This window comes from Cohnella sp. GCM10027633 (assembly GCF_042675445.1).
GTDB lineage: Bacteria > Bacillota > Bacilli > Paenibacillales > Paenibacillaceae > Cohnella.
In genome coordinates this window covers 690,807-746,624 of record NZ_JBHTGV010000001.1, presented here as the reverse complement: position 1 = coordinate 746,624, position 55,818 = coordinate 690,807, and the positions used below count along the sequence as shown (strand labels likewise).

The following is a 55,818-nucleotide window of genomic DNA, read 5'->3' as shown; positions in this document are numbered from 1 at the left end:
GACGGTGCGCGTGCTGCTGGAGAACGAGGAAGATCACCTGAGCGCCGAGGATGTATTCATGCTCGTAAAGGATAAAGCGCCGGAGATCGGACTCGCTACCGTCTATCGGACGCTCGAGCTGCTTAGCGAGATGCACGTCGTGGAGAAAATGAATTTCGGAGACGGCGTCGCCCGGTACGATTTGCGAACCGAGAGCAATAAGCACCACCACCATCATCTGATTTGCGTGAAATGCGGATCGATGACGGAGATTATGGAAGATTGGCTGTTGCCGCTCGAGGAACGTCTGGAGAGCGAATACCGGTTCACGGTGCTCGACCACCGACTCGACTTCCAAGGCATCTGCGCGAAATGCCAGCCGGACAATCCGCCGGAGCAACAATAATCGTCCTGATCGATAAGAGACATACATGCAGCAAAGGCTATCCCGGACGGCGTCTCGCCGAACGGAATAGCCTTTTTTGATTTCGCGGATCGCGGTTTCACGGATTGGATCGACGATTAGAGGTACTGCGAGATGATCTTCTCGATCTGCTCCGGCTTCTCCGTCGGAGCGAATCTGCGCACGACGCGGCCGTCGCGGTCGACGAGAAACTTCGTGAAATTCCACTTCACCGATTTCGTGCCGAGGAAACCGCGCTTCGCCTTCGTTAGATGCCGGTATAACGGATGAATGCCGGAGCCCTTCACGTCGATCTTGGCGTGAAGAGGGAAGGTGACGCCGTGGTTCAGCTCGCAGGCTTGGGCGATCGTCGCTTCGTCGTCGGGCTCTTGGCCGGCGAATTGGTTGCACGGGAAGCCGAGCACCGCGAGGCCGCGGTCTTTGTAAGTCTCGTGGAGCTTCTGGAGCCCTTTGTATTGCGGCGTAAACCCGCATTTGCTGGCGGTGTTCACGATGAGCATCACTTGGCCTCGGTAGTCGGACAAGTCCTTCCGCTCGCCGCGAATCGAATTCACTTGGATATCATAGATAGACATCGGTTCGCACCCCTTAGAAAAAGTCGTGATCGGTATGGTGTCACTTTGTCGCTCGCATATAAAGGTTGTTACAAATTAAATTGTATACAATCAAAATGAAGAAGTCAACCCTTTACACGGCATATTTGCGGTGCTATAGTGAGATTCATCAATTAAATTGCATGCAATTGATTGGGGTGCAGACGAGGTGAGCGAGCGGAACGACATGAATCGCGACGAAGCATTACGCTTGGATAATCAGCTATGTTTCGCGGTCTACGCGCTATCGCGCGAAATCACGAAGAGGTATCAGCCGCATTTGAAGAAGCTGGGACTTACGTATACGCAATACATCACGATGCTCGTCCTGTGGGAGCAAGACCAGGTGACGGTCAAACGGCTCGGCGCCAGACTTCAGCTCGATTCGGGGACGTTGACGCCGCTGCTTAAGAAGCTGGAAACGATGGGGCATCTCGTCCGCTCTAGGGACAAGAACGACGAGCGAAGCGTCGTTATTACGTTGACGGAGCAAGGAAGGCGCTTGAAGGAAGAAGCGATGGAAGTGCCGCGGCGCATGTTCTGCCAAGAGGGCTTGTCTATGGAAGCGGCCGACGCGCTTCGCCTTCATATCGTGGGCTTGGTGACGAGCATGCAACCCGATATTCTAACCGATACCCAAACCGATACCCAAACCGAGGAGGAAATACAATATGACGATCTATGAGTACGAGATTCGCAAGTCGAACGGCGAAACAACGACGCTGGGCGCGTACAAGAACAAAGCGGTGCTTATCGTGAACACGGCAAGCGCCTGCGGGTTGACGCCGCAATACGCAGAGCTTCAACAGCTTCACGAAACCTACGGGGACAAGGGCTTGACGATCGTCGGCTTCCCGTGCAACCAGTTCGGCGCGCAAGAGCCGGGAAGCGCCGAGGAGATCGCGCAATTTTGCACGCTGAACTACGGGGTTACGTTCCCGATCTTCGCGAAGATCGACGTCAACGGCGAGCAAGCGGCGCCGCTATTCAAGTATTTAACGGAACTGTCCGGCGAGGACATCCAATGGAACTTCACGAAATTTCTCGTCGGCGCGGACGGTCTCGACATCGAGAGATTCGAGCCGACGGTGAAGCCGCTCGACCTTACGGAGCAGATCGAGCAGCTTCTTCGCTAACGGGGCTTCCTGGCGATGCGCGCCGCCATGGCGATCCGAAGCAGGCCGCAACCCGCGATTCGGCGGTTGCCGACCGGCTTCGCGGATGCTTTCATCGCCCGGATGACGTCGCACGGCGAGCTGCGCGGCCGAATCGCCTTCAGCAGCGCGGCTCCTCCGGTCACGTGCGGCGAGGACATCGAGGTGCCCGATCCGTACGCGTAGCCGCCGTCCAAGAACGTAGACCAGATATCGACGCCCGGCGCCGCGACATCGATGCCTCCGCCGCGGCTGGAGAACGACGCGATCTTATCGCGGCGGTCGGTCGCCGCAACGGCGATCGTCTGGGGGTAACGGGCGGGGTAATCGATCGCGCGGTTCGAAGGCCCGTCGTTGCCCGCGGAAGCGACGATGATCGCCCCTTTCCGCCTCGCTCTTCTTACGGCGGTACGAAGCGCCTTGCTGTCCGCTCCGAGCCCTAAGCTCATATTCATGACGCGGATGCCGCGGGCGAGACACCATTCGATGCCTTGGACGATGTCGGACACGTAGCCTTCGCCGTTCGCGTCGAGTACTTTGACCGCATATAACTTGACCCGCGGAGCCGTGCCGTACAGCTTGTGCTTGCCGGTAGCGGCGGCGATGCCGGCGACGTGCGTGCCATGGCCGTTATCGTCCGCGAACGAAAGGCCGCCGATCGTATTCACCCCGCCTGCGATGCGCAGATCGGGGTGTTCGGCGATGCCGGTGTCGATAACGGCGATCCGCACGCATTTGCCTTGGCGCGCGGATATCCATGCCCTAGGCGCCAGCACCCTTCTTACGTTCCAAGGCACGATCGCTCTCGCGCCTTTCCCGCGCCGGATCGGGTGCGCCTTCGCCTTGAAGTCCCGCTCGACGAACGCGATCCGCGGATGACCTTGCAGCAGCTTGCGGTCGCGACGCGGATCGGCATGGTAGGTTAACATGTGCATCGCGCGAGACTGCTTGACGGGATGAACGCCGATGGCCGCCAGATGACGGCGGCAGCGGCGATAGTCATGGCGGCGCTTGAATCCGATGATCGTCCGTACCGTATTCGCTGACGGCTTGCGGCGTGCGCACGCGCGCAGGCGGGCGGCTAAACCGTTCAATGGGCGTCCTCCTCGTTATTCGATGCGTATACTGTTGTAAAGTATGGCAGCGTCCCCGATGACGTGCGCGATCGTCTAGCTGGACATCCTAAGCGTGCGGAATAATCGATGCGAAGACGTCGGTATCTTGAACCAACGGGAGGGAAGAAGCATGATCATCGGGTTGCCGAAGGAGATCAAGCTGCAGGAATATCGAGTCGCGCTCATCCCGGCCGGCTGCGGCATGCTCGTTCAGCAAGGGCATGAGGTTGTCGTCCAGACGGGAGCAGGGGAAGGAAGCGGCTTCGCAGACGCGGAATACGAAGCGGCCGGGGCGAAGCTCGTCGCCGCCGCGGCTGAAGTATGGGCCGTCGCGGAGATGATCGTCAAGGTGAAGGAGCCTCTTCCGGCCGAGTTCTCTTACTTCAGGGAAGGCATGCTCGTGTTCACTTACTTGCATCTGGCCGCGGCGCCGGACTTGGCGAAGGCGCTCCTCGACAGCAAAGTAACGGGCATCGCGTACGAGACGATCCAGCTTCCGAACGGCAGCTTGCCGCTGCTCGTGCCGATGAGCGAAGTCGCGGGAAGGATGTCCGTGCAAGAGGGAGCGAAATACCTCGAGGCGTTCTTCGGCGGGCGCGGCGTGCTGCTCGGCGGCGTCCCCGGCGTTCCGCCCGCGGAGGTCGTCATCATCGGAGGAGGCATCGTCGGAACGAACGCCGCCAAGATGGCGCTCGGCCTCGGCGCGGAAGTCGTCGTGGTCGAGAAGAACGGCGAGCGGATGAGATATCTGGACGACGTGTTCCAAGGCCGCCTTCGTACGCTCGCCAGCAACCCTTACAACATCGCGAACGCGGTGCGCAAAGCCGACCTCCTCATCGGCGCCGTGCTCGTGCCCGGGGCGAGAGCGCCGCGGCTCGTGTCCGAAGAGATGGTCAAGACGATGAAGAAGGGCGCGGTCATCGTCGACGTCGCGGTCGATCAAGGCGGTTCGATCGCGACGATCGACCGGGTAACGACGCACGAGCATCCGACTTACGAGAAGCACGGCGTCATTCATTACGCGGTGGCGAATATGCCGGGCGCGGTGCCGCGCACGTCGACGCTCGCGCTGACGAACGTCACGATCGACTACGTGCAGCAGTTGGCTTCCCGAGGCTTCCGAGATGCCGCAGTCGGCAATCCCGCGCTGGCGCTCGGGGTCAACTCGCACGGCGGAGCCATTACTCACGCGAGCGTCGCGCAAGCGATCGGCTTGCCGTATACGGCGCTCAACGACTTGCTCGGCTAAGCCGTCATGTTTTCCCCCTTCTTCTCATACGGTTAATTACCGTGTCGTGGACAAGAAGGGGGAGTCGTCATGCGGGAATCCGTGTACAAATGGTGGGAGCGGCTGCAGTTTACGCTCCTTTTCGTCGTGCTTACGGTGTTCGTTCATCATTTTTTCAGCATCTTCCATGGGTGGCTGCATCCGAGAGATCCGTACAAGGTGCCGGAAGGCAAGGCGGAGAAGGTGTTCGAATCGGGGGAGGGCAACGACCCGTCCGGGTCGCCGGGAGACCGGCTTCGGCTGTTCTATTGGTTGGGAGAATAGCGAGACTTGCAGGATTCCGCCGCTTCGGCGTGGAATTGTTGCATACATCGGCGGTCATGCCGTTACATGCGAACAGAATCGAGGAAGACGGAATGACGACGCTGCGGGAGTGGCAGGAAGCGTACGTAAGCGAGATGGAGCGGGAACGCAAAGTGTCCGCGAATACCTTGAACGGCTACGCGAGCGATTTGAACGACTTCGTCGGCGCGATGGAACGGGCGGGAGTGACGAAGCCCCCGGAGCTACGGACGTATCATATTCAGACGTACTTGAATCGGTTGCGCGCGGACGGGCGCTCCGCGGCGACGATCAATCGCAGAATCGTCTCTATTCGGGCCTTCTGCAACGAGCTCGCGATCCGGCGCGCGCTCGATTTGAACCCGGCGATGCAGCTCGAAGCCGCGAAGGTCGAGCGGAAGCCCCCGCAACCGATGTCCGAAGACGACATGGTCAGGCTGCTTGAGCTGCCGGACGTTCGTACGGGCCAAGGGATCAGAGACCGGGCAATGTTGGAGCTGCTGTACGCGTCCGGCTTGCGCGTCTCGGAGATGATCTCGCTCGACGTCGGCCATATTCGACTGGATATGGGTTTTTTGCTATGCTTAGGGTCGCGAGGCAAGGAGCGCATGGTGCCGATCGGTTCCCATTGCACCGAATGGATGGCAAGGTACATGGAGGAAGCGCGGCCTCGGCTGTTGCATCCGGACAAGCCTTCATCGGCGATCTTCGTCAATAATCTCGGGGGTCGGCTCACGCGGCAAGGTTTCTGGAAAATCATGAAAAAATACGCGGCGTTGCTCGGGACGGACATCTCTCCCCACACGCTCAGGCAGTCCTTCGCGGTTCACCTGCTCGATAACGGCGCGGACGTGCGGGCGGTGCAGGAGATGCTCGGGCACGCGGCTCCGTCGACGACGCAGGCGTACCAGCAGCCGGTCAAGCTGAAGCTGAAGGAAGTGTACGAGCGGAACCACCCGCGCGCTCGGACGTAACGGAACGAATGGATATAAGGCAAAGGGGAGCTCGAGATGGCATTCGATAAAATAACGGTAATCGTGCTCGACAGCGTCGGCATAGGCGAATTGCCGGACGCGCCGGCTTACGGGGACGCAGGCTCGCATACGCTCGGACATATCGCCGAGCGGAAACCGGATCTGGAGCTGCCGAACTTGAGAAGGCTTGGGTTGGCGAATATCGCGCCGATCGCGGATTGGGCGGAAGACGCGTCTCCGGTCGGTTACCACGGCAAAATGGCCGAAGTATCCGTCGGCAAAGATACGATGACCGGCCACTGGGAGCTGATGGGGCTGCGCATCGATACGCCGTTCCGTACGTTCCCGGACGGCTTCCCGGCTTCGTTGCTCTCGGCGTTCGAAGAGGAGACGGGGCGGTCCGTCATCGGCAACAAGCCGGCGTCGGGCACGGAAATCTTGGACGAGCTCGGCGAAGAACAGATGAAGTCCGGTGCGTGGATCGTCTATACGTCGGCGGACAGCGTGTTCCAGCTCGCCGCTCATGAGGACGTCATCCCGCTCGAGGAGCTGTACGACGCCTGCCGAATCGCCCGCAGGCTGACGCTCGCCGACGAATACGCGGTCGGACGGGTCATCGCGCGTCCGTACGTCGGCAAGCCGGGCGCGTTCAAGCGGACGTCGAACCGGCACGATTATGCGGTGAAACCGCCGCAGCCGACGGTGCTGAACGCGCTGAAGCAGTCGAAGCTGGACGTGATCGCCGTCGGGAAGATCAACGATATTTTCAGCGGCGAGGGCATTACGAAAGCGATTCCGACGAAGAGCAACGAGGACGGCATCGCCGTCACGGCGCGCGAGATGCAAGGCGACTTCCGCGGGCTGCTGTTCACGAACCTCGTCGACTTCGATTCGTTGTACGGCCACCGGCGCGATCCGGAAGGGTACGGCAAGGCGCTCGAAGCGTTCGACCGCGCACTGCCCGAGCTGATGGCCGCCACTGGAAGCAACGACCTGCTGATCCTTACGGCCGATCACGGCAACGATCCGGTTCATCCCGGAACGGACCATACGCGAGAGTACGTGCCACTGCTCGTCTACAGCCCGCGGTTCGAGGGAAGCGGACGGATGGAGACGCGGGCAAGCTTCGCGGACTTGGCGGCGACGATCGCCGATAATTTCGGCTTGTCGTACGCGACGCACGGGCATAGCTTCTTGCAGCAATTACGATAATTACGTGACGCAGAGGAGAGATTTCGAATGTCGACTTTAATTACGAAAGCAATCATCGATGAAGCGGCGGCTTATATCCGCTCGAAAACATCCATAGCGCCGGAGATCGGACTCATTCTCGGCTCCGGTCTGGGCGTGCTCGGCGACGAGCTGGAGGACGCGGTAACGTTCCATTACGAGGACATCCCGCACTTCCCGGTGTCGACGGTAGAAGGCCATGCCGGCGAGCTTATCATCGGCAGGCTGCAAGGGCGCAGCGTCGCGCTCATGCGCGGCCGGTTCCACATGTACGAAGGCTACGAGCCGGAGCGCACGGCGTTGCCGGTTCGCGTCATGAAGGCGCTCGGCGTGTCGACGCTTCTCGTGACCAACGCGGCCGGCGGCGTCAATCTGTCGTACAAGCCGGGCAACCTGATGCTCATCTCCGATCATCTGAACTTGACCGGACGCAATCCTCTTATCGGCCCGAACGACAACGCGCTCGGCGTGCGCTTCCCCGACATGTCGGAGGCGTATAGCCGCAGATTGCGCGGCATCGCCAAGGAGACCGCAGCGGAGCTAGGCTTCTCGGTTCAAGAAGGCGTCTACGCCGGCTTGCTCGGACCGAACTACGAGACGCCGGCCGAGATTCGATATCTTCGCACGATCGGAGCCGACGCGGTCGGCATGTCCACCGTCTCGGAAGTCATCGTCGCTCGCCATTCCGGCATCGAGGTGCTCGGCATCTCGTGCATCAGCAACATGGCGGCGGGCATTCTCGACCAGCCTTTGTCCCACGAGGAAGTGATGGAGACGACGGAGCTCGTGAAAGAGCAGTTCCTGTCGCTCGTGCTGAACGTGTTGCCGAAAATGTAACGAAGCGTCGCGGAAGCCTCTCTTGTCCTTTGGGACGGGGGAGGCTTATTTTTGCTTTGCGTGTTGCGCCGCTTATCGTCACTATCCCTTTGGGTCAGGAGGGATGCGGAGGATGGGGGGCGACGTGTGAGCGCGCGAGTCCTTATCGTCACTATCCCCTCGGGTCAGGGCGGTAGGTGAGTGCGCGAGCCCTTATCGTCACTATCCCTTTGGGTCAGTAACCGGAATAACGCGGTTCCGCCGGGCTAAATCGCTCCAGAGTCGCAATCCAGGCGATATAACGCGGTCCCGCCGAGTTACAGTTTGATTAATCCAAACTGCGCGAACCTAGCAGCCTGAAAATTCGTCTGCAGTTCGACTAACCCGAACTCCGAGTCTCTCTCCGCTCATAATCCACTCTCCAGTTCGACTAACCCGAACTCCGCGTCTTCCTCCGCTCACTTTCCGCTCTCCAGTTCGACTTACCCGAACTACGCACTCGCTTCCCGTCATATTCCGATAGGTCGTCCGCATCTATTAGAAGTGTACGATTACGACGAGTTGGGGAGGAAGTTGGCCATGGCGAAACAAAAACGGGGACACGCGCTCTATAACTTGCCGTCGCGAGGGCGGGGGACGTGCCCGATCTGCGCAGCGACGCGGATTAAGCTGCTCTATCCGCGCACGCCCGCAGGCAGGAAGACGATACAAGTGTGCAAAAAGTGCTCCGTCGCGCCGCAGACCAAAGTCGACGCGGTCGTTTAGGACGCCTTCGCGATTTACGCACGCCGCACGCCGCATGCCGCCGCCCCTCCTGAGCGAAGGGGATGGCGGCATTATTTTTTCGCGCACGCGGAATGGAATATATTGCTTGCCCGAAGGACACAATGATGGGAAGAAGACAAGACAACATGGCCGCAATCCGGCCGAGAGGAGAGGCATCATTGAAGGCAAGCCGATTTCGCGTATTAGGGTATCGAGGGTTCGTCGTCGCGTTAGCCGCTCTGCTTATGCTGCCGTCCGCGGTCTGGGCCGCAGAGGAAGGTAAAGGACAAGCCGCGAAGCCGATCGCCGGTCTGGCCGCCAGCGCCAAATCCGCGATTCTTATGGATGCCGATAGCGGCACAGTCATCTACGAGAAGAACAGCAATGTCCAACTGCCGCCCGCCAGCATTACGAAAATCATGACGATGCTGCTCGTGATGGAAGCGATCGACGAGGGACGGCTGAAGCTGACCGACAAGGTGCAGACGAGCGAATACGCCGCATCGATGGGCGGTTCGCAAATCTTCCTCGAGCCGGGCGAAGAGATGAGCGTCGACGACATGCTGAAGGGAGTCGCCCTCGCCTCCGGCAACGACGCGTCCGTCGCGCTCGCGGAGAAGATCGCCGGCAGCGAACCGCAATTCGTGGCCATGATGAACGAGAAGGCGCAGCAGCTCGGCATGAAGAACACGAAGTTCGAGAATTGCAACGGATTGCCGGCGGCGGGGCACGTCTCCTCCGCGCACGACATCGCGATCATGTCCCGGGAGCTGCTCAAGTACGACGGCATCACGAAGTATACCGGCCTCTATCAAGACCATCTGCGCAAAAACTCGGAGAAACCGTTCTGGCTCGTCAACACGAACAAGCTCGTCCGGTTCTACAGCGGCGCGGACGGCCTGAAGACCGGCTACACGAACGAGGCGAAGTTCTGCCTGTCGGCGACCGCGCGCAGAGACAACCTGCGGCTCATCGCCGTCGTCATGGGCGAGCCGAACACGAAGTCCCGCAACGCGGAAGTATCGCATCTATTCGACTTCGCCTTCGCGCAATACACGAACGTGCCGCTGTACAAGAAAGGCGACGCCATCGGCGAGCTCGCGGTCGAGAAAGGCCAGACGAAGAAAGTGCCGCTCGTCGCGAAGCATTCGTACAGCATTCTGCTGCGCAAAGGCGACGCGGGCAAAGGCATCCGCCACGAGCTCGTCCTCGACCGCGTCAAGGCGCCGCTGCAGGCGGGCGATCCGGTCGGCAAGCTCGTCGTCTACCGCAACGACGAGGTGATCAAGGAGTTCCCGGTCGAATCGCCGGTCGCAATCTCTAAAGCCGGCTGGTGGACGCTGTTCAAGCGGGCGTCGGGCAAGCTTTTCCTGGCGGATTAAGGCGCCTTCCGGCGCGCGCCGGTGCCGCATTTTGTCGCGATATCGAACGTTGCTTCTAGTTTTGTCGGAGGGCAGGAATGGGAGCCGCCCCCGTAGAATTGACTGACCATGCAGCTAATGCAGCGAAAGGGGAATAAGCGCATGAGCTTACAGGTCGAGCTGGAGCAGCACCGCAACGTACTGATCGTACGGCTTAGAGGGGAATTGGATCACCACACCGCGGACGTCGTCAGGTTCAAGATGGAGGACGCGATTCTTCGGGGACGCGTCGACCACGTCGTGCTCAGCCTGAAGGATTTGCAATTCATGGACAGCTCGGGCCTCGGCGTCATTCTCGGGCGCTACAAGCTGGTGAAGAGCCGCGGCGGCAAAATGGTCGTCAGCGACATTCAAACGGGCGTGAAACGGTTGTTCGAGCTCTCGGGCTTGTTCAAGATCCTGTCGGTGTACGAGACCGAACGGACGGCCATCGCCAGTCTGGAGGTCGTATCATGAGCGGACGCAACTATATGAGAGTCGTCTTCGCCAGCCGTTCCGAGAACGAAGCGTTCGCCCGGGTCACGGTCGCGGCGTTCCTCTCGCAGATGGATCCGACGCTGGAGCAGCTGGACGAAATCAAGACGGTCGTCTCCGAAGCGGTGACGAACGCGATTATTCACGGCTATAACGGCAGCGTGGACGGACTCGTCTCCGTGGAAGCGGATATCGAGGGCGATACGTTCAGCCTGTCCATCTCGGACGAAGGCGCCGGCATCGAGGATTTGGAGCTGGCCCGGCAGCCGCTGTTCACGTCGAGGCCGGAGTTGGAACGGTCGGGAATGGGCTTCACGATCATGGAGAATTTCATGGACGCGTTCGAAGTCGAGACGAGCCAAGGCGGGGGCACGAAGCTCCGGATGAAGAAGCGGATCGAGTCCAAAAAAGCGTTATTCAATTAATAACCGTGCGGCAGGGGTTGGAGGCATGGAACTGGAGTGGAAGCGATCGTCTCCGCCGGCGTATTTGGATGACAGCGAAGTGAAGCGCCTCATCGCGCTCAGTCAATCCGGAGACGTTACCGCGCGGGACACGCTCGTTAACAGCAACATCAGGCTGGTATGGTCGGTCGTGCAACGGTTCGCGAACCGGGGGTACGACAGCGACGATCTCTTTCAAATCGGATGCATCGGGCTGCTTAAGTCCGTCGATAAATTCGATCTGTCCTACGAAGTGAAGTTTTCCACGTACGCGGTGCCGATGATTATCGGGGAAATCCAGCGTTTCCTCCGCGACGACGGCACGCTGAAGGTGAGCCGGTCGCTGAAGGAGATGGCGAACCGCGTCCGCAAGACGAAGGACGAGCTGTCCAAGCGGCTCGGCCGAGCGCCGACGATCGGCGAAGTCGCCGAGGAGCTCGGGGTGACCGCGGAGGAAATCGTCTTCGCGCAGGAGGCGAACAAGCCGCCCGCGTCGATTCACGAGACCGTGTTCGAGAACGACGGCGATCCGATCACGCTCATGGACCAGATCGCCGACGAGTCGCAGGAGAAGTGGTTCGACAAGCTGGCGCTTACCGAAGCGATCCAAGGGTTGAGCGAACGCGAGCGGCTTATCGTGTATCTCCGCTACTTCCGCGACCAGACGCAGTCCGAAGTCGCCGGCCGGCTCGGCATCTCCCAAGTCCAAGTCAGCCGGCTGGAGAAGAAGATTCTTCAATCGATCAAGAACCAAATCGCCCAGTAAGTCATGAAGCCCGAAGACCCATCGACACGGAGTCCCGTAAGCAATGAAGCTCCCGGAGGAGTTTACGTCCGCCTTTGCGTCCGACAATCGACCATTCGAAATCGTTCGAGATTGGTTGGACGCGACAGCGGCCGGAGGGAGATTCAATTGCTGCAGGGACGGCCCCCGTCGAGCGGGTCTTTTTGGCGTATTCATGACTTTCCTGGGCATACTACCCGAAAAGGAGGGAGCCGATGGAACGGCTGGAACCTGTCGTCGTGTACGTACGCATGCGCAGACGGGCGGTCGTGAAGCCGGGTTCCGCCGTCCTTCTCGGAGACGTCGCCCGCCTCGTCGTCGATTCGCGGCTCGAGAAGCGGCTGCTGCGACTGCCGCTTCACCGCGTCTCGGAGAGCGACGGCAACCTGTTGCTTATCGACATGCTGCAAGTCGTCAAGGCGATTCGCGAGGCCGAGCCCGGGCTCACGATCGAGACGTTCGGCGAGCCGCACGTGCTGCTGGAGATCGCGTCCGGCGGCGAGGTGAAGCCCCGGATGTGGCTGCTCGTCCTCTCCTGGATTCTTCTCTTCTTCGGCTCCGGCATGGCGATGATGAACTTCCATGCCGACGTCAACATGCCCGCCGTTCAGCGCCGCATTACGGAGCTCATTACCGGCAGCAAGACCGACCATCCGTGGCTGTTCCAGATTCCGTATTCGCTCGGCGTCGGCCTCGGCATGCTGCTGTTCTTCAACCGACTGCTGCGCCGCCGCCTGAACGACGAACCGAATCCGCTGGAAGTGGAGATGTTCATGTACCAGGAGAGCGTCAACCACTTCGTCATTACCGAGGAATACCGCAAGAAGCATGAGAAGCATGCGGGAGAGCGCCGTGATTGACGCATTGCACGGAGTGCTGCTCGCGATCGTCGGATTGGCCGGCGGCTTCACGGTCGGAAGCGCGTTCGTCGCGCTGCTCATCGTGCTCGACCTTATTCCGCGGCTCGTCCAATTGACCCGGGCTCATCGCCGATCGGCGTGGTTCGAGTCGGGCATCCTGTTCGGCGCCTTGTACTGGAGCTCCGCCGACCTGTTCGATTGGGGCATGCGGCTGCCGGCGCCGGCGCTGCTGCTGCCCTCGGTGTTCCAAGGATTGTTCGTCGGCATGTTCGCGGCCGCCCTGACGGAGGTATTGAACGTGCTGCCGATCCTGGCGAAGCGGCTGCGGCTGAAGCCGTATCTCTTCTCTCTGCTGCTGGCGCTGGTCTTAGGTAAAATGACGGGTTCGTTCGTCGATTGGCTATGGATCGGCCCCTAACGGAAAATACGCATTCGAACGAGGAGTGAACGCATGGAAACGACGGAACACGACAGCATGGATTTATCCCACGCGGGCATGCTCGGAACGCAGGAGCCCGAGAGGGATAAGGGCCGGCAGCGAGGCGATTCGCCGGACGACGATAGCCCGCGCGCGGACCGGACGGAGACGAAGGCTGCCTCGAAGCGGAGCGACGGCGGGCCGGAGCAAAGGGAAGACGACGATATTCCGGATCGGCTCGACGCGTTCAAGGAATCGCTCAAGGAAGCGATGGGCTTCGAGAAGAGCTTCGAGGTGCAGGTACGCGAGATGGTCGTCGGAGAGAAGACGATCGCGCTGCTGTTCCTGAGCGTCTTCGCCAAGGATACGGCGCTTACGGAGATTCTGAAGCGGCTGACGTACCTGGAGCCGGGCAGCATGAGCCAAGACGCGCTGCACTCCTTCCTGGAGCATTACGTTCCGGCGATCCAAGTGACCGTGACGGGGTCGTTCCGGCAGATGATCGACCAGGTGCTCGCGGGCAACACCGCGTTCTTCGTCGACGGACAGAGCGAAGTGCTGCTCATCGACGCGAAGCAGTACCCTGGAAGAAATCCGGAGCAGCCTTCGCTCGAGAAGGTCGTCCGGGGCAGCCAGGACGGATTCACCGAGACGCTGCTCGTGAACGTGGCGCTCATCCGCCGCCGGCTGCGCGACCCGAAAGCCCGGTTCGAGATGATGAAGGTCGGGCGCCGCACGCAGACGGACTTATGCATCGGCTATATCGAGGATATCGCAAACCCGCAGTTGATCGAATCGATACGGGACAAGATCAAGGCGATTGACATCGACGGCTTGCCGCTGGCAGACAAGGAGCTCGAGGAGATGACGGTGAAGGGCGCATGGAGCCCGTTCCCGCTCGTCCGCTACACGGAGCGCCCCGACGTCGTCGCCGCCCAGCTGCTGAACGGCAGCGTGACGGTCATCGTGGACACGTCCCCGAGCGCCATCCTGCTGCCGACGACGTACTTCGATCTCGTGCAGCACGCGGAGGAAAATCGCCAGAATCCGTTCATGGGCACCTACTTGCGGTGGATTCGGTTCCTCGGCATCGCCGCGTCGCTGTTCTTGATGCCGCTGTGGTTCCTGCTTAGCCAGAACGCGACGCTGCGCCCGGAATGGCTGTCCTTCATCGGGGCCGACAATACCGGAACGATTCCGTTGATCCTGCAATTCCTGATCGCCGAGATCGGGGTCGACCTGCTCAGGCTGGCGGCCGTTCATACGCCGGCGCCCCTCGTCACGGCGATGACGCTGCTGTCCGCGATCCTGATCGGCGACATCGCGGTGAAGACGGGACTGTTCATCAACGAGGTCATTCTGTACATGTCCGTGTCGGCCATCGGCATGTTCGCCACGCCGAGTTACGAGCTAGGGCTCGCCAACCGGATCGTGCGGATCGGGTTGCTGCTGAGCGTCTTTTTCATGGGGAGCATCGGCTTCGTCGTCGGGACGACGTTCGTGTTCGTCTACCTCGCCGTGGAGCGTTCGTTCAACGCGCCGTATCTATGGCCGCTGTTGCCTTTCAACGGAAAGGCGTTGTGGGCGGTCATCGTGCGGAGGCCGCTCGCTTCCAACAAGAAGCGGCTGTCCATTTACCGGACGCTCGACAGCCGCAAGCAGCCTTCCTGAACGCGGAAGTGCAAATGATGTTGCAAAATCTCCATTTCCCCGCGCGAGGATTTCGGCTATACTCAGGTTAATTCGTGCAAGCCGGACAGGATGCGATAAGGCGCGATCTCCGGAAAATTAGCCAAAAGGGGAATCTCATATGTATTTGCATGGGACGAGCAAAATCAATAGCAAGGGACATCTCGAAATCGGAGGCTGCGACGTTACGGATCTGGCCGAGCAGTTCGGCACGCCTCTCTATATCGTCGACGAAGAGCTCGTGCGCCAACGCGCGCGCGAATTCATGACCGCGTTCCGCGCGACGGGACTTCGCCATCAAGTGGCATACGCTTCGAAAGCGTTCTGCGTCATGGCCATGTGCCGCGTCGCGGAAGAAGAAGGCATGAGCCTCGACGTCGTATCCGACGGCGAGCTGTATACGGCGCTGCAAGCGGGCTTCCCGGCCGAGCGCATCCACTTCCACGGCAACAACAAGACGCCGGAAGAGATCAACATGGCGCTCGACGCGAACATCGGCTGCTTCGTCGTGGACAATTTCATCGAGCTGCAGCTTCTGAACGCGCTCGCGGCGGACAAGGGCAAAACCGTCAACGTGCTGCTCCGCATCACCCCTGGGGTCGAAGCGCATACGCACGATTATATTTCCACCGGCCAACAAGACTCGAAGTTCGGCTTCGATCTTAGCAACGGCACGGCGTTCAAGGCGGTAGAAGCGGCGATCGCGCAGCCGAACCTGAAGCTGCTCGGCGTGCATTCGCATATCGGTTCGCAAATTTTCGAAGTGGAAGGCTTCCGCATGGCGTTCGAGAAGAACGTCGGCTTCGCGGTCGAAATCCGCGATAAGCTTAACTATACGTTCACGGTTCTGAACCTGGGCGGCGGCTTCGGCATCCGCTACGTCGAAGGCGACACGCCGTTGCCGCTCTCCACGTACGTGCAAGCGATCGCGGACGCCGTTCTTACGACTTGCAAAGGCGCGGACTTCCCGCTGCCCGAAATTTGGATCGAACCGGGCCGCAGCATCGTCGGCGACGCCGGCACGACGCTCTACACGGTCGGCACGAGCAAGGAAATTCCGGGCGTGCGCAAATATATCGCCGTCGACGGCGGCATGACGGACAACCCGCGTCCGGCGCTGTACGAGTCCAAGTACGAAGCGGTTCTCGCGAATCGCGTCAACGACAAGTGCGAGGAAGTCGTCTCCGTCGCGGGCAAGTGCTGCGAGAGCGGCGACATGCTTATCTGGGACTTGAACCTTCCGAAGGTGGAAACGGGCGACCTGCTTGCGGTTTTCTGCACGGGTGCGTACAATTATGCGATGGCGAGCAACTACAACAGGATTCGCCGTCCGGCCGTCGTCTTCGTACGGGACGGCAAGGCGGATCTGGTCGTCGCCCGCGAATCGTACAAGGACATCGTCGGCAACGATCTCATTCCTGAGCGCTTGCGCAAGCAAGCGGTCTCGAAGTAATCGACCGGCGGCGTACAACCGAAGGAGTGTTCCATTGTGGCTAAGGAAGCAGTCATCGCGTTGTCTAACGGCAACGAAATCGTAATCGAGATGTTCGATCAGGACGCTCCGAATACGGTAGCCAACTTCGAGAAGCTGGCTAGCGAGGGATTCTACAACGACGGATCGTTCCACCGCGTCATTCCGGGTTTCGTCGCGCAGGGCGGATGCCCGCAAGGCACCGGCACGGGCGGCCCGGGCTACACGATCGCCTGCGAGCATAACAAGAACAGGCACGAGCGCGGCAGCCTCGCGATGGCGCATCGCGGCCCGAATACGGGCGGCAGCCAGTTCTACATCTGCTACAAGCCGCAGCCTCACCTCGACGGCGTGCACACCGTGTTCGGCAAGGTGAAGTCCGGCATGGAGCACGTGGACGCTCTGCAAGGACAAGATAAGTTCGCATCGATTCAAGTTCGCGAAGCGTAAGCGATCGCGCGCAAGAGCCCCATCCTTCGAACGTTAGAAGGATAGGGGCTCTTGTTTATATCCGAGTGCGGAGCAGGGAAATTCCGGTCGGCATATTGCAATTTGCGAGACGGGATGTTACACTTTCACTCAATTAGTTGCTTACCTTCGGGGCGGGGCGTAATTCCCCACCGGCGGTGATCGGCGGATGCTGGCTTACGCGACCTTCGGGTCGGCGCGCCGGCGTTACGTCGTCAGTCCGTGACCCGTCATCGCTCTTACCGGTCAGTCCGGCAGAGTGGCGATGCGGTGGACCTGGTGCGAATCCGGGACCGACAGTTACAGTCTGGATGGGAGAAGGAAGCGCAGCGCGGCCATGCCGTGCCTAATGGAGTGACGTACGATCGCGGGAGACGTCGGCAATCATCGCTATTGATTGTTCTTTTTTTCACATGCCTGCGATTGTCGGTTACGGTGACTTGCGTCATCGAGGACCGGCTTGTATTCGTTCGCGCCTATGGGCACCGCTATCAGGGTCTCTCTATCGCTGTGCCTCTACAACCCCCGGGGATGTTTCCTCGGGGGTTTATTGCATGCACGAAGGGCGCTGTCGCGGAAGGAGGAAGAAAGCGATGAACGTATTGAACGATGAAGCTTATATGCGGCTCGCGCTGCAGCTAGCCGCGGGGGCCTCCGGTCAAACCGGCGTCAACCCGGTCGTCGGCTGCGTCGTCGTCAAGGACGGGCGCGTCGTCGGCATGGGCGCCCATCTGAAGCGTGGGGAAGCGCACGCCGAAGTGCACGCCCTGAACATGGCGGGCGCGGAGGCGGAAGGCGCGACGGCATACGTAACGTTGGAGCCTTGCAGCCATCACGGGGCGACGCCGCCCTGCTGCGAACGGTTGATCAAGGAGAAAGTGGCCCGCGTCGTCGTCGCCACGACCGATCCGAATCCGCTCGTCGCGGGAAGAGGCATCGCGAGGCTTAGGGAACAAGGCATCGACGTGGAAGTCGGCCTGCTGGGCGACGAATCGGCGGCGCTGAACGAAGCGTTCAACCATTACATCGTCCATCGGCGTCCATTCGTCACGTTGAAGACCGCATTGACGCTCGACGGACGGATCGCGACGCATGCCGGGCATAGCAAGTGGATCACGGGACCGGCCGCGCGCGAAGCGGTGCATACGCTTCGCCACCGGTCGGCGGGCATCATGGTCGGCGCCGAGACGGTGCTCGCGGACGATCCGGAGCTGACGACGAGGCTGAGCGTTCCGGGCTTGCATCCGGTGCGGATCGTCGTCGACTCGAGGCTTCGCATCCCCGAGACAGCACGCGCGCTGAACGGCGCGGCCAAGACGATCGTGCTGACGACGGAAGGGGCGGACGCGGACAAGGCGGCGCGGCTCGGCGAGCTCGGAGCCGAAGTCGTGCGCTGCGGAGACGGCCCTCGCGTCGATCTCCCGGACGCGATGGCGAAGCTGGGCGAGCGGAGCATCAGTTCGGTGCTGCTCGAAGGCGGCGGCGTGCTGAACGGCGCGATGCTGCAAGCCGGGCTCGTCGACAAGATGATGCTGTTCTACGCGCCGCTGATCGTCGGCGGGGAAGGCTCGCCTTCGGGATTCGCCTTCCGCGGACCCGAAGCGATGTCCGCGGCCTATCGGCTGAGGCGAGTCAAGTTGGAGACGTACGGCGAGGATTGGTGCGTGACCGGTTATCCGGAAGCCCATTCCGAGAACGAGAACGCGCTTCGAGGAGGAACGTAGATGTTCACCGGACTAATAGAAGAGATCGGCTCGCTTCGCTCGGTCGACCGTCGCGGCGAGGCGATGATCCTGACGATCGGAGCGGCGAAAGTATTGGAAGACGTGAAGATGGGCGACAGCATCGCCGTCAACGGCGTATGCCTGACGGTCGTCGCCTACGACGCGAGATCGTTCGCCGTCGACGTCATGCCGGAAACGTACCGTCATACGAACCTCCATGCGTTGCAGCCGGGAAGTCCGCTGAACCTGGAGCGGGCGATGATGGCGGGCGCCAGGTTCGGAGGGCACTTCGTGCAAGGGCACGTGGACGGCACCGGCGTCATCCGGGAGCGGAGGACGGAAGCGAACGCGGTCGTCTTCGCTCTCGAGCCGCACGAGCGGAGCATGCTGAGGCACGTCATCCCGCAAGGCTCGGTGACGCTCGACGGCATCAGTTTGACCGTAGTCTCCGTAGACCGGGACGCGGGACGGTTCGCCGTATCGATCATTCCCCACACGCTGCGGGAGACGGTGCTGCAGCATAAGCATGCCGGGGATACGATCAATATCGAATGCGACATTCTAGGCAAGTACGTCGACCATCTGCTTCACGCGAACGAAGAACGGTTCGAACAAGGCGGTGCCGGACGGAAGTCCGGCGGCTTGACCGAAGCGATGCTGAGAGACAACGGATTTCTATAAGGAGGGATTCATATGGCGAGCGTTAACAAGCCATTCGATGCGATAGAAGACGCGATATACGATCTGATCCGGGGCAAAGTCGTCATCGTCGTCGACGACGAAGACCGGGAGAACGAGGGGGATCTGATCGCTCTGGCGGACAAGGCGACGCCTGAAGTGATCAACTTCATGATCAAGGAAGCGCGCGGTCTCGTCTGCGTGCCGATTACGCAGGAGCGGGCGGAAGCTCTTGACCTGACCCCTATGGTCAGTCACAATACGGATTATCATGGCACGGCGTTCACGGTGTCCGTGGACCACGTCTCGACGACGACCGGCATATCGGCGCACGAGCGGGCGTCGACGATCAAGGCGCTGATCGATCCTCACGCCAAGCCCCACGACTTCCGCAGGCCGGGTCATATTTTCCCGCTGATCGCGAAGAAGGGCGGCGTCCTCCGCAGGGCGGGGCATACCGAGGCGGCGGTCGACTTGGCGAGGCTGAGCGGCTCGCAGGCGCATTCCGCGGTCATCTGCGAAGTAATCAAGGAAGACGGAACGATGGCTCGATTGCCGGATCTGATCGAATTCGCTCAGCAGCACGAGCTGAAGCTGATCACGATCAAAGACTTGATCCGCTACCGGAACGAGAAGGAGAAGCTCGTGAAGCGCGAAGTCGACGTGCGCATGCCGACCGACTTCGGGACGTTCCGCGCGATCGCCTATACGAACGAGGTCGACGCCAAAGAACACGTCGCGTTCGTGAAGGGCGATATCGACGGCGCGCAGCCGGTGCTCGTCCGCGTGCATTCCGAATGCTTGACAGGCGACGTGTTCCATTCCCACCGCTGCGACTGCGGCCCGCAGCTCGAAGCGGCGCTGCGGCAGATCGACGAAGCCGGCAACGGCGTGCTGCTCTACATGCGGCAGGAAGGCCGGGGCATCGGCCTCATCAACAAGCTGAAGGCGTACCAGCTTCAGGAGCAGGGATTGGATACGGTCGACGCGAATATTAAGCTAGGATTCGCGCCGGACTTGCGGGATTACGGCATCGGCGCGCAGATCCTGAAGGATATCGGCGTGCGCGAGATCCGGCTGCTGACGAACAACCCGCGCAAGATCAAGGGACTCGAAGGCTACGGGCTGAACGTCGTCGAGCGGGTGCCGATCCAGATGCAGGAGAACGAGGACAACACGGGCTACCTTCATACGAAGAAAGCGAAGCTCGGCCATATGCTGTCGTTCGCGGACGACGCGGAGGCGGAAGTCGGGCGGTCGTAAGGACTGGGGCAAGGGTAGGGGCAGACAGCGCCTTTATCGTCACTATCCCGTCGAGTCAGGTATGCAGATAACGCTGCCGGATGGCGTTAATCCTGGGTAAAGCACCGCTTTAGTAACTAGCGGCATCACAGGCCGCTAATCCGGCGCAACGGGCACCGCAAGAGGCAATAGCGGCATCACAGGCCGCTAATCCGGCGCAACGGGCACCGCACGAGGCAATAGCGGCACCACAAGCCGCTAATCCGGCACAACGGTCACAGCAAGAGGTAATAGAGGCACCACAAGCCGCTAATCCGGCACAACGGTCACAGCAAGAGGTAATAGAGGCACCACAAGCCGCTAATCCGGCGCAACGGACACCGCAAGAAGTAATAGCGGCATCAGAGGCCGCTAATCCGACGCATCGTCGTACGTTACGCCGCGCTAACGCCAACCAACGCAATAACCGATACAACATACTAATGAGCTCGCGGCCGCATCTAGCATAAGCCGCGCGAGAGGATGTAGACCATGTCTATCGTATACGAAGGTCACTTGATTTCCAAAGGTCTGAAATACGGAATCGTCGTCGGACGGTTCAACGAATTCATTACGTCGAAGCTGCTCGGCGGCGCGCTGGACGCGCTGAAGCGCCACGGCGTAGAGGAGAACGAAATCGAAATCGCTTGGGTGCCGGGAGCGTTCGAAATTCCGCTTATCGCCCAGAAGATGTCGGAGAGCGGCAAATACGACGCGGTCATCACGCTCGGCGCGGTCATCCGCGGCTCTACGCCGCACTTCGACTTCGTATGCAACGAAGTCGCCAAAGGCGTGTCCGCGATTTCGCTGAAGACGGGCGTGCCGACGATCTTCGGCGTCCTGACGACCGACAGCATCGAACAAGCGGTCGAGCGCGCCGGCACGAAGGCGGGCAACAAAGGCTGGGAAGCCGCATCGACGGCAATCGAGATGGCGAACTTGACGCGAGCGATCCAAGGCTGATACGATTCGCCTTGGGCGTAATCGCGGGCAAGCGAGCCGCGGTCCCCGAGCAAGACGCGGAAAGGGTGGACGAACGAAGTGGCTGTGCTCTATAAGCTCGAAACGTTCGAGGGTCCGCTGGATTTGTTGCTGCATCTTATCGACAAAGCGGAGATCGCCATCGAGGATATCTCGATCAACGATATTACGGACCAATACATGCAATATATCGACGCGATGCAGGAGCTCGAGCTCGACGTCACGAGCGAATTTCTCGTCATGGCGGCGACGCTGCTGTCGATGAAGAGCCGGCAGTTGCTGCCGAAGCCTCCGGTGACGGAAGAACCGTGGTATATCGACGAAGAAGACGAAGGGCTCGATCCGCGCGAGGAATTGATCCGCAAGCTGATCGAATACCGCAAGTACAAGTCGGTCGCCGTGCAGCTTCGAGAGAAGGAATGGGACCGCAGCCAAGTGTACACTCGGGAATCCACGGACCTGACGCCGTTCCTGAAGGTCGTGCCGGTCAATCCGGTCGAAGGCCTGCACGTGGACGACCTCGTCCGCGCGTTCCGCAAGGCGATGCGCCGTCTGGAAGGCCGCAACCGGATAACCGCGATTCGCAAGGACGAGGTGTCCGTGAAGGACCGGATCCGCGATATCGTCGATACGCTCAAGGCGCGAGCCCGCGAAGGGGACGGCAAGATGCTGTTCTCCAATCTCGTCGGCGACGTATACGACCGCGACGCGATCGTCGTCTCGTTCCTGGCGATATTGGAACTGATGAAGCGCCGCTGGGTATCGTGCCACCAGAACGCGTTGTTCGACGATATCGTGCTTACTTGGACGGGGAGCGAGGATGACCATGGATTATTCGACGTTGAAATCGGTACTTGAAGGCATACTGTTCGTGACCGGCGAGGAAGGCATCAGCGCCAAGACGATCTCCGAGGTGGTCGAAGTAGACGCCGATGTCGTGCAGAACGTGTTGAAGGACCTTCAGAAGGACTACACGAAGAAGGGCAGGGGGCTGCGCGTCGCGGAAGTGGCGGGCGGCTACCGGCTGACGACCGTTCCCGAGCACGCGGTATACTTCGAGAAGCTGGCGTTCTCGCCGGCTCGCGCGGCGCTGTCGAACGCGGCGCTCGAGACGCTGTCGATCATCGCTTACCGCCAACCGATTACGCGAATCGAGATCGAGGAAATCCGCGGCGTCAAAGCCGACCGAGCGCTCCACACGCTCGTCGCCAAAGACCTCATCGAAGAGAAAGGCCGCGCGGACGCCGTCGGCCGGCCGATCTTGTACGGGACGACGAAGGCGTTCCTCGACTACTTCGGCTTGCCGGGCATCAAGGCGTTGCCGGAGCCTTCCGACCTGAGCGGGGACGAAGAGCTCGAGGAGCGCACGAAGATGCTGTTCGAGCGCATCGAGGGCAGGCAGCTGTCGCTCGAAGACATGGAACGCGAATTGGAAACGAACTGAAATGCAGTCAATTGCATGATGCGTTGCCAGAAGGCCATACTACCCCTAGGAAAGGCGGGGGTGGTATGGCCTTCTGGCTTTGGGTCGCCATCGGAGCGGCGGCGATCCTTATATTGGCGGCGTTGGCTTCGCGCGTTCGCGTTCGCGTCCGTTACTCCCGAAGCGGACGGTTGGATCAGCTCGTCGTCATCGTGCAAGCGTTGTACGGACTTATCCATTACCAGTTCGTGTTGCCGTCCATCGTCGTCCGAGGGTGGGATATCGTCTATCGGGAACGGCGAGCGGGAGGTATCGCGAATGCGACAGATGAGAAGAAGACGAAGCGCAGGCTGGGCATCGGTACCGTCCGCAAGTATTGGCGATCGTATCGCGCCATTCGGACGTCGACGCGCGGATTCAAGCGTTGGATGAGGACGACGCTCAAGCGGGTAGAGTGCACGAGATGGCGGCTCGACTTCCGCGTCGGTACCGGCGATGCCGCGCAAACGGCGGTGTTGACCGGGTTGCTCTGGGCGGTGGCGGGCTGCGCGAGCGGAGCGGCGGGGCAATTCCTCCAACTTAACGCGATTCCGCAAAGCCGCATCGAGCCGAATTACGCGGAGCCGGAGTTCTCGGCGGTGTGGGAGGCGGATTTTCAGATCGGCGCGTTCGCCGTGCTCGTCTCGCTCGTCCGACTGGGCACGCGAACGTTGAAATACGGGAAGGCCCTTCGGGCATGGCGCACGTACCTGAAAGCCCCGGAGCAGGCGTAAGGAATGCATCGAGTCGCCCGCGGGCGCATAATGTACCCGCCATCGCGGGCAAATTAGGTACACGATGTCGACCGCGGCTTACCGATCCACTTGCGGCGGGATCGCATCCCGGAAGGAGGAATAGCAATGACACAGCAACATCCGATCAACGGCCTCATGCAAACCGCCATGGAGAACATCAAGGATATGGTGGACGTTAACACCATAGTTGGTGAGCCGGTTCAAACGCCGGACGGCAGCGTCATTCTGCCGATCTCCAAGGTCGGCTTCGGCTTCGCGGCTGGCGGCAGCGAGTTCCAGGCGATGGAGGAAGAAGGCGCGAAGTCCGGCTCCAACAATAACAACAACGGACATAACGCGTCCGTGCAATTGCCGTTCGGCGGCGGCAGCGGCGGCGGCGTATCGATTACGCCGATCGCGTTCCTCGTCGTCGGCACGCAAGGCGTCAAGGTCGTGCCGCTAGACAATCAGACGCATTTGCTCGAGCGCTTGATCGACGCGGCCCCGACTTGGGTGGACAAGCTGAAGAACGCGTTCCAGCGCGGCGCCTCTTCGCAGGCAGCGCAGGAATCGGACTCCGCGCTTCTCTCCAAGTCGAGTCATTCGGACAAGCTTATGTAAGGACGCGCGTACGCGCAATGAAGCCCGGCGAAAGCCGGGTTTTTCGTTGTCCGGGGGGATTGGCGTTACTTGGACGGACGAAAGACGAGACGTAAGCTACATACTTTGGGACACGCCTACATAAATTGTTAGGAGACCTTTCAAGGGTGAGTTAGTTCGAGCCCGACGAAGATTCATTTGTTTCAAGGGTGAGTTAGTTCGAGCCCGACGTAGAATCGTTTGTTTCAAGGAGGATATCCATGCACGTCACTTCAAGAGCGCCATTCACCATTCGAAGACGGATTGCCCTGGCCGTTCTCCTCGTCTCCCTGATCGTCCCGGGGGCATCCGCCCCGCGGGCGTCCGCCGCATCGGCGACAGCGCCGAAGCCCCCAGGCAACCATGCCAAAGGCGCGGCGTTAATCGACGTCGCTTCCGGACGGCTCATCTACAGCAAGCGCGGCGACGAGCCGATGCTGATCGCCAGCCTGACGAAGATCATGACCGCGATCGTAGCGATCGAGCACGCGGACCTTGAGGCGGAAGTGAACGTAAGCCCTCGCGCCGCGGGCAAGGAAGGGTCGTCCATCTACCTGAAGTCGGGCGAGCGGATGAAGCTGCGCAACATGATCTTCGGCTTGATGCTTCGTTCCGGCAACGACGCGGCGACCGCGATCGCCGAGCACGTCGGCGGCTCCGTCGGCGGATTCGCGTTCCTCATGAACAAGAAAGCCGACGAGATCGGAATGCCGAACAGCCATTTCATGAATCCGAGCGGGCTGGACGAGCCCGGTCATTACGCGTCGGCTAACGACATGGCCCGATTGGCGGCTTACGCGCTTCGCAACAAGGACTTCCGGGAGATCGTAGGCACGCGGGTGAAGACGGCGCCGAATCCCCACGATCCGTGGGACTATAAATGGGTGAACAAAAACAAAATGCTGACGATGTACGAAGGCGCGGACGGAGTCAAAACCGGCTACACGAAAAAAGCGCTCCGGACGCTCGTCAGCTCGGCCACGCGAAACGGCCAGCAATTGGTCGTCGTTACGCTGAACGACGGCGACGATTGGTCGGACCACCGCAAGCTGCTCGACTACGGCTTCGAGAACTATCCGTTGCAGCAAGTGGCTGCGGAGGGCGATCCGGTGCCTACGGCCGGCGTAACCGCAAAGCTCGGCTCGGGCTTCCGCTACCCGTTCGCCCCGGGAGAACGAGAGCGGTTGACGGCGGCGTACGAGCCGCAAGACGCAAGCCAACCGGCTTACGCGCTCGGTTACCGGGGGTGGATCAAATACTACATGGACGGCGTTCCGATCGGCAAAACGCCGGTCGTCGCGGATAGCCGGGCGACCGGCGGCGCGTCCTCGCAAGAAGGGAAGAGAGGAGCGGGGTAGCATGGTGAATTGGATCTGGATGGGCATGATCGTCGTCAGCGTCCTGTTCGGAGCGATCAACGGCAAGATGGAGAAAGTCGCCGAGGCGGCGTTCGGCGGCGCACAGACCGGCGTTACGGTATGCCTCGGCTTGATCAGCATTCTCGTGTTCTGGATGGGACTCATGCGCATCGCCGAAGACGCTGGACTCGTGCGCAAGCTGGCGAGGGTAATGGCGCCGGCGGTCCGCAGATTGTTCCCCGACGTGCCGGCCGATCATCCGGCCATGGGCTATATTCTATCGAATATGAGCGCGAATCTGCTCGGGCTCGGCAACGCCGCGACGCCGATGGGCATCAAGGCGATGCAGGAACTGCAGAAGCTCAATCCGGACAAGACGGTCGCCACGCCGGCGATGTGCACGCTGCTGGCGTTGAACACGGCCAGCATTACGCTCGTTCCGACGACGATTATCGCGATCCGGATGAACTTCGGATCGCTCCACCCGGCAGACATCGTCGCCCCGACGTTGCTGGCGACGATCATATCGACCGGCGCGGCCATACTCATCGACCGTTGGTACCGCCGCAAGGCCGGCAAGCCGCCGACGTTCAAGCATCGTTCCGATACTCCGGCATCCACGATCCCTCATGCCCCTAATCGCCCTCTGGCTCCCCCGGGAGGAGGCTGACGCCGTTGCTCGAACTCATTCGAATCGTGTCCACGTGGACGATACCCGTCCTGATCGCCTTCATTCCGCTCTATGCGATGTTCCGCAAGATCCCCGCATACGAATCGTTCATCGACGGAGCGAAAGACGGCTTCTCGACCGCAGTCGGCATTATCCCGCAGCTCGTCGGAATGCTGACCGCCATCAGCATGTTCCGCGCTTCCGGCGCGATGGACGCGCTCGTCGGCCTGTTCCGCCCGCTGTTCGAACAGTTCGGCGTGCCGGCCGACGTCCTTCCGCTCGCGTTCCTTCGGCCTCTAACCGGCGCCGGTTCGCTCGCTTACGTGACCGACCTCATCAAGGAGCAAGGCCCCGATTCGTTCGTCGCCCGCATCGCCTCTACGATTCAAGGCAGCACGGACACGACGCTGTACGTGCTCACCGTCTATTTCGGCGCCGTCGGCATCCGCAACTCCCGTTACGCGCTTAAGGTCGGCCTCCTCTCGGACTTCATCGGTTTTTTTGCCGCCGTGGCGGCTTGCTGGTTGCTGTTCGGATTGGTATGATGAGGGATGAGGTGAACGACCGTGGAAAGATTGCAGAAAATACTCGCCAACGCGGGCATCGCGTCCCGCCGCAAATGCGAAGAGCTCATAACGGCGGGCAAAGTGACCGTGAACGGGGAAGTCGTGAAGGAGCTCGGCGCGAAAGCCGACCCTGCGGCCGACGTCATTACGGTATCCGGGAAGCCGATTAAGCGAGAGAGCAAAATCTATATTCTCTTCAATAAGCCGAAAGGCGTCATTACGAGCGTCTCCGACGACAAAGGGCGGAGCGTCGTAACCGATTACTTGAAGGAAATCAAGGAACGGCTGTATCCGGTCGGCCGGCTCGATTACGATACCGAAGGGCTGTTGCTCCTGACCAACGACGGCGACCTGGCGCACAAGCTGACGCATCCGCGCCATCACGTGCCGAAGACGTACCACGCGACCGTCGAGCGCGTGCCCCACGGCAAAGATCTCGAGAGATTGCAGCGGGGCATCAAGCTGGATGACGGCATGACCGCTCCGGCGGAAGTCGAATACCACGACATCGATCCGGACGGCAAGTTCGCGACGATCTCGATCACGATCCGCGAAGGGCGCAACCGGCAAGTGAGAAGAATGTTCGACGCGATCCATCATCCGGTTACCCGGTTGAAGCGGATCTCGTTCGGAGGATTGTTCTTGGACGGACTGCAGCGAGGCAAGCACCGCAAGCTATCCGGAGAAGAGCTCCGCACGCTTATGGAAGCGGCGGAACTCAGCGCGCAAGAGGAAGACCAATAGCCGATACGGCGTCACACAATGTTCAAAACCGGAGGAGAGGGCGACTGCCCTTGACCCCGGTATTTTCGTTATAATGAGAATAACGGATTACAGGTGGTGAACAGGCTTACATGAAGAAGCATCGCAAGCTCGTCCAATATTCGATTCTGGCGTTCGTGCTGCTCGTCGGCGGTTACGCGATCGGCAACTCGCTCTTCACGTCGAGCTCCGCGCTCGCCGAAGGGGACAAGCCGCCGGGCTTCAAGCTGGCCGACCTCGATAACGTCGCGCACGACTGGAAGGATTACGAAGGCAAGCCCGTCATTCTGAACTTCTGGGGGACGTTCTGCCCGCCTTGCCGCGACGAGATGCCCGCCCTGCAGCAGCAATACGAGAAGTGGAACGGGCAAGGCTTGGAGCTCGTCGGCATCAACCTAAGCGAGGACGCCATCACGGTCGAACGGTTCGCGAGCGCGGTAGGAGCGAAATTCCCGATTCTGCTCGACAAAGACAAGAAGACGGAGCGCGCGTTCGGGCTGAAGCAATACCCGACGACGTACTTCATCGGCGCGGACGGAGTCATTCAGGACGTCGTCGTCGGAGGGCCGCTCGAAGAAGCGGACATCGAAGCGCGCGTGGAGAAGCTCATGGCCACGAAGAGATAGCAGGAAGCAGTCATTAAGCTATGCCAGGAGGACCTGATGTTAATACAGAACACCAAGTGCGAATGCGGACATCAGAACCCCGTCGGCACCGTCTTGTGCGAATCGTGCGGCAAGCCGCTGTACGAGGACGCGGCCGAAGCCGCGGACGCCCCGCTCGAGATGAGGTACGACGGGGTCGCCCGGCGTTCGCAGAAGCAGAACCCGCATCTCGTCGACCGGATATGGAACTTCTTCTCGTCCGTCAAGATCGCCATTTACTTGATTATTCTGACGCTGCTCGGAGCCGCGCTCGGGACGATCTTCCAACAAGAGAGCACGTTCATCAACATGACCGAACGATCGGAGTTCGCCGCGTACTACAAGGAAACGTACGGGACGGCGGGCGTCATTTACCATGCTCTCGGCTTGTCGCATACCTACGAATCCTGGTGGTTCAAGCTGCTGCTCGTCATGATCGGCGCGTCGCTCGTCATCTGCAGCCTGGACCGCGTGCTGCCTCTCTATCGCGCCCTCTCCAAGCAGCAGATTCGCAAGCATCTCCAATTCATCACCCGCCAACAGGTTACGTACGGCGGTCCGATCGAGGGGGACGCGGCGGCATGGACGGAATCGTTCAAGAATCAGATGAAGCGCCGCGGCTATCGCGTATGGCAGGAGGACACGGCGCTGCTCGCGGAGAAGAACCGGTTCAGCCGCTGGGGTCCGTACATTAACCATATCGGCCTTATTCTATTCCTGCTCGCCGTGCTCGGACGGAGCGTCCCGGCGTGGCACATGGACCAGTATCTCGCCCTCTACGAAGGGGAGACCCGTCAAATCCCGGATACGAACTATTACCTGAAGAACGACGACTTCACCTTGGAGCTGTACGACGAGAGCGAGTTGGCGTCTCACCAGAAGGGCAAAGCGGTGCCGAAGCTGTTCGAGACGAAGGCGACGCTGTACGAATGCGTAGACGCGTGCGACGATCCGACGAGCGATCCCGTGCTGGAGCAAGTGGAGCAGCATCCGATCCGGGTGAACAGTCCGCTCGCTTACGGAGATATCAAGGTCTATCAGAACAGCTACCTGCCGCGCGTCCGCTTCATCTCGGTCAACTTGTCTTTGACCGACGGCAAGACGGGCGAGTCGTACGGCAGCTTCGAGCTGAAGGCGGACAATCCGGCCCGGACGTACGAAGCGGGGCCGTACACGCTGCGGTTGAACGATTATTACCCGGACTTCGGCTTGGACGCCCAGAGCCGCCCGATGACGAAGACGCGCGAGCCGAACAACCCGGCGTTCGCGTTCCGGATCACGGGACCGGATCTGCAGCCGGAAGGCGAGACGTATATCTACTTCCCGATGCCGAGCGAAGAGAGCAAGGGCTACCAGTCGCTGTTCAACGACTATTACGTCAAGAACGGCCTAAGTTCGGGCAAATTCGCGTTCCAAGTTGAAAAGGCGCAGTCCGGTGGTAAAATGGTAAATGTAACGTTCTCGGAATATACGACGTACTTGAACATTCGCAAAGATTTGGCGATGCCTTATATATGGATCGGAGCCGCTATCTCGATGATCGGCCTGGTCATGGGCTTCTATTGGCAGCATCGCAGAGTGTGGCTGCGCATCGACGACGGGAAGCTGTCCCTCGGCGCGCACACGAATAAGAACAGCTACGGCTTGCGGGCTGACGTCGCTTGGGCGCTCGGCAAGACGGGCATCGAGGTGCCGCCGAAGTCGCTCGATAACAGGAGGAATTTACGTTGAATTGGATAGACTTCAGCAACAACGCGTTCACCGCTGCATTCTTTCTCTACTGCGCCGCGTTCATCTGCTACGCGATCGCGGTAGCCGGCAAGCGCTGGAGCAATCGGGATCCGCAAGGGCACGTCGCCCGTTGGGGACGCATCGCCTTCATCGCGGCGATCGCCGGCTGGGTCGCCCACCTCGCGTTCTTCTTCGCGCGTTGGAAAGGGCAAGGCCACATACCGACGAGCAATATGTACGAGTTCATGACCTTCCTGGCGATGGCCATCATGTTCGCTTTTATCGTCGTATACTTGATTTACCGCAATTCGCTTCTCGGCGCGTTCACGCTGCCGCTCGTCATTATCATCGTCGCTTACGCATCGGTGTTTCCGTCGGAAGTACAACCGCTTAACCCGGCGCTCAACTCGATCTGGCTTCGTATCCACGTCACGACGGCCGCGCTCGGCGAAGCGTTCTTCGCCGTCGGCTTCGCGGCGGCGCTCATGCAGCTTATCCGCGTCGTCGATCTGGAGCGCACGGACAAGGCGGGGCGCCGCTCGAGACGGTGGACGGAATATTCGCTCGTCGTCATCATCATGATCATCGGCTTCCTCGTATCGGTGTTCGGCTTCCGCGGCGCTGGCTACGAGGCGACGTTCAGCCAAGAGACGGTCGAGATCGCGGACGACGGCACCGTCAACTCGGACGTGAACGAGGTCATCTATAGCTTGCCGCCGATCGTCGCTCCTTACAACAGCGAGACGGTCGCGTTCCAATCGTTCCTCGGCATGGACAAGCCTCTGTTCGAGGCGCCATCTTGGATGAACGGCGTTAACGCCGGCCGCAAGCTGAACACGGTCATCTGGGCGGTCATCTCCGGCCTCGTCATCTACGGTCTGCTTCGTTTGCTCGCCCGCAAGCCGCTCATCGCGGTCATCAAGCCTCATCTGACCGATATCGACGCGGACGATCTCGAAGAGATCAGCTACCGCGCCATCGCCATCGGTTTCCCGGTGTTCACGCTAGGCGCGCTCATCTTCGCCATGATCTGGGCGGAGATCGCCTGGTCGAGATTCTGGGGCTGGGATCCGAAGGAAGTATGGGCGCTCGTCACTTGGCTGTTCTACAGCGCGTACTTGCATCTTCGCTTGTCGCGCGGTTGGCAGGGCACGCGTTCCGCGTGGCTCGCCGTCATCGGCTTCCTCGTCGTCATGTTCACTCTGATCGGCGTCAACCTTGTCCTTGCCGGCTTGCACTCGTATGCAGGCGTAGATTAACTAACCCAACCGGAAGAGGAGTGAACGCGCATGAGTATGGGCAATCGGATCTTGGTCGTCGACGACGAGGAGCGCATTCGTCGGCTGCTGCGGATGTATTTGGAGAAAGAAGGCTACGAGATCGAGGAAGCGGAGGACGGAGAATCCGCTCTTCGCACCGCGCTCGGCGAGGACTTCGATCTGATCGTGCTCGACCTGATGCTGCCGGGCATCGACGGCATGGAAGTATGCACGAGATTGCGGCAGCAGAAGGCGACGCCCGTGCTCATGCTGACGGCCAAAGGCGAAGAGATCAACCGCGTGCAAGGGTTCGAGGTCGGGGCGGACGATTACGTCGTGAAGCCGTTCAGCCCGCGCGAGGTGATTTTCCGGATTAAAGCGATTCTGCGCCGTTCCTCGGCGACCGCGTTCTTGTCCAAGGACACGAACACGAGCAACAACATCGTATTCCCTCACCTCGTCATCGAGCACGATGCCCACCGGGTAACCGCGAGCGGCCAAGAGGTCAACTTGACGCCGAAGGAATACGAGCTGCTGCATTACTTGGCGAGCTCGCCGGATAAAGTATTCTCTCGCGAGGAGCTGCTGAAGGACGTCTGGAACTACGACTTCTTCGGCGATCTGCGCACCGTGGACACGCACGTGAAGCGGCTGCGCGAGAAGCTCAACCGGGTTTCCGCCGAAGCGGCTTCGATGATCACGACGGTATGGGGCGTAGGCTACAAGCTGGAGGCGGCGAAGTAGCGTATGGCGATATGGAGAACGGTCGTCGGCAAAATGTGGCTGACGATCATCGGCTTGGTCGCCGTCGTTATCGTGACGCTTGGCTTGTTCCTGCTCGAATATATCGATCTAACGTTCACCGACCCGATGAAAATCAAGCGATTGTTCACGTACGCGGGTCTGATGGGATTCTTGCTGACGACGTTCTTCGCGTTCTTCCTGCTCACGAAGATTACCCAGCCGCTCCGCGAGATGAAGGACGCCGCGAACCGCGTATCTCAGGGCGACTACACGACGCGCGTCGCGATCCGATCCTCGGACGAAATCGGAGAGCTCGCGAATTCGTTCAACCAGATGGCGACCGAGCTGCAGACGCTCATCCGCGACATCCAGCACGAACGGGACCATCTGAGCAGCGTCATCAAGAGCATGACCGACGCGGTCATTACGTTCGACGCGGCGGGCGTCGCGATTCTGACGAATCCGCAGGGGCAACATCTGCTCGACGATTGGAATCGCGTGGAGATGCATGACGAAGGCGAGGACGAGCCTTATGCTTGCGTACCGGGGCCGCTCCGGGAGACGTTCCGCAACGTCATCTCCGGCGTCAAGGAGCTCACCGTCAAGGTTCACGTGAAGGAAGACGTCTGGTCCGTCGTCATGACGCCGCTCGCCGCGGGGGACGAGGTCAGAGGCGCGGTCGCGGTATTGCGGGACGTCACGGAAGAGTTCCGCGTCGACAAGATGCGCAAAGACTTCGTCGCGAACGTCTCGCACGAGATCCGGACGCCGCTCTCGATGGTGCAAGGCTATAGCGAGGCGCTGCTGGACGATATCGCGGCATCGCCGGAAGAACGGCGCGAGCTCGTGCAGGTCATCCACGATGAGTCGCTTCGGATGGGACGCCTCGTGAAAGACTTGCTCGACTTGGCGAGAATGGAAGCCGGCCATCTGGAGATGCATTATCAACAGCTCGACGTGAACGCGCTAATGGCGCGGGTTTACCGCAAGTTCGCAGCGCTCGCGAAGGAAAGGCACATTACGCTGACCCGGACGGAGGAAGCTCCGGAGCTCTTGCTGGAGGCGGCCGACGGGGACCGGCTCGAGCAAGTGCTTACGAACCTGCTCGACAACGCGATGCGCCATACGCCTTCGGGCGCGGGCATACGGCTGTGCGCTTCGCGAATCGAAGGGGCGAAGGGCGACGTCATCGAGATCAAGGTGGCCGACGAAGGCCAGGGCATTCCCCGACGCGATCTGCCGTATATCTTCGATCGGTTCTATAAGGCCGACAAGGCGCGCAAGCGCGAGTCGACAGGAGGCACGGGACTCGGGCTCGCGATCGTCAAGAACCTCGTCGAAGCGCACAACGGCAAGATCCGCGCCGAGAGCGTCGAAGGAGAGGGCACGACGTTCACGATCGCTCTGCCCGTCGTCGTGAACCGGAAAAAACCGACCAAGTCGACTCGCCGATAGTCGGAGCTGGGGGTACACCGATGAGACAATGGCTGCAATGGCCCCGCATTACCGCGACGAACGCTTCGCCGGACCAGAGGTTGTCCCGGCAAGCGTTCGTCGCGTTGTTCATTCACGGCTGTTTTCAGTTCGGGGCTTCGATGTCCGGACTGTTCTTGAACTTATATTTATGGCGTCTGACCGAGGATCTCGTCGTGAACGGGATCTTCAATCTTATCGTCTACGGCGTTACGCCGTTCGCCTTCGCGGTCGGCGGCTGGATCGCCAAGAAGCGCGACCGGATGGTGACGTACCGGCTCGGCATCGTGCTGATCGCCTTGTTCTATCTGGTCGTCATCATCGCGCAGGAGAACGTCGTCGCTTATTACATGCTATTCGGCTTCTGCAACGGCTTCGCGCTCGGTCTCTATTGGACAGGCTATCTCGTGCTCATGTACGACGTTACGGACGAGCGTAACCGGTCGCGATACCTGGGCATCAACATGATCGTGTTCAACTCCGCGGGGCTGGCGGGACCGGCGCTCGCGGGCTTCCTGATCAGTCAGTTCGACGGCCTGCGCGGTTATATCATTACGTTCACGGTCGCCACGTGCCTGTTCGCGCTCGCTTCGATGTTCAGCTTCCGGATTCCTCGCATTCCATCGCACCACCGGACGTTCTTCCTGAAATTCTCGGGCCTCATGATGAAGCGAAGCCGATTATGGCTGATGTCGCTCGGAAGCTTCTTCGTGCTCGGCTTGTTCCAAGGCATGATGCTGTTCCTTCCGAACATTCTCATGTACCACGTGGTCGGACGGGAGGACCAAGTCGGATACTTGGCCGTATTCTTCGCCTTGCTGACGATCGCGACCGGGCTGTACATCGCGAGGAGGAGGAAGGAGCAGCGCGTCCGCAGGGACTTGTTCGTCTCGACGTCGCTCATCTTGCTGGCTACGCTCGTCCTGTTCGCGGAGATCCGCCTATGGACGGTCATCGTCTTCATGGTCGTGTATTCGTTCCTCGCGCCGCTCATCATTAACACGCTGACTTCGTACTATTACCGCATCATGGACGTCCTGCCCCTTCGCGGCCAGTTCCGCATCGAGTCGGTCGTCGTGCGCGAGTTCTTCCTGAACGCGGGACGGGTGCTGTCGATTCTGATGCAGGTGCTGTTCGCCACGAGCGTCGACGCCGTCGCGTTGCCGATCATTCTCGTCGTTCTCGCCGCGACGCAACTGCTGATTCCGGCGATGGTGAAGGAGAAGGTGTAGGAGATCGCTAAAATTGAAACATAGAACAATCGCTTTTCGTTGTGAAACGGATAGGTGTCCCCTTACGCTGCTGTTACGTTCCCGAACCTTGAATGGTAAACCCGTCAAATGGTCGGTTCGGGAACGTAAAGGCAGACGCGTTGCTCTTCAGGGGACACCTATCCTTTTTCTTATTGGCGATTGTTGCCAGAGACTTCAATTATTCGGACCGCCCAATGTGTCCTAGCACCTCGAGAGGTACTGATATCCGTATGAAAAAGGGCAGCTGAGTCCGCTCACTTGGGCACGGTAGTTTTTCTATTATCGATGGATGAAAAAGAGGGTATATATGTCCTGAAGAGCGAAGCGCCTGCCTTTACGGTCGAGAAATCACCTTGTTACGGGGTTACCATTCAGAATTCGAGACCAGTGCCGGGGTCCCCGCAAAGTAATCGGAATAGACTTCGAAGGATATCGTCACTTTGTGGGGTAAAGCCGCAGCGAAAGGATATATATACCCTCACTTCCTGCCCATCGAATAGATAACAAATAAACGGCTGCTCCCGAGAGGGAACAGCCGTTTTCCGTAATGAAGCGACTTAGAACAAATGAATAACCTTAGCCTTATTCAGATCAGGCAAACTCGCCAATTGCTCGATGACTTCCTTCGGAACGCCCTTGTCGACGCCGAGGACCATGATCGCCGAGCCGCCTACGATGCTGCGTCCGACCTGCATCGTCGCGATGTTGACGTCGTTGTTGCCGAGCAGCGTGCCGACGCGGCCGATGATGCCCGGCTTGTCGTGGTGGGAGACAAGCAGAACGTGTCCGTGCGGTTCTACGTCGACCGGGAAGCGATCGATCTGCGTAATGCGAGGACCGAAGCCGTTCAGTAGCGTGCCCGCGACGAGGCGCTCTTCTTTGTCCGTGCGAATAGTGACGCTGATCTGGTTCGTGAAGCCTTTGGAAGCTTGCGACTTCGTGACGACGATGTTGACGCCGCGCGTCTTCGCTTGGTGCATCGCGTTGACGACGTTCACTTGGTCCGAGCCGAGGTGGAAGCCGAGCACGCCTTCCACGATGTGGCGGGTCAGCGGCTGCGTGTCGACGTCGGCCAGATCGCCGGCGTACGTAACCGCGATTTCCTTAACCGGTCCGTGCGCCATCTGCACCGAGAAGCTGCCCAGCTTCTTGCCGAGCGAGAAGTACGGCTCGAGCTTGGCAAGAACGTCTGCCGGAACAGGAGGCATGTTGACCGCGTTCTTGAACGCTTCGCCGCGCAGAATGTGAAGCAATTGCTCCGACACGTCGATCGCGACGTTCTCTTGCGCTTCGATCGTCGAGGCGCCGAGGTGAGGCGTGACGATGATCTTCGGATGCTTCAGGAACGGATGCTCCGGAGCGGGCGGTTCTTCTTCGAAGACGTCGAAGGCGGCGCCGGCTACGCGGCCCGCGTCGATCGCTTCCACGAGCGCTTGCTCGTCGATGATGCCGCCGCGCGCGCAGTTCACGATGCGTACGCCCGGTTTAATGCGGGAGAATTGGTCTTTGCCGAGCATGTGGCGAGTCTCCGGCGTGAGCGGCGTATGGACCGTAATGAAGTCCGCGTCGCGCACGACGTCTTCGACGGACGCCAGGCGTACGCCGAGCTTGTCGGCGCGCTCTTGCGTAAGGAACGGATCGTAGCCGTACACTTCCATGCCGAACGCTTTGGCGCGAGCGGCCACTTCGCTGCCGATCCGGCCCATGCCGAGAACGCCCAGCACTTTGTTGCGAAGCTCGACGCCGACGAACGACTTGCGGTCCCATACGCCGCCGACCGTCTTCATGTATGCTTGCGGGATATGGCGGGCAAGCGCCATCATCATCGCGAACGTGTGCTCGCAGGTCGTGATCGTATTGCCGTCCGGCGCATTAATGACGATAATGCCGCGTTTGGTCGCCGCGTCCAGGTCGATGTTGTCGACGCCGACGCCGGCGCGTCCGATGACTTTCAATTGCTTGCCGGCCGACATGATCCGTTCCGTCACGCGCGTCTGGCTGCGAACGAGCAGGGCATCGTATTCGCCGATGATCGCGACGAGCTCGTCCTCGCTAAGGCCGACCTTCTTGTCGATGGAGATGTCGGACGCTTCTACGAGCAACGAAATGCCCAAATCGCTAATCGGATCCGATACCAATACTTTAAACATTGTGGAACCCTCCTTCGAAATATAGAAAACACCCTCGACCTCCGCGCCCGCAGCAGCGGGCTTTCGGTGCGTCCAGGGTGACTCCGCTTAGGTCACTTCACGTACGTGTTGACGCGCTATTCCGGTTCCCATAACCTTTACTATTCTAAAGCAAGGGTACGGGCATTGCAATGAGTAATGTGCAACAATTCACGATTTAGAACGTAACATTAATTGTCCCGGAAGAAGAACGGAAGCTGAGGAAGCTGCTCGTTGCCGTAGAACCGGTCCTTCATCTTCAGGAAGTCGCCGCTGCGAACGCCTTCGGTGCTCGTGAGCAGCTCCGCGATCGCGCTGAAGCTCTTCAGCTTCCTGCGTTCGGCTTGTCCGGACGCGATGAAATCGTCGATTCTCGCCGTCAGGTCCTGCGGAGAGAACTCCGGCATCTCCTGCTGAAGGGACAGATAGTCCGAGGCGACCTTGAGCTTGATAATAAGGGGAAGCGTCTTCCACTTCGACAGGCTTAGAATATCCGGGCTGTCGAAGTCCGAAGGAAGGTCGGTGTCGACCATCGACGCCCACTTCAGCATCGCGCCGTAATACGAGCCTTGCCCGGCGAGCGATTGATTGCGGCCTTCCTTATAATAAGCGTTGGCGTTGACGTTGCTAAGAAGAGCGTCCGCGGTTTGGGCGCCGGCTTTGTTCGCCAGTTCGGAGAAGCCGTCCGAGAACAGCTTCAGGCTCTTCAGGTAGCTGGTCTGCGCCTCGACGAGCAGCGGCGAAGCTTGGGAGACGCTCGCGACCTTGACGTCTTCGTACGTCTTCTTGGCGGTCTTCGAGAGCTCGTTCAGTGCGGCCGCCGGATCTACCGAGCCGTCCGCCAGCCATTCTCGCTGGGCGTCGAACCATTCGTTTTGAAATTCACGGTAAGGCAAAAATACGGTATGATAGAACGAGACGAGATCTTGCTGCTGATAGCCGTTCGGCAGGGCGGTTACGGCGACTTCCGGCTCGGCCGGAGCGGCGTACTTCGCCTCGACGCGGTCTGAGCCCACCTTGACGCCGTAGAAGAACGAGGCAACCGCGATAACGAGCATCAGCAGAAACGCAAGCGAGAAGATGAGGTCGGATCGATTAAGACGCTTTTCCATGGCTGCTCCTTTGACAACGGTTTGAGTGAGTTAGGTAGTCTTAGTATAGAAAAAATTGCATGCCTTGAACATACAAAATTCTACAACGTGCAGAGGTACAATGAAAAAATTCGACTTTCGCAAGCTGCGCAAAATCAAGTTCCGCAAAGTAACCGTGGACCAATTAAGCGACAAGATGTTGCTCGTCAACTTATACATGACTCAAGCGCTTACTGTTATTATCGGAATCATCGTCTTATTATTGCAGGGGAGAAACATCATTAATTTATTCGCGTTGCCGAGAACGTGGGAATTCGCCCTGTGGGGCGGCGGATTGGCCGGCGCCGTCATGCTCGCGAACCTGGCCATGGCCAAGTTCGTGCCCGAGGAAGCGGCGGACGACGGGGGCGTCAACGAGCGGATGTTCAAGGGACGTCCGATCTGGCATATCGCCGTTCTGGCGCTGATCATCTCCGTCTGCGAGGAGCTGCTCTTCCGGGGCGCGCTGCAGCATATGTTCGGGGCGTATTGGACGAGCATCCTTTTCGCGGCGATCCACGTGCGCTACTTGCGCCACTGGATTCCGACGGGCCTCGTCTTCTTGATCAGCTACGGCTTAGGCTGGACCATGACCCATACGGGAACGATCTGGACGCCGATCTTGGCGCATTTCCTGATCGACTTCGTCATGGGGTGCATCATTCGGCTGCGGAGGGACGAAGCATGAAAGAGCGCGAAGAGGGCTCTTCGGTATGGGAGCAATTCAGGGAAGCGAAGAAACACGCGATTAGCGGAGACGAACGATCCGGCGAAGCGACGTCGATCGAAGAGCTGGAAGCGGCGATCGCCGAGGCGGCCGCGCAGTCGGGATTGTCCGAAACCGGCATGCCGCCACGTTCGGCCATCCATCCGAATAAGCGCAGCCAGCTGTCGCGATGGTTCTATCTGACGTTGGTCATCCTGTTCACGTTGCTCGTCGCCGGACTGTTCTGGTGGGGGAGCGGGGAAGGCGGACAATAACGAATAAGGGCCTCAAGGAATCCGTCGCCGGGCGACGTTCCTTGAGGCCCGGCCCTTATTCGTTATATCGTCGGATCGATGGCGTTCGGATCGACGAACGAATAACCTTTGCTCTCCAGCTCGGTCAGCAGCCGGTCGAGCGTCTCCGCGGTCCAGGCAAGCTCGTGCATAAGGATGTTGCTTCCTTCGTGCAACTGCTCCAAGACGTTGTCGATGACCGCTTGCGGTCGATTTTCCCGCTTAACCTTGTTCATGTCCCAATCGAGAGAACCGTTGGACCACGTCATGAACAGCAGTCCTTCGTCTTTCGCGGTTTGACGCACGCTATCGTTGGAGGAAGCGAACGGCGGCCGGAAGAACACGGGGGTTTTGCCCGTCGTTTCCTTCACGATGTCTTGAACTCGGCCGATCTGATCCTTGATCTTGTCCGCTTTCTCTTTGCCCAGCTCGATATGGTCCCACGAGTGGTTGCCGATCACTTGGCCGCGCTCGTCGATTTCCTTCAGCAGCTCGGGATGCGCCTTGACGCGATAGCCGTTAACGAAGAAGATCGCCTTCGCGCCATGCTTATCCAGCGCGTCTAGAATCGGATCGAGCGTCGCCGCTTCCTTCGGTCCGTCGTCGAAGGTGAGCAAGACGACTTTGCTCGGCGTCTTCTCCTTGTCGATCGGGACGATCCGGTAAGCTTTGTTCATTCGATAAGCTAGGGCGGGCTGCCGCTCTTCCGGCGAAGCGGAAGGCGACGGAGACGGCGTCTCGGAAGCGATCGCGCTAGGTTCCGGCGTAACGGCCGGCGAGGAGCTTGTCGGTGCGGTGGCCGCCGGCGTCGTCGCCGACGAGGCGGGAGGAGAAGCTGCCGCGTCCGGCTCGTTCGCGCCGCCGCATGCCGCGAGGCCGAGCAGCAGAACGGCAGAGCTTGCGGCGATAATCGTGCGTTTCATGATGAAGATCCTCCGTTTCCTAGGCGTAATCGGCTCGATTGTATCATAATTCCCCATCGATCGACATCGTCCTGCTTCCTTAATTTACGGGGCATGACCTAGCGCCGCGCGGTCACACTAACAGCTATAAGGAGGTGGGCAGATGAAAATCGGGACTTTCGTGATGGGCGGATTGGCAGGCGCGGCGATCGTGATGTTGATTCAGCGCAATCAGATGATGTCCGCGGTCGCGGCAAGCATGGGCCAAAGCGTGAAAAACCGGATGAGCGACGTGAAGGACGAGATGCTCGGCAAGGCGTTGAACATGAAGTTCGGCGGATTCTCGGGCAGGGGATCTTCGGATCGATCCGAGCGCGCTTCCGGGTCGGACGAAGGCGATATGAGCAGGGTCAGCCTGTTGGCTTCCAAAGACCCAGAAGTGACCGAGCAAATCAACGCGATCCTGGAACAGAACGGTCAAGACCGCATTTAATTCCGGACATTCCCATGACAGAACGGCACCGTTTCCCCATCGGGGACGGTGCCGTTTTTTTGATAATCGAGGGTTTTCCCTAGTGCATTTCGATGGGAGAAGTGATAACATGTTACCAAGCAATAATCATTCACGTATTATATGCTTATTCATAAGCTGTTATCACCCACTGAAGGAGGATCCTGTCATGAGGATGGAGCGGCTTAGCCAAGACAAAATTCGTATATTTCTCACGTTCGATGATTTATCGGAGCGCGGGATCCAGAAGGAAGACATGTGGCGGGAAATTCCGAAAGTCCACGAGCTGTTCAGCGAGATGATGGACCAAGCTTACAGCGAGCTTGGCTTCGACGCCTCCGGTCCGCTCGCCGTCGAAGTGTTCGGGATGCCGGCGCAAGGCATGGTCGTCATCGTGACGCGGGGCAAGCTCGAACGCGAGGCGGATGCCCAGACGGAAGACGAGGAAGAAGTATACGAACTCGAAGTGACGCTTGAGCAAAGCGAAGCCATTATATATCGTTTCAGGGACATCGAAGACGCCATCGGCGCCGCGAAGACGCTCGCGGGCCGCGTGACGGAAGAAGGACGGATGTACCGGTACCAGAACCATTGGGTGCTCGCCTTCGATCCCGCGGGATTCGAGAGCGGAAGCTACAACGCGTTGATCGCCGTGCTGGCCGAATACGGCGACGCGACGTCGGTTACGCCCGCCGTGCTCGAGGAATACGCCAAGCTGATCATCGAGTCCGACGCGGTTCGCGTGCTCGCCACGACGTTCGCCGATTGACGCCGCAAGCTAAACGAAGAGAGCATTTTGCGAAAAAGAGGTTCTTTTCGCAAAATGTTCTTTTTTTATCGGCCTCGCATTGCTGTTATAATAGGGAGAAGAGAGGAGGGGGACGATCATGCTGTCCGTGCTGGCCGCGGCGATCGCGCCGGGTATCGCGCTGCTTGCGTACTTCTATTGGAAAGACCGTTACGATACCGAACCGCTGCCGATGATCGCCAAGCTGTTCTTGATGGGCGCGTTGATCGTTCTCCCCGTCATGATCGTGCAACGCGGCTTAACGCTGATGTGGGGGGAATCCCCGTTCACGTTCTCGTTCGTCATTTCCGCGGGCGTCGAGGAATTTTTCAAATGGTTCGTGCTCTACCATATCATCTTCAACCATACCGAATTCGACGAGCCGTACGACGGCATCGTCTACGCGGTCGCGGTGTCGCTCGGCTTCGCCACGCTGGAGAACGTGCTGTACGCGTTCCTGCAGCCGTCTTCGTTCGGTTCGCTCATGATGCGGGCCTTGCTCCCGGTATCGGGTCACGCGTTGTTCGGCGTCTTCATGGGATATTCGCTAGGCAAAGCGAAATTCTCGAAGGGCCGCGCCGTTCGGCTGCATCTGTCGCTCGCGCTGTTGCTGCCGCTGCTCTGGCACGGTTTGTACGATTATCTGATGATGACCGTATCGCAAGCCTGGATCTGGCTCGTCGTTCCGTTCATGTTCTTGCTCTGGTTCAGCGGCATCCGACACGTCAACCGGGCGAACGCCGTTTCGCCTTTTCGGCTGCTGAAGCGGGAGGAAGAGGTTAAATCGTAACGGTTTCGTCCATACTGGGCGTAGATTCGATCGCGCACAGTGGGGGAGACGCATGCTGACGCAAAGGGTAAAAGTCGTCATACGGTGCAACAAATGCAACGAGAAATTCATTTTGCGAGGGCGCAAGGAACGGGGCCGCGTCGATACCGGCTTCCGGATGTGCATCTGCAGCAACGCGGACGATTTCCTTATCGAAGAGGAAATCGTTTGACCGCCGGACCAAAGACGGGCGATGTTCCATCGTGCCGCGCATAAAGCCGATCTCTTCTTCCCACACTAACGTCAACCGCAAGATTGGGAATGAAAGGGGTCGGCTTTTGCATGTACAGACGTCTAAGTTCAATTTTGTTTCCGATCGCAGTGCTCGTACTGATCGGCTCGATCGTCTGGGGCTATCAGGAGCATCAAGAGAAGAACGCGATTCTCATCAAGGCGGAGAATCAGTACCAGCGCGCGTTTCACGACTTGAACCACCATATGGACCGTCTCTACGACGAGCTCGGGCAGACGCTCGCGGTGTCCGCGAATTCGCAGGGCATGCAGCGCAAAGGCCTCGTGAATATCTGGCGGCTGACGAGCCAGGCGCAGAACGAGATCAACCAGCTTCCGCTCGCGCTGCTGCCCTTCAACAAAGCCGAGCAGTTCCTGTCGCGGATCAACAACTTCGCCTACCAGACCGCGGTCCGGGATTTGACGAAGGAGCCGTTGACCGACCAAGAGATGAAGATGATGAAGACGCTGTACAAAACGGCCGGATCCGTGAACAAGGAGCTCGGCAACGTTCAGGACGCCGTCATCTCCGACCACTTGCGCTGGATGGACGTCGAAATCGCGATGGCGAGCGAGAATACGCCGCACGACAATACGATCATCGACGGCTTCAAGGCGATGGACAAGCAGATGGGAGAATACCCGGAGAACGACTGGGGTCCTTCGGCGATGTCAACCGATCGGGTCCGTTCTTCGAAGGGCTTGACGGGCAACGACATGACCGCCGACCAGATCAAGAAGAAGGCGCTCGAGTTCCTTGGAGCGAGCGGCACGGGCAAAGACGCCAAAGTCGCCGACGCGGGAGGCAAGACGGACTTGCCCGCCTATTCCGTGACGATCGAAGGCTCCGGCGATTCGACGATCCAGATGGACTATACCCGCAAGGGCGGTCAACTGCTCTGGTTCATCAATTCTCGCGCCGTGAAGAGCCGCAAGCTCAACTTCGACACCGCCCGGAACAAAGCGTCCCAATTCCTGGTAAGGCACGGTTACAAGGGAATGACGCCGGTGACTTACGACGAGTACGATCACGTGGCGGTATTCACCTTCGTGAAGGCGATCGACAACGTCCGGTTCTATCCGGATAAGGTCACGGTACGCATCGCGCTCGACAACGGAGAAGCGGTCGGCTTGCAGGCGTCCGACCACGTATTCGCGCCGAAGCTTCTCTCGCCCGGCAAGCCAAAGACGACGAAGGAGCAGGCGCAAGCCGGATTGAACGGCGACTTCCGGGTGCGCGAATACCGGCTGTCCGTCATCGAGAACGGGATGCGGAAGCTGGTGCTGTGCCACGAGTTCGTCGGGCAGATCAACGAACGCGATTACCGGATATTCATGAACGCCGACAACGGCTTGGAAGAGACGATCGAGGAAATCCCGGATTCGGCGAAGCCGATCTACAAATAATGAGGCGGGGCTGCCGCGGCCGTACGATACGGTCGCGCAGTCCCTCTTTCCGTATTCAACCTTGTAACGCCATGCTATAATGGAACGGTAACATTTACCGATCATTGTCGCCTTGGAGGGTTGCGGGTGCTTCCGAAAATCAATCAAACGATGTACATACAGCCTGCCGCGGAACAGGAAGGCGCGCCGGCGATCACGCTCCGCTCCCGCGTGGCGGATCTCGACGCGGGCAACATCTACATCGAAGTCCCGCTCGACGAGAAGAGCAGACGGTATTACCGCGCGCAGCAAGGCGAGACGCTGCAACTGTATTTCTTCACCGCGGAAGGCGTCAAGCATCTGTTCTCCACGCAGGTAACCGGATTCCGCACGGACGGCGTACGGCTCGTCTCGATCCGCAAGCCGGAATTGGACGAGATTACGAAGGACCAGCGCCGCAGCTTCCTTAGAGTAGAAGCGAACCTGGAGTTGGCCGTCAAGATCGGGGACAAGCTTCGGTTCGTCGCCATAACCGAAGACGTGGGCGGCGGCGGCGTCTCGTTCGTCTGCGACCGGAAGTGGCCGATCGTGCCGACTTCGGTACTGAATTGCTGGCTGCTGCTCAGCTACAAGAGCGGATCGATCGCTCACGCGGGCTTCGACGGCGAAGTCGTCCGGGTCATGCCGGTCGAGCCGGACAGGCATCTCGTCATGATGCGGTTCAAGGAGATCGCCGATTCGGATCAACAAAAAATCATTCGTTATTGCTTCGAACGCCAGTTGGACAAACGCAAGGAATAGCCGGCCGCCCTCGCGACCCGCGTCCCGCGATCCGCCGGCCTCGATGCCGGGAGGATCGCATGAGGGAACAACAAGATCGCAATCCGGAGCCGACATTCTCCGCTTGGTCGGACCGTATCGAAAGCTATATTCGCGGAGGCATCATCGTCTTGGCGGTCCTGCTCGTTCTGTCGCAGGCCGTGCTGCAAATTCCCGCGGCGCGTTACCTGCTGACGACGACGGACGAATCGGAAGGCGTTCCGTTCCCGAGCATCGCGCCTTGACGGGCGCGGCTTGTTTTTTGCATCTCGCCAATCGCTGTGGTATAATTTTCTCGATCGCAAGCAGGCAGAGCCTGCCTATTTTTTCTTCCGCGGTCGTGTCGCTTGAGTCGTAGGAGGCCGGTTGTTCGCTTATGAGTGGAAGAGCAGCTAGAATTAATATCGCGATCGACGGACCTGCCGGAGCGGGCAAGAGCACCGTAGCCAGAATGGTCGCACGGGATTTGGAATACATCTACGTCGATACGGGAGCCATGTACCGCGCGGTGACGCTGAAGGCGCTCGAGGCCGGACTGGATCTCGGCGACGACGCGAGCGTCGGCAAGCTGGCCAACGCCCTCGACATCGTGTTGCTTCCGGGCAAGGAAGCGCAACTCGTTCTCGTCAACGGACAAGACGTCAGCCCGCAGCTTCGTACGTTGGACATTAACCGCAACGTATCCTACATAGCCAGGCTCGAGAGCGTCAGGAGACAGATGGCCGACCTGCAACGCCGCATGGCGCTTGCCAAGGGCGTCGTCATGGACGGACGGGATATCGGCACGCACGTGCTGCCGGACGCCGAGCTGAAGGTGTTCCTGACCGCCACGCCGAGGGAACGCGCGACTCGCAGATTCAAGGAGCTCGGTCCGGAACCCGGCATTACGCTGGATCAGCTGGAGCGGGAAATTTCCGAACGCGACAGGCTGGATGAAGAAAGAGAATTCGCTCCTCTCCTTCGCGCGCCCGACGCCCGCTTGATCGATTCGACGGGCAGATCGATAGACGAGGTCGCCGAAGAAATCGTTCAATGGGGACTTGCCGTTGCGCGAACCATTTCGACGGAGGAGAAGTAAATTATGTTATACCGCATTTGCAGGCTAATCGCCCGGATGCTATGCTTGCTGCTATTCCGGTTCGAGGCGCGGGGCGTCGGCAACATCCCGAAAGACGGGCCGGTCGTGCTCTGCAGCAACCATAAGAGCTTGCTCGATCCGATCAGCTTGGGCATTTGGGTGCCTCGCAAGGTTCATTATATGGCCAAAGCCGAATTGTTCAAGGTTCCTCTGCTCGGTCCGCTGATCCGATCGCTCGGCGCGTTCCCGGTGAAACGCGGCGGCGTCAGCAAAGAAGCGATTCGGACCGCGATCTCGTTGCTCGAGGAAGGCAAAGTGATGGGGATCTTCCCGGAAGGCACCCGGAACGAGAACGTCGGGATGGGCAAGCGGGGAGCTGTGACGATGGCGATTCGCGCCAAGGCGCAAGTCGTGCCCGTCGCGATCGTCGGAGACTACCGTCCTTTCCGTAAGATCATGGCGGTATACGGCGCTCCGATCGACATGGCGCCTTTCGTCGAGCAAGGCACCTCGGAGAGCATGGAAGCCGCGACGGAGCTCATCATGGCTCGCATTCGCGAGATGGTCGAGACGCGCAAGCCCGCGTCCTAGTCGGACGCATGCATGATTCGCGGGGCAATCCCTCATACTAGAGGTATTAATTGGTTCTCATAATTACGGATGAAGTTGATTTAAGCACCGCACAGCGGGTTTAAATAAAGTTGGGGTAGAACTGAGGAGGTAATTTTCATGTCTGAAGAAATCAACGTCCAGGAAACGGCAGCCGCCGAACCGGCGGCTCAAGACGCATTGGAGAATCTCGTGACCTTGAAGAAAGGGGACACCGTCAAAGGCACGGTCGTCAAAATCGAGGATAACCAAGCGTACGTAAGCCTTGGGTATAAATACGACGGCGTGATTCCGCTTCGCGAACTGTCGTCCGTTAACTTGGACAACGCTTCGGATGCCGTGAAGATCGGCCAAGAAGTCGAAGCGAAGATCGTCAGCATCAACGACGCGAAGGAGTCGCTCGTTCTGTCCAAGCGCCAGATCGACAGCCCGCGCGCGTGGGACGAATTGCAAGCGAAGTTCGATGCCGGCACGGCATTCGAAGTCATCGTTACCGACGTCGTCAAAGGCGGCCTGGTCGCGGACGTAGGCGTTCGCGGGTTCATCCCGGCTTCGATGGTCGAGCGTCACTTCGTAGAAGACTTCGCCGGTTACAAAGGCCGCACGCTTCGCGTGAAGGTTAAAGAAATCGACCGCGAGAACAACAAGGTCATCCTGTCCGCCAAGGAAGTTCTGGATGCCGACTACGAAGCGAACAAGCAACAAATCATGGGCAACCTGCAACCGGGTCAAGTTCTCGAAGGTACCGTACAGCGTCTGACGCCGTTCGGCGCGTTCGTGGACATCGGCGGCATCGACGGCCTCGTACACGTATCCGAGATGGCTTGGCAGCACGTCGCGCATCCTAGCGACGTCGTATCCGAAGGCCAAGGCGTAAAAGTGAAAGTGCTGAAGGTAGATCCGTCCCTCGGCAAAATTTCGCTCAGCATCAAAGCGGCTCAACCGGGTCCTTGGGAATCCGCTTCCGGTCAATTCAAGATCGGCGAGATCGTAACGGGCGTCGTGAAACGTCTCGTGAGCTTCGGCGCATTCGTCGAAATCGCTCCGGGCGTGGAAGGTCTCGTTCACATTTCCCAAATCGCGCACCGTCACATCGCGACTCCTTTCGAAGTACTGAAAGAAGGCCAAGAAGTGAAGGCGAAGGTGCTCGACTTCAATCCTGCGGAGAAGCGCGTGTCGCTCTCCATCAAGGAAACCGAAGAAGCTCCTGCCCGTCCGGAGCGCGAAGAGCGCGAATCCCGCGGTCCGCGCGGTCCGCGCCAGCCAAGAGAAGAGACGAATCTTCCGCCTGTTGAGAACATGAGCTTCAACCTCGGCGAGAAATTCGGCGACAAGCTCAGCAAATTCAAATAAGGCATTCCGCCTTGGAGCCCGCCCTAGTGGCGGGTTTTTTTGCGTTCTTAGATTCTCTTCCCTGCAATCGGCATTAATTAAGCAGGGTTATCAGGGCATGGTTTCCTTTCGCTCCGGCGCATACTAAGCGCAAGGAGGTGGGTAGATGTCGCCCGTATTCGGAGCGGTGATCTTATGGCTGGCGACCGTCATCCTATGGTGGAGCGGCTGGAAGGAAGAAGCGGCGGGCGGTATTCCGCATCGAGCCGTGGCGTTCTTCCTGTCGGGTTGGCCTCTGTTCATGGGATGGAGCTTACCGCTAACTCCATCCGTATCGCTGCAAGGCGCATGGGTCTGGACGATTGCGCTGATCTTCGCGGTAGCCTGGAAAATGGAAGCGTCTTGGAGGTGGACGTCTGTCTCCGCGGGCCTGTTGTTCGGTTCGATCTATTTGCTGTTGCATCGCATCTCGTATTACCCGTTCGATTGGTCCAAGGTTGCCGCTCCATGGGGGGCGGCGATCTTAATCGGCGGGCTGGCCGCCGTTCTGCTCAAGGACGCTCCGTCGCAGCTGCTCTCCTTATCGGTCGCGATCGCGCTAAGCGAAGGGGTAACCGCCGTCGCGATCGGTCGCTCTGATATGCCGACCGGCGGACAGTCGCTGGAGTGGATGAGAAATTGGTGGATCGCCGTACTGTTCGCGCGGCTATGCGTCGCGGTCATCCTAGCGTTCGGGAAGCTTAAAAGTCCGCAGGAACATCGCTTCGGCTGGAAAAGAGGAGGGGAGCGTTCATGAGTAACGGGTTCGAATGGTTGGCGAAGCATCAAGATTTAACGGGCGTCATCATGGGAACTGCTTTCGGAGTGGCGGCCCGTCTGCTCATGCTGCGCAGCGATTATAGGCAATATCCGGCCTATCCTCACGGTAGAATCATTCATATCGCGTTAGGGCTGATCGCCGGCGCTCTCGGCGCGGTCGCGGTTCCGGCGTTATACGACAAAGATTACACCGCGATTACGTTCCTCGCGCTTGCCGCGCAGCAGTTCCGCGAGGTGCGCAACATGGAGCGGAGCACGTTGACCGCCATCGATCATCTGGAGCTCGTGCCGCGAGGGGCGGCATACATAGAAGGGATCGCGGTCGTGTTCGAAGGCCGGAACTACTTGGCCATCTTCGCGGCCTTCCTTGTCAGCTTGTGCGTCATGTTGTTCGAATGGTGGGGCGGATTGATCGCGGGCGCGTTCTCGATCGCCGTCGTGTTTCGCTTCATGAGGGGGACGACGATCGCCCATATCGCGCACGTCGAGCGGGCGGAAGTGCGGCTAGACGGTCCGAATCTGTACGTAGGCGACGTCTACATGATGAACGTCGGGTTGGACGAGAATCGGGACATCATTCGGGAAGAAGGGATGGGCTTCATCCTGACGCCGAAGAACGACAACGCCAAAGTGACGATCGCCAACATGGGCCAGCGGCAAGCGATACTGCACGACGTCTCGACGCGGCTGGGCGTATACCGGGACGACGGGGATCCCGCGCTGCTGCCCCTCGGCAAGCTCGGGCTGAAGAGCGGCAAGCTCGGGTTGCTCGTGCTGCCGCGGGAGAAGGATGCCGACAAAGCGTTCAAAGCGGTGTCCGGGGTGCCGCTGCTGGAAGCGGCCGTTCGCATGCCGACGGAAGCGAACCGCAAGAGCACGGAGGGAAGCGCGCATGGCTAACATTATCGGCATCGTTACGACCGACAAGGATAGCGTCGGAGGCGGGGCGCCGATCTTCGTCGCGGGTAGCCGGGAAGATTTGCAGCATATGGCCCACCTGCTCGAGAAGGTGCTCGATTGCGCCGCGCACGAAGTGCACGAGGATCTGTTTATTATCGTGAATCGAAAATCGTAGGATAAGTTAGCCAAGTCGTCGATTATTTGTTATGATGAAAGTTGTGAGTGTTTTTAATTGAGGAGTGAATGTATGGCACGACCCGTCATTGCGATCGTAGGCAGGCCGAACGTGGGCAAGTCTACGATTTTTAACCGGATCATCGGCGACCGGCTTGCGATCGTCGAAGATAAACCGGGCGTTACGCGCGACCGCATCTACGGCACCGGCGAATGGATCGGACGCTCGTTCAGCGTCATCGATACCGGAGGCATCGAGATCGATGGAGAAGACAGCTTGCTGCGTTCGATCAGAGTGCAGGCCGAGCTCGCCATCGAGGAAGCGGACGTCATCGTCTTCATGGTGGACGCCAAGGCAGGCATCACGAACGCCGACGAAGAAGTCGCGCAAATTTTGTTCCGCTCCGGCAAGCCCGTCGTCGTGGCCGTGAACAAAGTCGATAACCTGCAACGGATGGACGATATTTACGAATTCTACTCGCTCGGCTTCGGCGACCCCGTCGCGCTGTCCGGCGCGCACGGCACGGGCATCGGGGATTTGCTCGACGCGGCCGTGCACAAGCTTCCCGCGACGACGGATGAGGAGTACGACGACGACGTCATCAAGGTCGCCCTCATTGGACGGCCGAACGTCGGCAAGTCGTCGCTCGTGAACGCGATCTTGGGAGAAGAGCGGGTCATCGTCAGCGAGATCGCGGGCACGACCCGCGACGCGATCGACACGCCGTTCGAGAAGGACGGACAGAAGTACGTGCTGATCGACACCGCGGGCATGCGCAAGCGCGGCAAGGTGTACGAATCCACGGAGAAATACAGTGTCATGCGTTCGATGAAAGCGATCGAACGCGCGGACGTCGTGCTCGTCGTCATCAACGGCGAGGAAGGCATCATCGAGCAGGACAAGCATATCGCCGGCTACGCGCACGAGAACGGCAAAGCGGCCGTGTTCGTCGTGAACAAATGGGACGTCGTCGACAAGGACGATAAGACGATGCAGCGGTTCACGAATTCGATCCGCGACCATTTCCTGTTCATGACGTACGCTCCGATCGTCTTCCTGTCCGCGAAGACGAAGCAGCGTCTGAACAAGTTGTTCCCCGTCATCGATCGCGTAGCGGAGCAGCATGCGATGCGCGTTCCTACGCACGTGCTCAACGACATTATCTCCGACGCGGTGGCGATGACGCCTCCGCCTACGGACAAAGGCAAGCGTCTGCGGGTCAACTACGTTACGCAAGTGGCCGTCAAGCCGCCGACGATCCTTATCTTCGTCAACGAGCCCGAATTGATGCATTTCTCTTACGAACGGTATTTGGAGAACAAGATTCGCGCCGCGTTCGCGTTCGAGGGCACGCCTCTCAGGTTATTCACGCGCAGGAAGTCGGATCAGGAATAGGGGAGACCGGATTTGTTCGCATCTATTGTCGCTATCGTACTCGGTTATTTGTTAGGTTCGATTTCATTCAGCATTTTGTTCGCGCTATGGCTGCGGAAGATCGACATTCGCCAGCACGGCAGCGGCAACGCGGGCGCGACGAATACGCTTAGAGTGCTCGGCAAAGGCCCGGCGCTGTGCGTGTTCCTGCTCGACTTCGCCAAAGGCTCGGCGGCGGCTTCGATCGGATATTGGCTCGGGGACGGCAACCATTGGATTCCGGTGCTGTGCGGCCTCGCCGCCATCGCGGGCCACAATTGGCCGATCTTCTTCCGCTTCAAGGGCGGCAAAGGCATCGCGACGACGGTCGGCGCGCTCGTCGTCTGGGCGTTCTTGCCGACGCTGATCGCCGGTCTGACCGCGATCGCGATCATCGCGTTGACGCGATACGTATCGCTCGGCTCGCTCGTGCTGGCCGTGCTGCTTCCGGTGCTGGTCGCGGCGTTCGGCAACGAAGCTCCGTTCATCTGGGGCGCTTCGTTCGTCGGCGCTATCGCGATCCTGCGCCATCGGAAAAACATCGTGAAGCTTCTGAATGGAACGGAGAACAAGCTGGGCAGCGGCAAGAAAGGTGTGCGTCATGGTGCATAAAAAAGTTGCCGTACTCGTCGCCGGAAGCTGGGGGACGGCATTGGCGCGCGTGCTGGCGGACAACGGCTGCGAGGTCGCTCTGTGGACGCGCAACGAGGCGCAAGCGGAAGAGATCAACGCCAAACGTACGAACGACAAATATTTGCCGGGCGCTTCGCTGCCCGACGGCATTCGCGCGACGACGGACTTGAAGGAAGCGCTGACCGGAGCGAAAGCCGTGCTGTTCGTCGCTCCGTCGTCCGCGATGCGCGACGTCGCGAAACAGGTAGCGCCGCTGTTGCCGAAGGACGCGATCGTCATTCACGCGACCAAAGGCTTCGAGCTGGCGTCGCTGAAGCGCATGTCTACCGTGCTCTCGGAGGAATTGGATCGTCCCGAAGGCACCATCGTCGTGCTGTCGGGACCGAGCCATGCCGAGGAAGTCGTGAATCGTCAGCCGACCACCGTCGTCGTCGCCTCCGAGGATACGGTTTGCGCGGATACCGCCCAGGATTTGTTCATCAACAACTCGTATTTCCGCGTCTACACGAATCCGGATCTGATCGGCGTCGAGACGGCCGGGGCGATCAAGAACATCATCGCGCTAGGCGCCGGATTGACCGACGGCTTAGGCTTCGGGGATAACGCCAAAGCCGCGCTCATTACGCGCGGCCTTGCCGAAATCGCCAGGCTCGGCGCGGCCATGGGAGCGAATCCGCTCACGTTCGCGGGTCTTGCCGGCGTCGGAGATTTGATCGCGACGTCTACGAGCCGTCATAGCCGCAATTGGCGCGCGGGCTCGCTGCTCGGGCAAGGCGTTCCGCTGGACGAAGTGCTGTCGCGCATCGGCATGGTCGTCGAAGGCGTAAGAACGACGAAGGCGGCGCGCGAGCTGTCGGCCGAATTCGGCGTCGAAATGCCGATCACGGAGCAGCTGTACGCCGTCTTGTTCGAGGGCACCTCGCCGGAGCAAGCCGTCGGCGCTCTGATGGGGCGCGTGCGCACGCACGAGATCGAAGAAATCGCCACCGCGTCGCGCGACAATTGGCTGCGCGGGAAATAGCAAGCGGGTTCGTTCGCGAGCGTCACGCCACTCGGTTGCCCACACTTTTCTCCTCTCCTCCTCATAGGATACATAGCGAAATCCCGGAGGAGGGGAAGTATGGACAAGAAAGATTTACTCGGCGCGGTGAACAAAAAAACCGGCAAAAACATCTCCGAGAACCAGATCAAAAAAATCGCGGGCGGCGTCAACGCCGGCACGATGCAAAGCGAAGCCCAAATCCGTCAGCTGATCAAACAAGTATCCGCGGTCGCCAAAGTTCCGGTATCCGAGGACACGGTGAGGGAAATCGTCAGCGCGGTAAAACGCAGCGGCATGAACCTGAACAACCTCGAATCTCTCATCAAGATGATGGTCAAAAAGTAACGTTCGATGGCAATCGTTCGGAAACCGCTCAGAGATGGGCGGTTTTTTGACATTCGGGGACCGTGCGAGAACGTTGCGCCACGATCCGTAATAATGCACCTATTCCCGTTAAGAACGCACCTGTAAATGAAAGCGTTATCAAACTACAATAAAGGAGATCGAGACGATGGAAGGTGGGAGCATGAGGAGAAAGCTCGTCGGCGTCCTTGCGTTGGCGTTGCTCGCGAGCGTATGCGTATTCGGAAGAGAGACGTTCGCGGCGGAATCAGGGCGTCCGATGGAGGTGAACGGAGCATTCGCGGCGGACGCCGCCGGCCAGCCGGAAGGTTGGCGTCAAGACGGTTACTTATCGGCAGGCGAAGCTTCCGTGCTGGAGATCATCGGTTCGGGCGGGGCAGACGGAGGAGCGTTCGCGAAGGTTATGAATCGCGAGCCGAACGACGCGAGATGGATCCGATCCGTCGCGGTGAAGCCCGATACGTTCTATCGGCTAAGCGCGTACGTGCGCGCGGAGGTCGCTCCGGGGGCCGAGAAAGGCGCCAACCTGTCCGTTCTGGGCATAATCGACACTTCAGCGGACTTCCTACATACGGACGGACAGTGGGTGCCGATCGAATACGTCGGCAAGTCGGGAGCCGAACAGACCGAGCTTACGATCGCCTTGCGGCTCGGCGGCTACGGCGCGTTAGCGGCCGGATCGGCCGAGTTCAGCGGCTTCGCGATGGAAGAACTCGGAGAAGCGCCGCCGGATGGGGCGGCCTGGTCGGCCTTCGACGCGAATGAACAGCCTTCGCAAGTATCCGCCGGCGGAGAACAACGCGCCGCGGGCGAGGTTCCGGCCGAATACGCCGCGATCGCCTATGCCCTCGCTTTCGCAGGATTGCTTCTTGGCGCCGCCTATGTCGCGCGACCGTCGAGGAGTCTGCCGGCTAGGTTGTCGACTGACGAAGGAACGATCGCGAGGTCGTTAGGGGTCATCTTCGTTGTCGGCGCGCTGCTCCGGATCGGGTTGTCCATGACGATCAAGGGCCACCCGATCGACATGCTCGACTTCGGCGCATGGGCGGACCGCGCGTACGGGGGCGGACTGAACGGCTTCTTCGCGGAAGGGATGTTCGCGGACTATCCGCCGGGATACATCTACGTGCTCTATGCGCTCGGAGCGCTGCGGACGGCATTCGGATTAACCGGCGATAGTCCCGCGGCCTGGCTGCTGCTGAAGCTGCCGGCGATCGCTGCGGACGTGGCGTTATCCGTCATGCTCGCCCGGCTGGCGGCGAAGCGGTTCGGAGCGTCGGCCGCGCTGCCGCTCGCCTTGTTCATCGCATGCAATCCGATGCTGATCGTCAATTCGTCGTTGTGGGGGCAAGTCGATTCCGTCCTTGCGTTGCTGCTGGTTCTGTTCGTGCTGTCGCTCATGGGCGGAAGGACCGCGGCAGCGACGCTGTGGCTGACGATCGGTTGCCTCGTGAAGCCCCAAGCGGTCGTATTGGCGCCGCTGCTCGCGTTCGTCCTCTGGCGGGAGAAGTCGGCGAAGCGGTGGGCGATATCCGCCGCTTGCGCGATAGGCGCGCTCATCGTGCTCGTATTGCCATTCGAGGCGCTGCGCGAGCCTGCGGGATTATGGGAGCATTACCGCGCCATGTTCGCCAGCTATCCTTACGCGTCGCTGAACGCGGCGAACGTCTACGGCTTGCTCGGGTTGAACGGCACGACGAACGGCCATTGGATCGGACCGATGACCGTCAACGCGTGGAGCAACGCGTTGACGATCGCGATCGTCGCGTACGCCGCGGTAATCGACCGGAGGTTCCGCTCCAATGGCCGATCGGATATCGGCATTCCGGTCGTCGCGTTATTGATTGCCGTTCTGATCTTCACGCTGCGCAGCGGTATGCACGAGCGGTACGGATTCATCGCGGCGGTATTGGCGCTGCTCGCTTGCGTATTCGTCGAATCCGTCAAGCTGAGGGCGATCGCGGCGGCATTCTCTCTCGTTCAATTCGCGAACATCGCGTACGTGCTCGACTTCGGGCTGCGCGAGTCGTACTACGTGCCATCGGACGACGGGTTCTTCCGGCTGCTCTCGCTGCTGGAAGTCGCGCTTGCCGGATGGGCTGCTTACGAGAGCTGGCGATTGTCGGGACCTCCGGTCGCTGCCGACGCCGCGAAGGGCCAATCGGCGCATGCGGCAGGGAAGCGCAAGCCGATTGCGAGGAAAGGCGTCAAGCCGCCGCTCCCCGCGAAGGAGAACGCTGCCCGGCAAGCGGGCGACTCCTTGCCGGCGAGCGATCGCAAGCTGACGCGCAAGGACGCGCTCTTCATGGTCGTCCTGACGCTCGTCGGCGGAGCGATCGGCTTGTATCGCCTAGGATCGGCCGATGCGCCTCATACCGCCTGGAAGCCCGCGGCCGGTCAATACGCGGAATTCTCGTTGCCGGGAACGGAGTACGTAGCCGACGTTCTCGTCTACGCGGGTCTTGGCAACGGGAGCTTGGAGCTCGAACGGACGACCGACGGAGCGACGTGGATGCCGGCGCTCACGATACAAGCGAGCGACGGGACCGTGTTCCAATGGCAACGCGTTCCAGCAGGCTTCGAAGCGAGCGCCGTTCGGCTGCGCGCTCCGGCGACGGGTGCGGCGGCGATGTTCTACGAGCTATCGCTGCGGGACTCCCGCAATGAGCCGATCTTGTTGGCGGCGTCGGGCGACGCCACCTTGATAGACGAGCCGAATTCGGTTCCGGGCAGGCCGTCGTACAAGAACGGGATGTACTTCGACGAAATCTATCACGCGCGCACCGCTTACGAGACGGCTCACGGCATCGAACCGTACGAGACGACCCATCCGCCGCTCGGCAAAGTCATCATGTCCGCCGGAATCTCCCTGTTCGGAATGAATCCGTTCGGCTGGCGGTTCATGGGCGCGATATTCGGAGCGCTGATGATTCCGCTCCTCTACGTATTCGGCAAGAGAATGTTCGGAAGAACCGACCTCGCCGCCCTCGCCGGAGGGTTGATCGCGCTCGACTTCATGCGCTTCTCGCTCTCGCGGATCGGCACGGTCGACGTATTCGCCGTCTTCTTCATCGCGCTGTCCGCA

The 55,818-nt window shown here is 59.8% G+C and carries 61 protein-coding genes and 1 riboswitch (2 of these 62 running past the window's edge); of the genes, 55 read left to right on the top strand and 6 right to left on the bottom strand.

Annotated features, from left to right (window positions below; all coding sequences use genetic code 11):
- Window positions 1-385: the 3' portion of a ferric iron uptake transcriptional regulator gene (fur, locus tag ACFQZG_RS03320; RefSeq protein WP_378149935.1), read on the top strand. 74 nt of this gene lie to the left of the window's left edge; only the last 385 of its 459 coding nucleotides appear in the window; its start codon lies off the left edge, out of view; the stop codon is at window positions 383-385.
- Window positions 386-501: 116 nt separating this feature from the next.
- Here fur and ACFQZG_RS03315 read toward each other — a convergent pair whose 3' ends face one another.
- A complete protein-coding gene (locus ACFQZG_RS03315; protein WP_378149933.1) occupies window positions 502-978 on the bottom strand; it encodes a glutathione peroxidase in 477 nt (158 codons plus the stop codon).
- Window positions 979-1,183: 205 nt separating this feature from the next.
- Between ACFQZG_RS03315 and ACFQZG_RS03310 the strand changes: the two genes are divergently transcribed.
- Window positions 1,184-1,681 (top strand): MarR family winged helix-turn-helix transcriptional regulator, encoded by a 498-nt coding sequence (locus tag ACFQZG_RS03310; protein WP_378150433.1) that lies wholly within the window; start codon window positions 1,184-1,186, stop codon window positions 1,679-1,681.
- Window positions 1,668-2,132, top strand: a complete 465-nt coding sequence (locus ACFQZG_RS03305) for a glutathione peroxidase (RefSeq protein ID WP_378149932.1) — start codon at window positions 1,668-1,670, stop codon at window positions 2,130-2,132. The genes ACFQZG_RS03310 and ACFQZG_RS03305 overlap by 14 nt, the downstream gene beginning before the upstream one ends.
- Here ACFQZG_RS03305 and ACFQZG_RS03300 read toward each other — a convergent pair.
- A complete protein-coding gene (locus ACFQZG_RS03300; protein ID WP_378149930.1) occupies window positions 2,129-3,244 on the bottom strand; it encodes a S8 family peptidase in 1,116 nt (371 codons plus the stop codon). The genes ACFQZG_RS03305 and ACFQZG_RS03300 overlap by 4 nt on opposite strands.
- A gap of 151 nt (window positions 3,245-3,395) precedes the next feature.
- Here ACFQZG_RS03300 and ald point away from each other — a divergent pair, with 151 nt between their 5' ends.
- From ald to ACFQZG_RS03135, 33 genes are all read left to right on the top strand, one after another.
- Window positions 3,396-4,514, top strand: coding sequence for an alanine dehydrogenase (gene ald, locus ACFQZG_RS03295; protein WP_378149929.1), 1,119 nt, complete (start codon window positions 3,396-3,398; stop codon window positions 4,512-4,514).
- Window positions 4,515-4,583: 69 nt separating this feature from the next.
- Window positions 4,584-4,817: a DUF4227 family protein gene (locus ACFQZG_RS03290; RefSeq protein ID WP_378149928.1), complete on the top strand. Its 234-nt coding sequence runs from the start codon at window positions 4,584-4,586 to the stop codon at window positions 4,815-4,817.
- A 29-nt stretch (window positions 4,818-4,846) separates the two neighbouring features.
- Window positions 4,847-5,809: a tyrosine recombinase gene (locus tag ACFQZG_RS03285; RefSeq protein ID WP_378149927.1), complete on the top strand. Its 963-nt coding sequence runs from the start codon at window positions 4,847-4,849 to the stop codon at window positions 5,807-5,809.
- Window positions 5,810-5,845: 36 nt separating this feature from the next.
- On the top strand, window positions 5,846-7,021 hold the full coding sequence (locus ACFQZG_RS03280) for a phosphopentomutase (protein WP_378149925.1): 1,176 nt from the start codon (window positions 5,846-5,848) through the stop codon (window positions 7,019-7,021).
- 27 nt (window positions 7,022-7,048) lie between these two features.
- A complete protein-coding gene (locus ACFQZG_RS03275; protein ID WP_378149923.1) occupies window positions 7,049-7,876 on the top strand; it encodes a purine-nucleoside phosphorylase in 828 nt (275 codons plus the stop codon).
- A 558-nt stretch (window positions 7,877-8,434) separates the two neighbouring features.
- Entirely contained in the window at window positions 8,435-8,620 is a 186-nt protein-coding gene (locus ACFQZG_RS03270; RefSeq protein WP_378149921.1) for a hypothetical protein, read from the top strand.
- A 245-nt stretch (window positions 8,621-8,865) separates the two neighbouring features.
- Window positions 8,866-10,002, top strand: coding sequence for a D-alanyl-D-alanine carboxypeptidase family protein (locus tag ACFQZG_RS03265; RefSeq protein WP_378150432.1), 1,137 nt, complete (start codon window positions 8,866-8,868; stop codon window positions 10,000-10,002).
- Window positions 10,003-10,143: 141 nt separating this feature from the next.
- Entirely contained in the window at window positions 10,144-10,497 is a 354-nt protein-coding gene (gene spoIIAA / locus ACFQZG_RS03260) for an anti-sigma F factor antagonist (protein ID WP_378149919.1), read from the top strand.
- Window positions 10,494-10,940 (top strand): anti-sigma F factor, encoded by a 447-nt coding sequence (spoIIAB, locus tag ACFQZG_RS03255; RefSeq protein ID WP_378149917.1) that lies wholly within the window; start codon window positions 10,494-10,496, stop codon window positions 10,938-10,940. The genes spoIIAA and spoIIAB overlap by 4 nt, the downstream gene beginning before the upstream one ends.
- A 25-nt stretch (window positions 10,941-10,965) precedes the next feature.
- The gene (gene sigF / locus ACFQZG_RS03250; protein WP_378149916.1) at window positions 10,966-11,724 is read left to right on the top strand and encodes an RNA polymerase sporulation sigma factor SigF; all 759 of its coding nucleotides are present in this window, start codon (window positions 10,966-10,968) and stop codon (window positions 11,722-11,724) included.
- A gap of 233 nt (window positions 11,725-11,957) precedes the next feature.
- Window positions 11,958-12,602 carry a stage V sporulation protein AA gene (locus tag ACFQZG_RS03245; protein ID WP_378149915.1) on the top strand — a complete coding sequence of 215 codons (645 nt, stop codon included), beginning with the start codon at window positions 11,958-11,960 and terminating at the stop codon, window positions 12,600-12,602.
- Window positions 12,595-13,020, top strand: a complete 426-nt coding sequence (locus tag ACFQZG_RS03240; protein WP_378149914.1) for a stage V sporulation protein AB — start codon at window positions 12,595-12,597, stop codon at window positions 13,018-13,020. Before ACFQZG_RS03245 ends, ACFQZG_RS03240 begins: the two co-directional genes overlap by 8 nt.
- A 33-nt stretch (window positions 13,021-13,053) precedes the next feature.
- On the top strand, window positions 13,054-14,691 hold the full coding sequence (locus ACFQZG_RS03235) for a spore germination protein (RefSeq protein ID WP_378149912.1): 1,638 nt from the start codon (window positions 13,054-13,056) through the stop codon (window positions 14,689-14,691).
- A gap of 139 nt (window positions 14,692-14,830) precedes the next feature.
- A complete protein-coding gene (gene lysA / locus ACFQZG_RS03230; RefSeq protein ID WP_378149911.1) occupies window positions 14,831-16,162 on the top strand; it encodes a diaminopimelate decarboxylase in 1,332 nt (443 codons plus the stop codon).
- A gap of 36 nt (window positions 16,163-16,198) precedes the next feature.
- Window positions 16,199-16,630, top strand: a complete 432-nt coding sequence (locus tag ACFQZG_RS03225) for a peptidylprolyl isomerase (protein WP_378149909.1) — start codon at window positions 16,199-16,201, stop codon at window positions 16,628-16,630.
- 139 nt (window positions 16,631-16,769) lie between these two features.
- Window positions 16,770-16,975, top strand: a riboswitch (FMN riboswitch).
- A gap of 266 nt (window positions 16,976-17,241) precedes the next feature.
- Window positions 17,242-18,372 (top strand): bifunctional diaminohydroxyphosphoribosylaminopyrimidine deaminase/5-amino-6-(5-phosphoribosylamino)uracil reductase RibD, encoded by a 1,131-nt coding sequence (gene ribD / locus ACFQZG_RS03220; RefSeq protein ID WP_378149908.1) that lies wholly within the window; start codon window positions 17,242-17,244, stop codon window positions 18,370-18,372.
- Entirely contained in the window at window positions 18,373-19,053 is a 681-nt protein-coding gene (gene ribE, locus ACFQZG_RS03215) for a riboflavin synthase (protein WP_378149906.1), read from the top strand.
- 12 nt (window positions 19,054-19,065) lie between these two features.
- A complete protein-coding gene (locus ACFQZG_RS03210) occupies window positions 19,066-20,313 on the top strand; it encodes a bifunctional 3,4-dihydroxy-2-butanone-4-phosphate synthase/GTP cyclohydrolase II (protein WP_378149905.1) in 1,248 nt (415 codons plus the stop codon).
- Between the two features lie 510 nt (window positions 20,314-20,823).
- Window positions 20,824-21,294 carry a 6,7-dimethyl-8-ribityllumazine synthase gene (gene ribH / locus ACFQZG_RS03205; RefSeq protein WP_378149904.1) on the top strand — a complete coding sequence of 157 codons (471 nt, stop codon included), beginning with the start codon at window positions 20,824-20,826 and terminating at the stop codon, window positions 21,292-21,294.
- Window positions 21,295-21,372: 78 nt separating this feature from the next.
- Window positions 21,373-22,170 (top strand): segregation and condensation protein A, encoded by a 798-nt coding sequence (locus ACFQZG_RS03200; protein WP_378149903.1) that lies wholly within the window; start codon window positions 21,373-21,375, stop codon window positions 22,168-22,170.
- The gene (gene scpB / locus ACFQZG_RS03195; RefSeq protein ID WP_378149902.1) at window positions 22,139-22,756 is read left to right on the top strand and encodes an SMC-Scp complex subunit ScpB; all 618 of its coding nucleotides are present in this window, start codon (window positions 22,139-22,141) and stop codon (window positions 22,754-22,756) included. Before ACFQZG_RS03200 ends, scpB begins: the two co-directional genes overlap by 32 nt.
- Before the next feature lie 65 nt (window positions 22,757-22,821).
- The gene (locus ACFQZG_RS03190) at window positions 22,822-23,508 is read left to right on the top strand and encodes a DUF2953 domain-containing protein (protein ID WP_378149900.1); all 687 of its coding nucleotides are present in this window, start codon (window positions 22,822-22,824) and stop codon (window positions 23,506-23,508) included.
- A gap of 126 nt (window positions 23,509-23,634) precedes the next feature.
- On the top strand, window positions 23,635-24,129 hold the full coding sequence (gene ytfJ / locus ACFQZG_RS03185; RefSeq protein ID WP_378149898.1) for a GerW family sporulation protein: 495 nt from the start codon (window positions 23,635-23,637) through the stop codon (window positions 24,127-24,129).
- Between the two features lie 239 nt (window positions 24,130-24,368).
- Window positions 24,369-25,505, top strand: coding sequence for a D-alanyl-D-alanine carboxypeptidase family protein (locus tag ACFQZG_RS03180; RefSeq protein ID WP_378149897.1), 1,137 nt, complete (start codon window positions 24,369-24,371; stop codon window positions 25,503-25,505).
- Between the two features lies 1 nt (window position 25,506).
- On the top strand, window positions 25,507-26,175 hold the full coding sequence (locus ACFQZG_RS03175) for a nucleoside recognition domain-containing protein (RefSeq protein ID WP_378149896.1): 669 nt from the start codon (window positions 25,507-25,509) through the stop codon (window positions 26,173-26,175).
- 5 nt (window positions 26,176-26,180) lie between these two features.
- Window positions 26,181-26,720 carry a spore maturation protein gene (locus ACFQZG_RS03170; protein ID WP_378149895.1) on the top strand — a complete coding sequence of 180 codons (540 nt, stop codon included), beginning with the start codon at window positions 26,181-26,183 and terminating at the stop codon, window positions 26,718-26,720.
- 21 nt (window positions 26,721-26,741) lie between these two features.
- Entirely contained in the window at window positions 26,742-27,485 is a 744-nt protein-coding gene (locus tag ACFQZG_RS03165; protein ID WP_378149894.1) for a pseudouridine synthase, read from the top strand.
- A 110-nt stretch (window positions 27,486-27,595) separates the two neighbouring features.
- Complete coding sequence (locus ACFQZG_RS03160; protein WP_378149892.1) at window positions 27,596-28,129, top strand: redoxin domain-containing protein; 534 nt, start codon at window positions 27,596-27,598, stop codon at window positions 28,127-28,129.
- A gap of 36 nt (window positions 28,130-28,165) precedes the next feature.
- Entirely contained in the window at window positions 28,166-29,878 is a 1,713-nt protein-coding gene (resB, locus tag ACFQZG_RS03155) for a cytochrome c biogenesis protein ResB (protein WP_378149890.1), read from the top strand.
- On the top strand, window positions 29,875-31,137 hold the full coding sequence (gene ccsA / locus ACFQZG_RS03150) for a cytochrome c biogenesis protein CcsA (protein WP_378149888.1): 1,263 nt from the start codon (window positions 29,875-29,877) through the stop codon (window positions 31,135-31,137). Before resB ends, ccsA begins: the two co-directional genes overlap by 4 nt.
- Window positions 31,138-31,167: 30 nt before the next feature.
- Entirely contained in the window at window positions 31,168-31,881 is a 714-nt protein-coding gene (locus tag ACFQZG_RS03145; RefSeq protein WP_378149887.1) for a response regulator transcription factor, read from the top strand.
- Between the two features lie 3 nt (window positions 31,882-31,884).
- Complete coding sequence (locus ACFQZG_RS03140) at window positions 31,885-33,336, top strand: ATP-binding protein (RefSeq protein WP_378149885.1); 1,452 nt, start codon at window positions 31,885-31,887, stop codon at window positions 33,334-33,336.
- A gap of 20 nt (window positions 33,337-33,356) precedes the next feature.
- Entirely contained in the window at window positions 33,357-34,586 is a 1,230-nt protein-coding gene (locus ACFQZG_RS03135; RefSeq protein ID WP_378149883.1) for an MFS transporter, read from the top strand.
- 578 nt (window positions 34,587-35,164) lie between these two features.
- On the opposite strand, the gene serA is transcribed toward ACFQZG_RS03135, so the two are convergent.
- The gene (gene serA, locus ACFQZG_RS03130) at window positions 35,165-36,757 is read right to left on the bottom strand and encodes a phosphoglycerate dehydrogenase (protein WP_378149882.1); all 1,593 of its coding nucleotides are present in this window, start codon (window positions 36,755-36,757) and stop codon (window positions 35,165-35,167) included.
- 209 nt (window positions 36,758-36,966) lie between these two features.
- Window positions 36,967-37,887: a hypothetical protein gene (locus ACFQZG_RS03125; protein WP_378149880.1), complete on the bottom strand. Its 921-nt coding sequence runs from the start codon at window positions 37,885-37,887 to the stop codon at window positions 36,967-36,969.
- Window positions 37,888-37,987: 100 nt separating this feature from the next.
- On the opposite strand from ACFQZG_RS03125, the gene ACFQZG_RS03120 reads away from it, so the two are divergent.
- Together ACFQZG_RS03120 and ACFQZG_RS03115 are read left to right on the top strand one after the other, a co-directional pair.
- Complete coding sequence (locus tag ACFQZG_RS03120) at window positions 37,988-38,593, top strand: CPBP family glutamic-type intramembrane protease (protein ID WP_378149878.1); 606 nt, start codon at window positions 37,988-37,990, stop codon at window positions 38,591-38,593.
- Entirely contained in the window at window positions 38,590-38,886 is a 297-nt protein-coding gene (locus ACFQZG_RS03115) for a hypothetical protein (protein WP_378149877.1), read from the top strand. The genes ACFQZG_RS03120 and ACFQZG_RS03115 overlap by 4 nt, the downstream gene beginning before the upstream one ends.
- A gap of 62 nt (window positions 38,887-38,948) precedes the next feature.
- Here the strand turns inward: ACFQZG_RS03115 and ACFQZG_RS03110 are convergent, their stop codons facing one another.
- Window positions 38,949-39,827, bottom strand: coding sequence for a polysaccharide deacetylase family protein (locus tag ACFQZG_RS03110; protein WP_378149875.1), 879 nt, complete (start codon window positions 39,825-39,827; stop codon window positions 38,949-38,951).
- Between the two features lie 142 nt (window positions 39,828-39,969).
- Between ACFQZG_RS03110 and ACFQZG_RS03105 the strand changes: the two genes are divergently transcribed.
- The 3 genes from ACFQZG_RS03105 to prsW all read left to right on the top strand — a co-directional run bounded on the left by ACFQZG_RS03105 (window position 39,970) and on the right by prsW (window position 41,894).
- Window positions 39,970-40,299 (top strand): hypothetical protein, encoded by a 330-nt coding sequence (locus ACFQZG_RS03105; RefSeq protein WP_378149873.1) that lies wholly within the window; start codon window positions 39,970-39,972, stop codon window positions 40,297-40,299.
- Window positions 40,300-40,486: 187 nt separating this feature from the next.
- Complete coding sequence (locus tag ACFQZG_RS03100; RefSeq protein ID WP_378149872.1) at window positions 40,487-41,086, top strand: genetic competence negative regulator; 600 nt, start codon at window positions 40,487-40,489, stop codon at window positions 41,084-41,086.
- A gap of 118 nt (window positions 41,087-41,204) precedes the next feature.
- Entirely contained in the window at window positions 41,205-41,894 is a 690-nt protein-coding gene (gene prsW, locus ACFQZG_RS03095) for a glutamic-type intramembrane protease PrsW (RefSeq protein ID WP_378149870.1), read from the top strand.
- On the opposite strand, the gene ACFQZG_RS03090 is transcribed toward prsW, so the two are convergent.
- On the bottom strand, window positions 41,884-42,147 hold the full coding sequence (locus ACFQZG_RS03090) for a hypothetical protein (protein ID WP_378149869.1): 264 nt from the start codon (window positions 42,145-42,147) through the stop codon (window positions 41,884-41,886). The genes prsW and ACFQZG_RS03090 overlap by 11 nt on opposite strands.
- Window positions 42,148-42,215: 68 nt before the next feature.
- Here ACFQZG_RS03090 and ypeB point away from each other — a divergent pair, with 68 nt between their 5' ends.
- The 14 genes from ypeB to ACFQZG_RS03020 all read left to right on the top strand — a co-directional run.
- Window positions 42,216-43,571: a germination protein YpeB gene (ypeB, locus tag ACFQZG_RS03085; protein ID WP_378149868.1), complete on the top strand. Its 1,356-nt coding sequence runs from the start codon at window positions 42,216-42,218 to the stop codon at window positions 43,569-43,571.
- Between the two features lie 126 nt (window positions 43,572-43,697).
- Window positions 43,698-44,351 carry a flagellar brake protein gene (locus ACFQZG_RS03080; protein ID WP_378149866.1) on the top strand — a complete coding sequence of 218 codons (654 nt, stop codon included), beginning with the start codon at window positions 43,698-43,700 and terminating at the stop codon, window positions 44,349-44,351.
- Between the two features lie 59 nt (window positions 44,352-44,410).
- Window positions 44,411-44,614, top strand: a complete 204-nt coding sequence (locus ACFQZG_RS03075; RefSeq protein WP_378149864.1) for a hypothetical protein — start codon at window positions 44,411-44,413, stop codon at window positions 44,612-44,614.
- 131 nt (window positions 44,615-44,745) lie between these two features.
- Entirely contained in the window at window positions 44,746-45,447 is a 702-nt protein-coding gene (gene cmk, locus ACFQZG_RS03070) for a (d)CMP kinase (protein WP_378149863.1), read from the top strand.
- Between the two features lie 3 nt (window positions 45,448-45,450).
- Window positions 45,451-46,038: a lysophospholipid acyltransferase family protein gene (locus tag ACFQZG_RS03065; RefSeq protein ID WP_378149861.1), complete on the top strand. Its 588-nt coding sequence runs from the start codon at window positions 45,451-45,453 to the stop codon at window positions 46,036-46,038.
- Between the two features lie 138 nt (window positions 46,039-46,176).
- Entirely contained in the window at window positions 46,177-47,409 is a 1,233-nt protein-coding gene (gene rpsA / locus ACFQZG_RS03060) for a 30S ribosomal protein S1 (protein ID WP_378149859.1), read from the top strand.
- A 145-nt stretch (window positions 47,410-47,554) separates the two neighbouring features.
- Entirely contained in the window at window positions 47,555-48,184 is a 630-nt protein-coding gene (locus ACFQZG_RS03055; RefSeq protein WP_378149858.1) for a hypothetical protein, read from the top strand.
- Window positions 48,181-49,107, top strand: coding sequence for a YIEGIA family protein (locus ACFQZG_RS03050; protein WP_378149857.1), 927 nt, complete (start codon window positions 48,181-48,183; stop codon window positions 49,105-49,107). The genes ACFQZG_RS03055 and ACFQZG_RS03050 overlap by 4 nt, the downstream gene beginning before the upstream one ends.
- Window positions 49,100-49,282: a capping complex subunit for YIEGIA gene (locus ACFQZG_RS03045; RefSeq protein ID WP_378149856.1), complete on the top strand. Its 183-nt coding sequence runs from the start codon at window positions 49,100-49,102 to the stop codon at window positions 49,280-49,282. The genes ACFQZG_RS03050 and ACFQZG_RS03045 overlap by 8 nt, the downstream gene beginning before the upstream one ends.
- Before the next feature lie 72 nt (window positions 49,283-49,354).
- Entirely contained in the window at window positions 49,355-50,677 is a 1,323-nt protein-coding gene (gene der / locus ACFQZG_RS03040) for a ribosome biogenesis GTPase Der (protein ID WP_378149855.1), read from the top strand.
- 12 nt (window positions 50,678-50,689) lie between these two features.
- The gene (plsY, locus tag ACFQZG_RS03035; RefSeq protein ID WP_378149854.1) at window positions 50,690-51,307 is read left to right on the top strand and encodes a glycerol-3-phosphate 1-O-acyltransferase PlsY; all 618 of its coding nucleotides are present in this window, start codon (window positions 50,690-50,692) and stop codon (window positions 51,305-51,307) included.
- Window positions 51,297-52,349 carry an NAD(P)H-dependent glycerol-3-phosphate dehydrogenase gene (locus ACFQZG_RS03030; protein WP_378149852.1) on the top strand — a complete coding sequence of 351 codons (1,053 nt, stop codon included), beginning with the start codon at window positions 51,297-51,299 and terminating at the stop codon, window positions 52,347-52,349. Before plsY ends, ACFQZG_RS03030 begins: the two co-directional genes overlap by 11 nt.
- A gap of 99 nt (window positions 52,350-52,448) precedes the next feature.
- Complete coding sequence (locus tag ACFQZG_RS03025) at window positions 52,449-52,715, top strand: stage VI sporulation protein F (RefSeq protein WP_378149851.1); 267 nt, start codon at window positions 52,449-52,451, stop codon at window positions 52,713-52,715.
- A 181-nt stretch (window positions 52,716-52,896) separates the two neighbouring features.
- A protein-coding gene (locus ACFQZG_RS03020) for a phospholipid carrier-dependent glycosyltransferase (protein WP_378149849.1) crosses the window boundary here: on the top strand, window positions 52,897-55,818 show its 5' portion. It continues 858 nt past the right edge of the window; the window shows 2,922 of its 3,780 coding nt (coding positions 1-2,922); the start codon lies at window positions 52,897-52,899; its stop codon lies beyond the right edge, outside the window.

Excerpts from the sequence above, each read along its gene's own strand:
- ACFQZG_RS03315 (WP_378149933.1), bottom strand. The coding sequence starts at position 978 with ATGTCTATCTATGATATCCAAGTGAATTCGATTCGCGGCGAGCGGAAG.
- ACFQZG_RS03310 (WP_378150433.1), top strand. The coding sequence starts at position 1,184 with ATGAATCGCGACGAAGCATTACGCTTGGATAATCAGCTATGTTTCGCG.
- ACFQZG_RS03305 (WP_378149932.1), top strand. The coding sequence starts at position 1,668 with ATGACGATCTATGAGTACGAGATTCGCAAGTCGAACGGCGAAACAACG.
- ald (WP_378149929.1), top strand. The coding sequence starts at position 3,396 with ATGATCATCGGGTTGCCGAAGGAGATCAAGCTGCAGGAATATCGAGTC.
- ACFQZG_RS03290 (WP_378149928.1), top strand. The coding sequence starts at position 4,584 with ATGCGGGAATCCGTGTACAAATGGTGGGAGCGGCTGCAGTTTACGCTC.
- ACFQZG_RS03280 (WP_378149925.1), top strand. The coding sequence starts at position 5,846 with ATGGCATTCGATAAAATAACGGTAATCGTGCTCGACAGCGTCGGCATA.
- ACFQZG_RS03275 (WP_378149923.1), top strand. The coding sequence starts at position 7,049 with ATGTCGACTTTAATTACGAAAGCAATCATCGATGAAGCGGCGGCTTAT.
- ACFQZG_RS03270 (WP_378149921.1), top strand. The coding sequence starts at position 8,435 with ATGGCGAAACAAAAACGGGGACACGCGCTCTATAACTTGCCGTCGCGA.
- ACFQZG_RS03265 (WP_378150432.1), top strand. The coding sequence starts at position 8,866 with ATGCTGCCGTCCGCGGTCTGGGCCGCAGAGGAAGGTAAAGGACAAGCC.
- spoIIAA (WP_378149919.1), top strand. The coding sequence starts at position 10,144 with ATGAGCTTACAGGTCGAGCTGGAGCAGCACCGCAACGTACTGATCGTA.
- spoIIAB (WP_378149917.1), top strand. The coding sequence starts at position 10,494 with ATGAGCGGACGCAACTATATGAGAGTCGTCTTCGCCAGCCGTTCCGAG.
- sigF (WP_378149916.1), top strand. The coding sequence starts at position 10,966 with ATGGAACTGGAGTGGAAGCGATCGTCTCCGCCGGCGTATTTGGATGAC.
- ACFQZG_RS03245 (WP_378149915.1), top strand. The coding sequence starts at position 11,958 with ATGGAACGGCTGGAACCTGTCGTCGTGTACGTACGCATGCGCAGACGG.
- ACFQZG_RS03235 (WP_378149912.1), top strand. The coding sequence starts at position 13,054 with ATGGAAACGACGGAACACGACAGCATGGATTTATCCCACGCGGGCATG.
- lysA (WP_378149911.1), top strand. The coding sequence starts at position 14,831 with ATGTATTTGCATGGGACGAGCAAAATCAATAGCAAGGGACATCTCGAA.
- ribD (WP_378149908.1), top strand. The coding sequence starts at position 17,242 with ATGAACGTATTGAACGATGAAGCTTATATGCGGCTCGCGCTGCAGCTA.
- ribE (WP_378149906.1), top strand. The coding sequence starts at position 18,373 with ATGTTCACCGGACTAATAGAAGAGATCGGCTCGCTTCGCTCGGTCGAC.
- ACFQZG_RS03210 (WP_378149905.1), top strand. The coding sequence starts at position 19,066 with ATGGCGAGCGTTAACAAGCCATTCGATGCGATAGAAGACGCGATATAC.
- ribH (WP_378149904.1), top strand. The coding sequence starts at position 20,824 with ATGTCTATCGTATACGAAGGTCACTTGATTTCCAAAGGTCTGAAATAC.
- scpB (WP_378149902.1), top strand. The coding sequence starts at position 22,139 with ATGGATTATTCGACGTTGAAATCGGTACTTGAAGGCATACTGTTCGTG.
- ACFQZG_RS03190 (WP_378149900.1), top strand. The coding sequence starts at position 22,822 with ATGGCCTTCTGGCTTTGGGTCGCCATCGGAGCGGCGGCGATCCTTATA.
- ytfJ (WP_378149898.1), top strand. The coding sequence starts at position 23,635 with ATGACACAGCAACATCCGATCAACGGCCTCATGCAAACCGCCATGGAG.
- ACFQZG_RS03180 (WP_378149897.1), top strand. The coding sequence starts at position 24,369 with ATGCACGTCACTTCAAGAGCGCCATTCACCATTCGAAGACGGATTGCC.
- ACFQZG_RS03175 (WP_378149896.1), top strand. The coding sequence starts at position 25,507 with ATGGTGAATTGGATCTGGATGGGCATGATCGTCGTCAGCGTCCTGTTC.
- ACFQZG_RS03160 (WP_378149892.1), top strand. The coding sequence starts at position 27,596 with ATGAAGAAGCATCGCAAGCTCGTCCAATATTCGATTCTGGCGTTCGTG.
- resB (WP_378149890.1), top strand. The coding sequence starts at position 28,166 with ATGTTAATACAGAACACCAAGTGCGAATGCGGACATCAGAACCCCGTC.
- ACFQZG_RS03145 (WP_378149887.1), top strand. The coding sequence starts at position 31,168 with ATGAGTATGGGCAATCGGATCTTGGTCGTCGACGACGAGGAGCGCATT.
- ACFQZG_RS03140 (WP_378149885.1), top strand. The coding sequence starts at position 31,885 with ATGGCGATATGGAGAACGGTCGTCGGCAAAATGTGGCTGACGATCATC.
- ACFQZG_RS03135 (WP_378149883.1), top strand. The coding sequence starts at position 33,357 with ATGAGACAATGGCTGCAATGGCCCCGCATTACCGCGACGAACGCTTCG.
- serA (WP_378149882.1), bottom strand. The coding sequence starts at position 36,757 with ATGTTTAAAGTATTGGTATCGGATCCGATTAGCGATTTGGGCATTTCG.
- ACFQZG_RS03125 (WP_378149880.1), bottom strand. The coding sequence starts at position 37,887 with ATGGAAAAGCGTCTTAATCGATCCGACCTCATCTTCTCGCTTGCGTTT.
- ACFQZG_RS03120 (WP_378149878.1), top strand. The coding sequence starts at position 37,988 with ATGAAAAAATTCGACTTTCGCAAGCTGCGCAAAATCAAGTTCCGCAAA.
- ACFQZG_RS03115 (WP_378149877.1), top strand. The coding sequence starts at position 38,590 with ATGAAAGAGCGCGAAGAGGGCTCTTCGGTATGGGAGCAATTCAGGGAA.
- ACFQZG_RS03110 (WP_378149875.1), bottom strand. The coding sequence starts at position 39,827 with ATGAAACGCACGATTATCGCCGCAAGCTCTGCCGTTCTGCTGCTCGGC.
- ACFQZG_RS03105 (WP_378149873.1), top strand. The coding sequence starts at position 39,970 with ATGAAAATCGGGACTTTCGTGATGGGCGGATTGGCAGGCGCGGCGATC.
- ACFQZG_RS03100 (WP_378149872.1), top strand. The coding sequence starts at position 40,487 with ATGAGGATGGAGCGGCTTAGCCAAGACAAAATTCGTATATTTCTCACG.
- prsW (WP_378149870.1), top strand. The coding sequence starts at position 41,205 with ATGCTGTCCGTGCTGGCCGCGGCGATCGCGCCGGGTATCGCGCTGCTT.
- ACFQZG_RS03090 (WP_378149869.1), bottom strand. The coding sequence starts at position 42,147 with ATGCGCGGCACGATGGAACATCGCCCGTCTTTGGTCCGGCGGTCAAAC.
- ypeB (WP_378149868.1), top strand. The coding sequence starts at position 42,216 with ATGTACAGACGTCTAAGTTCAATTTTGTTTCCGATCGCAGTGCTCGTA.
- ACFQZG_RS03075 (WP_378149864.1), top strand. The coding sequence starts at position 44,411 with ATGAGGGAACAACAAGATCGCAATCCGGAGCCGACATTCTCCGCTTGG.
- cmk (WP_378149863.1), top strand. The coding sequence starts at position 44,746 with ATGAGTGGAAGAGCAGCTAGAATTAATATCGCGATCGACGGACCTGCC.
- ACFQZG_RS03065 (WP_378149861.1), top strand. The coding sequence starts at position 45,451 with ATGTTATACCGCATTTGCAGGCTAATCGCCCGGATGCTATGCTTGCTG.
- rpsA (WP_378149859.1), top strand. The coding sequence starts at position 46,177 with ATGTCTGAAGAAATCAACGTCCAGGAAACGGCAGCCGCCGAACCGGCG.
- ACFQZG_RS03055 (WP_378149858.1), top strand. The coding sequence starts at position 47,555 with ATGTCGCCCGTATTCGGAGCGGTGATCTTATGGCTGGCGACCGTCATC.
- ACFQZG_RS03050 (WP_378149857.1), top strand. The coding sequence starts at position 48,181 with ATGAGTAACGGGTTCGAATGGTTGGCGAAGCATCAAGATTTAACGGGC.
- ACFQZG_RS03045 (WP_378149856.1), top strand. The coding sequence starts at position 49,100 with ATGGCTAACATTATCGGCATCGTTACGACCGACAAGGATAGCGTCGGA.
- der (WP_378149855.1), top strand. The coding sequence starts at position 49,355 with ATGGCACGACCCGTCATTGCGATCGTAGGCAGGCCGAACGTGGGCAAG.
- ACFQZG_RS03030 (WP_378149852.1), top strand. The coding sequence starts at position 51,297 with ATGGTGCATAAAAAAGTTGCCGTACTCGTCGCCGGAAGCTGGGGGACG.
- ACFQZG_RS03025 (WP_378149851.1), top strand. The coding sequence starts at position 52,449 with ATGGACAAGAAAGATTTACTCGGCGCGGTGAACAAAAAAACCGGCAAA.